This window comes from Salinimicrobium gaetbulicola, from assembly GCF_042676025.1.
Classification (GTDB): Bacteria; Bacteroidota; Bacteroidia; order Flavobacteriales; family Flavobacteriaceae; genus Salinimicrobium; species Salinimicrobium gaetbulicola.
In genome coordinates, this window is the sequence record NZ_JBHTJP010000032.1 from 1,360,161 (window position 1) to 1,417,831 (window position 57,671).

Consider the following 57,671-nt stretch of genomic DNA (forward strand, 5'->3'; position numbering starts at 1 on the left):
AAATGCAACCAATTCTCCCTCATTCAACTCTGGTCTGTTTACAACAGACTCCGCGTGAATGAACATTTCCAGGTTCTTATACTGTCGCATATCCAGCTGGAAATTCTTATAAACTGCCCGCGCGTCCTGCGGTTCAAGTTCACAAACCGTAAGAGAAAGAGACTGCTCGTTCTGCCTGATTCTGGTATTGTTGTTCTGCAATTCTTCCCGCTCCACTCCCGGCGGAAGCACATAAGGAATAGGTTGCCTGTTTTCGTTCTCTTCAATACTTACCGCAGCCACCTGGAAGCTGGTATCTTCATTTGCAGGATCAGATTTATCAGGATCCAGAGTTTGGGTATACCTTCTGTAATCCCCTCTAACCAGATCCATAGTACCAAACCTTAAAACGGTTGGATCTTCAAATTCGGTCAGGAACATTCTCATGAATCGGATGGATCTGAAATCTCCAATTCCTCCTTTGGCAGAAGTAGGCTCAAAAATCGGAATTTTGAACTGCACCCAGCGAACCGGAAGTTCCTGCCCGTTAGCCAACGTCGTATTGAATTGTTTTACATCGGTAATATACTGGCTGTTGTCAATATTCATTCCGGGGAACAGATCTACTTCATATTCAAAATAGCTGTCAACCGTGTTCATGGTGTTATCACGGTTAATATCTTCAACCGTCGGAAGCGTTGTATTTCCCCTATCTGTATTGGTAACTGCAGTAGGAGAGTTTCCTTCGATCCCGTTGTATTCAAGATACCTGTTCAGGATCCCGCCCGAAGCACTCAGGAAATATGAGTAGTTATCGGCAGAAGGATCCGGCAAACCGGCAAAATCAGGAAATTCAACCGCTTCCTGGCTATCCAGTAATCCGTCGTAACCAATATCCTGGTTTAATCTCGCCTGGCCTTCAGTATTGAAAGCATAGATCAGCGATTGGTTGGAAGGCACTTTTCCGAAAGCCGTGGGAGTGGTCCCCAGCGTACCGCCATCTTCAGGCAGCCCGTTCTCGTATTGCTTCCGACCGTCCTTTAAAACATCTTCGGAAATATTCCCTAAGTTGAACACGAGTTTCCCTCCGTTGTTCGTGGCATTCTCAGAATAGATGAAAGGGTCCATCAACCAGAATTCAATGTACTCCACGTTGCTTTGCTCAAAATTAGTGGAGTTTATTGGCCTTGTGATCCCTCCAAAATTCTGTTCAGGATTAGGAAGATCGTTCCCGCCTGCTGCCGCAGGGTTATAGTTATACGGACCTCTTACATCGGGATAGTATGCAAGGTCCATGGTGTACAATACCTGGGATTGCCCCTGAACGATATCAACATTCGGAAAGATCTCGTCTATAAAAACTCTCCTGGTGGCGTAGCTGGAAAGATCGGCGTCTGAAATCCCTTCCGGGCGACTGCTGCCATAGAAAATAGGATCTATACTATACCAGGCCAGTTTTGCCCTTTTGTAACCTGTGGCCAGGTCACCATTTCCAAGTTCCCCTCCAAACCCGAGTGGCGCACTTGAAAGCTCCCATCCCAATGGATTGTCAATGGAAATGGAAGTTTGAGCAGCTTCAAAATCATCTACATAAGTGGTAGCCTTACCACCAATTTCATTTCCTTTTGGAGCTCCCGGCACCAAATAGGCCACTTCTCCACGTAAAGATAAATTCGAAACCACATCTGTATCTATGTTCGGAAGCTTGTTTACCATACGTGTCAAAAATGGCACTTCGGTAGAGTAATTCAGGTTAAGACCCAGGATGGTATTATTGATAGGCTCGTAACTATAATTGGATTTTTGGGTCAGCGGCCGCTCATTGAGGTTGAGATAGGTACCGCCTACCAAAAAGTTCTCATTGAACTGGTGCTCCACGTTAATTCCCGTAAACCGTTTTGTCTGCTGACCAAAAAGAGCATTATTCTCTGTAGACACCTGAATGGGAATATTGGACGCCAGTAAAGATTCGTCAAGGATCTGCACCCTTCCAAACTGGTAGTTCACTACATAATCAACCCCTTCCTGCAGCACCCTTCCACCGGCAGTAACGGTAACCGATCCCTGCGGAACGTTAAATGCGCCAATTGGAATTCCTTCTACATTTGAGGTTTTATACCTTCCTTTTAACTGGAACTTATTCTTGTCTGCCTGCTCCTGCTCTGCCTGTGTTTTAGTGGTTTCATAAAGCGCCCTGAAAACATATTTTTCCTGGTTGGCGTTATAGGTTTCCGGAAATTCGTAATCTTCACCACCCGCATTAGGATCGGGATCCAGTTTTTCAAAAAGGTATTTTCCGAAGGGTTCCACAGAGGTAAAAATGATACTTCCGGTTTGAGGGTCAATGGTGATCCCCGGCACGAAGTCAAAAAAGCCGTCCCCTCCTATAATGGGATCCCCGTTTATGGTAAGATTATCAAGGTTGAAGACTTTCAAAAGTGTGGTTTCTTCGACATCTTCCGGAAGGGGCACCCCATCAACACCGGTAATATAATTAAGCGGCTGAGGATCTGTATACACAATATTCATCCTGAAATCCTCCCTTTCCAGCTGAAGGGTTCCCAGGTTATAGATATTCTTCATCATGAGATCCCAGATAGGCTCATTGACATTTGTGACGGTACTTTTCAATAGTTTCACCACCAGGTTTTGAGAAATGGAAGCTTCTCCTGTTCCTCCCGAAGCATCTATCCCGTCATTTGCGAATTCACCAACCTGGTAAACCTGTCCACCCACGGTATACTGGAAAGCAACCGCCAGGATCTCGTCACTTGCCAGGCGCTGGTTAAGGGAAATATACCCCAGTTGACTGTTCAGGCGATATTCAGATCTATTAAGTTGCCGGGCATTCTCAAGTTTCACATAGTCTGTACCTTCGGCCACCTGTAATCCACCAAAACCGCTTTGGACCGTGGCGATATCCCTAATGGCAGGTGTAAGCACAGATTCTTCAGGACCGGTGATCCCAAAAGGATTGAGGTCGTTATTGCGGTTATCAGCATAAGCGCCTGCAGGCTGATTGAAAAATCCGGCCGGCGGATTTTCGAGTCCAATGTTACCTTCGACAGGGGATTCCCCAAGATCCTGGATCGCCACAATATTCCTGGCATCGGTAAGATTTTGAACGCTGTTACTTCGGTTGGTTACCCAAACCTGCACACGCGTTATCTGAACATTCGAGTTTATAAACGGATAATCTTCGAGAGCTTCATCATAATGATCCCTGAAATAGTGCGCCAAAAAGAAGTGACGGTTCTCGTCGTATTCGATGGCGAACTTATCAAATTCCTGTACCGTCGCGCCGCCTTCCACATTCACGGTTCGACGTTCCGACTTTTGCTCAGAAAACACCCCGGTGATCCTGGTTTTTCCAAATTGCAATTCGGTCTTGACCCCAAAAAGGCTCTGCGCTCCCTGGATCAAGGCTGAATTTAGCGGCATGTTGATATTACCAACTTCTATCTTCTGGATTATATCATCTTCAGTGGGAGTATATTCAAGTTTCAGCTGATTCTGGAAATCGAAGGTCGACTCTGTGTCATAGTTGGCGGTCACCTTCAGCCGTTCGCCGATATTTCCCAGTAAGCTCAATTGTATACGCTGGTCAAAGTCAAAGGTAAAGGTTCTCCTGTTCCGGGGAGAAAAAGCCGGATTATCCCTTTTCGAATAAAGGATCCCCAGATCGAGAGCTACCGAACCCTGCGGAATGAGTTCGATCTCCCCGCCTCCAAAAATGTTCTGAAAAAAATCTGAATTCACATAGAATCCAGGTAGCAGATCTCTCTGCTCTTCTTCGGTCCCTTCCTTTCTTCCGGAAAGCGCATCGATCTTCTGCTGGAAATAATTGTTCATCTCTTCCTGAAGCACGAGTTCTTCAAATTCTTCCGGAGTTAAAATAAGGGGGGCAGAAATATTAAAATTTCCAAGGCTTTCAGTATAAATATAACGGTCCAGCAAAGGATCATATTTATATGAAGCTATAATGCTGTTTGGCCTGGGCAGTTCGATCCTGCCTAACGAATAACCTGTTTTGGTAGTGTCCTGCTGAGTTTCTGTTTCCTGGGAAAAGGCCGCAAAAGGAAATGCCAGCACGCACAACAGCGTAATGGCAAACGAAAGCGAAAACCGATGATTGTAGTTCTGCCTCAAGACATTTATAATTTTTTTAATGCAAGCTTTATCAGTGTCTCTACTGTAGCATCGGGGGCTTCCTTAACAATTCTATCTACAACTTTCTCAGATTGCTTACGGGTGTAACCAAGAGTCTCTAAAGCAGATAACGCTTCTTCCCGACTTGTATTGCTTATAGGCGCCGAAACTTCGTCGAGTCCGAACACCTTCAAAATTTTATCCTTAAGGTCCAAGATCACACGCTGGGCCGTTTTCGCTCCAATTCCCTTAATACTCTGGATCGTCGCTACATCCCCGGCGGCAATGGCTTCCATAATCTGCTTTGGCTCCAGCGATGACAACATCGTTCGTGCCGTACTCGCTCCCACTCCGGATACCGATATTAATAATCTGAATATTTCCCGCTCTGTCTTTTCCCAAAACCCGAATAAGGTATGAGAATCTTCTTTTACCTGAAGATGTGTATATAGTTTAATCGCTTCCGAAGAAGGAATAAGACCATACGTGTGAAGAGAAATGTGAATGAAATAACCAATTCCGTTGCAGTCAATAACTACATTCGTTGGATTTTTCTCAACGAGTTGGCCTTTAATGGAGTGGATCATGTGTTAAATTGGCTTGGTGACTCAAATGTAGTAAAATTAACGGGACGGCGAAAAAGGAAAAATATTCCCCGATTTTGATCTTAAAAATGAAAAAAGGCTGCCGGAAATCCAACAGCCTTTTAATCAATTCTATAATTGCTATTTTACATACCGTCTTTTCGGGCTTTGCGCTCTTTTTCCTGAGCATCTACTACCGCAACAGCGGTCATATTTACAATTTCCTCTACACTGGCTCCTAGTTGAAGAACGTGTACAGGTTTATTCATTCCCATCAAAATAGGACCCACAGACTCGGTTTTATTCAGTTCCTTGATCAGCTTGTAGGTACTGTTACCAGAATCCAGGTTAGGGAAAATAAGCGTGTTCACCTTTTTTCCGGCAAGTTTTGAGAACGGGAATTTCTTCTGAAGTAATTCTTTGTTCAGGGCAAAGTCAGTTTGCATTTCACCGTCCACTGTGAGATCAGGATAGAATCTATGAAGGTAAGCCACTGCTTCTTTCACTTTTTCAGCATTCTCATCACTGGAAGAACCAAAGTTTGCGTACGAGATCATCGCCATTACAGGCTCCATCCCGAACAACCTAACGGTACGAGCCGTCATTTGCGCGATCTTGGCCAGTTCCTTGGCGGTTGGATTAATATTTACCGAAGTGTCACTAATGAAAAGCGGACCTCTGGAAGTGTTCATCAAGTTAGTTGCAGCGACTTTTGAAACCCCTTTTGCCTTCCCGATAAGTCGGAGGAAAGGTTTTAATACCGTTGGATAAGATCTGGAATAACCTGAAAGCAACGCGTCAGCATCTCCTTCATTGATCATCATGGCAGCGAAATAATTTCGCTCTCTCATCATTAATTGGGCATCATAACGGGTAACCCCTTTTCGCTTTCTAGAGTTCCAGAAAACTTCCGCGTAACGGTTTCTGCGATCTTTTTCTTCATCAGATTTTGAATCGATGATCACTACATCTGCAGCATGGAAGTCGATCTCCCTCATCAATTCTTCGATCACATCTTTTCTTCCTAAAAGTATAGGTTGCGCGATCCCTTCATCATGAACGATCTGAGCAGCCTTAAGGACATCCAGGTGATCTGCCTCGGCAAAGACCACTTTTTTAGGATCCATTTTAGCCCTGTTCATCAATAAACGGGTGATCTTATTATCGTTACCCATTCTTTCGAGCAACTCATCCTCATACTTCTCCCAGTCGTGAATAGGATTTTTCGCCACACCCGTTTCCATTGCAGCTTTCGCTACCGCCGGAGGAACTTCTGTGATAAGTCTTGGATCGAAAGGTTTCGGAATGATATAATCCTTTCCAAAGTTCAATCGGGTTTCACCATATGCTATATTCACCTGTTCCGGAACAGGCTCTTTGGTAAGGCGTGCCAGCGCTTTCACGGCTGCCATCTTCATTTCTTCGTTGATCTTGGTCGCTCTAACATCTAAAGCTCCACGGAAGATGAAAGGGAAACCAAGCACATTGTTCACCTGGTTAGGATGATCACTTCTCCCTGTTGCCATGATGATATCCTTACGGGTAGCACAGGCCAGGTCGTAATCAATTTCAGGGTTTGGATTGGCCATGGCAAAAACGATCGGGTTTTTCGCCATTTTCTTCAGCATATCCGGGGTCACGATATTTCCTACCGAAAGTCCGAGGAAAACATCGGCCTTTTCCATAGCCTCAGCCAGGTTCTTGTATTGTTTTTTGACCGCAAACCTTTTCTGAAGGTCTGAAAGGTCAGTTCGACCGGTATGAAGTACCCCGTTGACATCGAACATGACGATATTTTCCAGCTTCACTCCCATAGCGACATACAGGTTCGCACAGGCAATGGCCGCAGATCCCGCTCCTGAGATCACTACTTTCACCTTTCCGATCTTTTTACCCGCAAGTTCTAAAGCGTTGATAAGAGCAGCCGATGAGATAATGGCAGTACCATGCTGATCATCGTGCATCACCGGAATATCCAATTCTTCCTTCAGACGCTTTTCAATTTCAAAAGCTTCCGGCGCGGCAATATCTTCCAGGTTGATCCCTCCAAAAGTAGGAGCGATGTTTTTCACGGTTTCCACGAAAGCATCCACATCTTTTGTGTCCACTTCAATGTCAAAAACATCGATATCGGCAAAGATCTTAAAAAGAAGACCTTTCCCTTCCATTACCGGCTTGGAAGCCTCTGGACCAATGTCTCCCAGGCCAAGGACAGCTGTACCGTTTGAAATAACGGCCACCAGGTTTCCTTTGGTAGTATATTTATAAGCGTTTTCCTTATCCTTATGGATCTCCAAGCAGGGTTCTGCAACCCCGGGGGAATAGGCTAATGAAAGATCTCTTTGGGTAGAATATTTTTTGGTTGGCACCACCTGTATTTTTCCGGGGTGCGGCTTGGCGTGATAGACGAGGGCTTCACGACGTTTACGTTCGTTACTCATAGTTCCCGTATTTTTCAGGACAAACAAAGGTAGGTTTTTCTTAATTAAATGCTAAGTAAATTCGGGATGGGATTGATTGATTTTGTTGTTAAAAAACCGATTCCGGCGGCACCAGCTCATTTAGTTTCTCAATATACTTTTTCGGAAGCAGGGAAAGCCCCAATTGATAAGAAGCGTTCATCCAGCCAAAGCCTGCAGTAGTGATATAATCGAACTCGGTCCCAACATTGCCATACTCGGCATACACCTTATGCGTCCTGTTCACCACATCATATTTTTCGGGGATCGTGCCATTATAATCTACCGCATTTTTAGTGATCATGTACAGCCAGCGATATATCAAATCATGCGCCTCTTTCTCGTAACCGTAATTCAGCAAACCTTCCCACAAAAGCATTTGATGAGGCGCCCATCCATTTGGATGATCCCATTGCCGCTGCACTTCATTTGTCGCGGTCTCTTCTACGGAAACTTTCGCACTCGCGAGTATACCTCCGCTGGCTTTTAGATCGTTCAATAGATTAACAAGCATCTTCTCTGCCTGTTCTTCGGAAGCTATTCCAGCCCAAAGCGGATAAAAATTAGTAGCCGAAATATACCCGATCCTTTTCCCCTTTTTGAAGTTGTAATCAAAGTAGCCGCCTTTTATTTCATCCCACAGAAAAAGGTTCACTAATACCTTTCGAAAATCGGCTTTTTCATGCCAGTATCCTGAAGTGTATGATCTTCCGGATGAAGTTGTGAAATAACCATCAAAATATTTCCCGATCAAAAATTCAAAGTCCTTCTCGTACTTATACAGCAGCGAATTGAGGTCAACAGTGTTCAGGTGGGCCGCCCGGTTTTCGAGTCTCCAGGAGGTATCGTGACCGCTTTCCCTTACACTTCTGTCGTGCCTGAAATACTGATCTAATTCTTCGTCTTTTATCTCTCCCAAACTGTACCCGGTAACAAAATCTTCCAGCGACATCCCATGTTTTTTGGCATATTCAGAAAGAACCTCGTCGAAATGCCCTTTTTCAGTCTCAGGTGGGATCCCGATCCCTTCCGCGTAATAGCGATTAAGGCCATTTGCCGTCAGTCTTTTTCCTGGCTTCATCCAGACTTCCTCATATTCCTGGATCGCGGCCTCCAAAGATCTTCTTAGCCAATCGCTGTTCTTTTCTTCGGAAGCTTCAAAAACTTCCCTGACAAAGGAACTCATGAATGGTGGCTGAGTTCGGGTTAGATAATAGGAACGATTGGCGTTGAGGATCTTCCCGTAGTGTTCTATCTGGTACACGAAATTGTCGACCATTGCTTTGGCAAGATCGATACAGTCATCGATCAGCAGCCCTACTCCTTCAAAATAACTATCCCAGCCGTACATTTCATTGAAGCGGCCGCCCGGAACCACAAATGGCACACCCATCCCATTTTCTATTTTCAGGGCCAGGAGTCCGGGTTTATCATTGATCGATTTAACATACTCCGGTGTTATTTTCTTCGGAAGGACCTCCATCTTAAAATCAGGATACTCCTTTTGCAGATCCAGGTAATATTCGATCCCAACAGAATCTGTAGCCGGAACATACAAACGCCGGACATCTCCCGAAGCTTTTGTGTCCTTCAAAATATGCTTAAGCCCTTTACGGTCGATGCTTCGGGTGAGATCATCCCAGAAAAAATCTTTGATCCTTCGTGAAATTCGGGTGGCAGGTTCTTCCCTGATCTTTCTCAGTGAGATCTGCAGACTATCCTTGCCTTGAATATCGGCTAAAGCCAATTCCTGAAGTAAGTTTGAAAGATAATAGACCTTAGAAAGGCTCACAGAATCCCCTTTTTGACTCAGCATCCAAAAAGGGCTTTTTATGCTGTCTTCAACGGTGATCTTTTTATCCTCATCTGTATCTGCTTGCGAAAGTAGCCGCGACATTTCATGTTCTATATTCAGAATAAATTCAGGATCCTGGGAAAATCCGGAAACAGAGATAGAAAGCAGTAAAAGTGTTAGAAACCATTTCCTGAGGACCATAGAATTGAATTTTGCAGTCTTTAATTTACAAAATCCAATCTTAGCTTAAAACTTACACAGACTATTAACTGTCTTTTAAAAACTGAATATTGCGGGTGAGTCCGCTAAATTTTGTCCTTTTCACCGCCGACTTCTTGAATATCTTCCGGAAAGTTTCCTCGGTGATCTCCTCCCAATCCTTTTTGCTCATGGAAAGCAATTCCGGATGGGGATCAAATAATGGCTGAGAATGCGGTTTTGAAAAACGGTTCCACGGGCACACATCCTGGCAAACATCACAGCCAAACATCCAGTCATCAAATTTCCCTTTCATTTCGGTGGGCAATTGATCTTTCAGTTCTATCGTGAAATAAGAAATACATTTGCTGCCGTCAACTTTATAGGGTTCCACGATCGCATCAGTGGGACAAGCGTCTATACAGGCTGTGCAACTTCCGCAGTGATCGGTGACAGGGGAATCATATTCCAGTTCGAGGTCCACGATCAATTCGGCCACAAAAAAGAAAGATCCCAACTTTTTAGAGAGCAGGTTAGTGTTCTTCCCGATCCAGCCTAGTCCGCTTTTAGCTGCCCAGGCTTTATCCAGCACCGGCGCAGAATCTACAAAAGCGCGACCGTCAACCTCTCCTATCTCCTGCCTCATAAACTCCAGCAAGTGCTTCAGTTTATCCTTTATCACAAAATGGTAATCGGTACCATACGTGTATTTACTGATCTTGTAAGTGTCTTCCCGCTGGGTGGTTTCGGGATAATAATTAAGCAGCAGGGAAATGACACTTTTTGAACCTTCAACGAGTTTGGTGGGGTCGAGGCGTTTATCGAAATGATTTTCCATATACCTCATTTCGCCGTGCATGTTATTCTTGAGGTAATTTTCCAGGCGGGGCGCTTCATCCTCCAAAAATTCCGCTTTCGATATCCCGCAGGACAGGAAACCAAGGCGTTCGGCTTCGGCTTTGATCTGGGCGGTATATTTAGCAGCAGTGTTCATTCTTTACTGGTCTACGAAAAAGGGTTTTTCAGAAGGCATGCAAATTTACGGTTTTTGAGGAAGAATTTTTAAAAGCTCAGGAACTGCGTGGTGTAAATTTCAGGATAGCATTTTTAGGTTTCAGCGTGATCAGAGGCAGCATCTCAATCTCCTTTTTGGAGGTACTCAACTCGTATTTTGAGATCAACTCAGCTATTGTCATCACCATCTCGTACATCGCAAAATTATTGCCAATGCACTTTCGAGGCCCGGCACCAAACGGAAAATAATTGCTGCGTCTTCCTTCCGAAAAGCGATCTGGATCAAAAGTTTCAGGCTGTTCCCAGTATTTTTCATGGCGATGGATCTCGTAAAGTGAGAACAACAGATTCGATCCCTTTGGGATGAACATGCCTTCAAATTCGTCGTCTTCCACATTCACACGGTCTATGAAATATGCCGGCGGATACAATCGCATGGATTCTTCGATCACCTGCTGGGTGTATGAGCACTGCTGAATAAACTCAAAGAGGTTTTCAGATTCTGATCTTGCCTTTTCCACTTCGGAGGCAATTTTGTCCTGTACCCCAGAATTCCTGGCCAGCAATTCACAGGTAAATGTCAACGCATTTGAAGTAGTCTCATGGCCTGCGGTAAAAAGTATCAGGATCTCATCTATCAATTGTTCACGGGCCATGGCCGTACCATCTTCATAACGGGCGTCCAGTAACATATCCAACAAGTCATTTTCCCTTACTCCTGAAGTTTCCCGCTCTTCAATGAGCGTATTCAGAATCCCTCGAGCCTCATGGGTGAGATCCACACTTCTTTTGATACTGCCATTCATTTTGAACCACCAGTTCAAATATGGTTGTCGCAATTCCTTTACCAGCATTTTTTGAGCGGCTTCGGTAATATATTGAAGCCGGTCGATCTCCTTTTGTCCTACAGCACTGCTAAAAAGCGATTTTACAACGGTCTGGAATGCCAGGTCATTGAACACCGGAAAAATGTCCATTTTTTTGCCGGGTTTTATCATTTTAAGCTCTCCCAGAATGGCTTCACGTATGCTGTCTAAAAGGGATTTAAGCTGCTTCTTGTGAAAAGCAGGCTGGATCAATTTTCTTTGTTTCTTCCACAACTCCCCTTCCGCGGTAAGGAGTCCGTGACCAAGGTATTTGGCAAGGTCTACCGTCTGGATGGGAGATTTGGTGTAATTCTTATAATTCTTCTGAAGCACATATTCGGCAAACCCGGCATCGCGGGAAAAAACAACCTTCTGTCCCAGACCTATCGTCAGCCTGAAGGTATCGCCCAACTCTGTGAAAATCTGGTGATGAAATGGAAGCGGATTACGCAAAATCCGACCGGCATTGGCATAGAACCTTAACTGCGAAACTGTCGGAATTTGTTTCATGATTTACAAAATACAAAAGTTTATAACCCAAAAGGGTTTCAAAAAGGGCATTTTAGAAGAGTCCTCCCTGGATGCCTCCACGCTCTCTGCCAAGGTGCCTGTAAGCGGCTTCGGTTACTTCACGACCTCTTGGAGTTCTCACAATAAAACCTTGTTGGATTAGGAATGGTTCGTACACCTCTTCGATAGTTTCGGCACTTTCACTAACCGCAGTTGCCAGGGTAGTTATCCCAACGGGACCGCCCTTGAACTTATCGATGATGGTTGTAAGGATCTTATTATCCATTTCATCAAGGCCGTGGGCATCTACATTGAGCGCCTTTAAACTGTACCTGGCGATCTCTATATCGATCTTCCCATTCCCTTTGATCTGGGCGAAATCACGAACCCTTCTTAATAACGCGTTGGCGATACGCGGAGTTCCCCGGCTACGACCTGCAATTTCAATGGCCGCCTCCATAGTGATAGGAACTTTTAAGATTTGAGCACTTCTCTGAACGATATCAGAAAGTAATTCAGTGGTGTAATATTCCAGTCGGCTGGAAATCCCGAAACGGGCACGCATAGGCGCTGTTAACAATCCGCTTCTGGTAGTAGCTCCAATAAGGGTAAAAGGATTCAGATTTATCTGGACAGACCGCGCATTCGGTCCTGTTTCGATCATGATATCGATCTTGTAATCTTCCATGGCCGAGTACAAGTACTCTTCTACCACAGCGCTTAATCGATGGATCTCATCAATGAAGAGCACATCCCTTTCATCAAGATTTGTAAGCAGTCCAGCAAGATCACCCGGTTTGTCCAATACAGGGCCAGAGGTGACCTTTATCCCGACATTAAGCTCATTGGCCAGGATATGCGCCAAAGTGGTCTTACCAAGCCCCGGAGGTCCATGAAAGAGCGTATGGTCAAGGGCTTCCCCTCTTTGATTGGCAGCCTCCACGAACACCTTCAAATTATCCAAAACCTGATCCTGACCCGCAAAATCATCAAATTCAAGGGGTCTTAAGGCTCTTTCGATATCCATTTCTTCAGAAGAAAAGTTTTCCCCTGTAGGATCAAGGTGTTCGTTCATTGTCAATTTTTTAGGTTCAACAAAGATAAAAGAAAAAGCCTTTTCGGAATGAAAAGGCTTTTTCTTTTATCTAATTCAGGCTTTGACCTAGTGGTTCAACTCCTCTTCATCTTTTTGAAGCGGCACTGTTTGCGGTGCAAAATCCTGTCCGGGGATCACATATTCCCCTTTTTCATTTGTTTTACTGTAGTCATACGCCCAACGGTAAACAGTTGGAAGTTCTCCAGGCCAGTTCCCGTGGATACCTTTTACAGGAGTAGTCCATTCTAACGTATTTGCATTCCAAGGGTTGGCAGTTGCTTTCTTTCCGAAGAAAATAGAATGGATAAAGTTATAAAGGAATACCAATTGAACCAAGGCAGTGATGATAGCAAAAATTGTGATCAAAACATTGATATCTGCAAGGTCATCAAAGTATGGGAACGCGGTGTTGTCATAGTATCTTCTAGGAAGACCCGCCATTCCAACAAAGTGCATCGGGAAGAATACCCCGTAAGCTCCAATTATGGTAACCCAGAAGTGAATGAACCCTAAGTTCTTGTTCATCATTCTTCCGAACATCTTAGGGAACCAGTGGTAGATACCCGCGAACATTCCGTAAAGAGCAGAAATACCCATTACTAGGTGGAAGTGAGCTACAACGAAATACGTATCATGAACGTTGATATCAAGTGTACTATCTCCCAGAACGATCCCGGTCAAACCTCCAGTAATGAAAGTTGAAACGAATCCTATAGAGAATAGCATAGATGGGTTCATTTGAAGGTTACCTTTCCAGATGGTCGTGATCCAGTTAAACGCTTTTACTGCGGAAGGGATCGCGATCAATAAAGTTGTAAAGGTAAATACAGATCCAAGGAATGGGTTCATACCAGACACGAACATGTGGTGACCCCAAACGATCGTAGAAAGGAACGCAATACCCAAGATAGATGCGATCATCGCACGGTAACCAAAAATTGGTTTACGTGAATTGGTAGCAAGGATCTCTGAAGCGATACCCATTGCCGGAAGGATCACGATATAAACCTCAGGGTGACCAAGGAACCAGAACAGGTGCTCAAAAAGAACCGGAGATCCGCCCTGATAATGCAATACCTCACCTTTGATATAAATATCACTTAAGAAGAATGAAGTTCCAAAGCTTCTGTCCATGATCAACATCAAAGCTGCTGATAAAAGAACCGGGAAAGAAACCACCCCGATAATAGCAGTAACAAAAAGAGCCCAGATAGTCAATGGCAAACGAGTCATTGACATTCCTTTAGTTCTAAGGTTAATTACTGTTACAATGTAGTTAAGCGATCCAAGTAAGGAAGATGCGATGAAGATGGCCATAGAAGTCAACCAAAGAGTCATCCCAAGACCAGATCCTCCAATTGCCTGTGGAAGGGCACTTAAAGGAGGGTAGATAGTCCATCCTGCAGAAGCAGGTCCTGCTTCAACAAATAAAGATCCTAACATAATGATACAGGAGATAAAGAACAACCAGTAAGAAACCATGTTCATAAATCCTGAAGCCATATCACGGGCTCCAATTTGAAGTGGAATCAAAAGGTTACTGAACGTACCACTCAATCCCTGAGTAAGTACAAAGAATACCATGATGGTACCGTGAATAGTAACCAAAGCAAGATAGATCTCAGGACTCATCACCCCGTCTGGAGCCCATTTCCCAAGAAACATCTCAAAGATCTTGAAAGATTCAGCTGGCCATGCGATCTGCATACGGAAGAATACAGACATTGCTATCCCTATAATCCCCATGATAAGAGCCGTGAAAAGGTATTGCTTGGCAATAACCTTATGGTCCATGCTAAAAATATACTTCGTTATGAAAGTACCCTCATGGTGATGATCATCATGAGCGTGTTCATTAACCTGTGCTTGTCCTTCTACTGACATATTCTACTAATCTTAACTTAATTATTTTTCTACCTGTGCTACTTCTACTTCAGCTTATTTTGTGGAAGCTGTTGCCCCATCTAAAGGCTCAATGGTCTCACCAAATTTCTTTTGTTCAGCCATCCAGGCATCAAATTCAGCCTGAGTCTCCACAACTATTTTCATTTGCATATTGTAGTGAGCAACCCCACATATCTTGTTACACAAGAGATAATATTCGAATTGAGCATAATCTGGAAGTGGTTCTTCTCCCTGCTCCATTAATATCTTGCTGTTCTCTTTTCTGATCTCCTGGATCCTTGCTACTTTATCTCTCATGTACTCTGTATCCCTGATCTCTTCAGAAGTTACAGTTGGAGTAAAGGAGAACTGAGTGATCATTCCAGGCACTACGTTCATTTGAGCTCTAAAGTGAGGGAAATAAGCTGAGTGCAATACATCCTGAGATCTCATTTTGAAAAGAACAGGACGATCAACCGGAAGATGAAGCTCTGTAGTAACAACATCATCATAAGCATACTCGTCGCTTACATCAACACCAAGTGTGTTAGCTCCTTCAATAAAACGAACATTGGCCTTTCCAAGAACATTGTCCTCTCCGGCATAACGCGCGTTCCAGCTAAACTGCTTTGCATAAAGTTCAATAACGATAGGATCTTCCTCTTGATCTATGTCCATAATATCACTCCAGGTGAAAAGACCGTAAATGATAAGACCTGCAAGTACGATCACCGGAATGATGGTCCAGATAAATTCAAGTTTGTCATTGTCTGCAAAGAAAAGAGCTTTCTTCCCTTTTTCTCCCTTGTATTGAAAAGAGAAATAGAACAATAACCCCTGAGTGATGACCTGTACAAACATGATAACCGCCATTGTAATTAACAACAGGTTGTCATATTGAAGTCCGTGCTCAGAAGAGGCAGCAGGTAATGCGCGGTCTCCAAAGCTCCAGAAGTTGTAGATCATGAAAACATAAAACGCGATCCCGAAAGTCAACATATAATTACCCTGCTTGCGGTTATCCTTGTCAGTGGCAATCTCATTGTCATCATGACCTGTCGTACTCCTGGATAACTGGAATATTTTGGAAAGTTGCCAAACAGTTATCGCGAAAAGCGCTACTACTATAATGATTAAAAATACAGTCATTTTATAATTTCTTCTTTAAACAATCTTTCTTAATAATGATAATGCTCGCTTTCTTTTCTGAATGGGTTCTTAGTCACCAATAAAGGCGCTTTGGTTAACGCATTGAATACCACAAAAATAAACAATCCTCCAAAGAATGCCAGCGCACTTAATTCAGGAATACCAATGAACCATGATTCACCTACCGTCGCAGGCATGATCATCACAAAAATATCTAAGTAGTGACCACATAAGATCACGATACCGGTCATTACAACGAACCAGTTAACACGCTTGAAGTCACTGTTCATTAATAATAATAACGGGAATATAAAGTTTAGGGCTACCATCCCGAAGAATACAAGACCATAATCCTCGATACGGGTAACAAAGTATGTCACCTCCTCAGGAATATTGGAATACCAGATCAACATGAACTGAGAGAACCAAAGGTAGGTCCAGAAAATACTGATCCCGAACATGAACTTCGCAAGGTCATGGATATGGCTGTCATTGACGTATGGCAAATATCCTCTTGATTTAAGGTAGATAGTTACCAAAGCAATGGTAGTAATAGCAGATACAAACAAGCTGGCGAATACATACCATCCAAACAGTGTACTGAACCAGTGTGGGTCAACACTCATGATCCAGTCCCAAGCCATCATAGACTCAGTAACGATAAAGAATACAAGGAATCCTGCAGCAAGCTTAAAGTTCTTTTTGTAATAAGTGTTATCTGAAGACTCATCCTGTTTAAGCGAGTACTTCTTCATGAAATATCTAAAAATGTTCCATCCGGCAATATAGATCGCAGCTCTGATGAGGAAGAAAGGAACATTAAGGTATCCTGATTTATTCTGAATGATCTCGTCATGTGCAACTACTTCAGGATCCATCCACACGAAAAGGTGGTTAAAATGTAAACCGGAAAGCAACAACAAAGCGAATACGATCAAACTACCCGGTAAAAGGTAAGCGGTGATCCCTTCCATTACGCGGAACAATACCGGAGACCAACCTGCCTGCGCAGCATATTGAATGGCATAGAAAGCCAATGCTCCCAAAGCGATCATAAAAAAGAAAAATGCAGCTACATATAAAGCAGCCCATGGTTTATTCTGCAACTGGTGCAATAAGTGCTCAAGGTGTTCCTGATCGTGACCACCTTCTTCATCTAACAACATTCCGTGGTCAGCTTCGTCAGTTCTTTGAGTTTCTACCTCATGCTCACTCTGAACATAATCATAGCCTTTTGCATCATCTTCCAATTCGTCCTCAGCCTGACCGGAAAGAGGAGTTTCCAGCCCTTCTCCGTGTTCGCCATGTTCACCGTGAGAAGCAACATATTCCTTTACATCTTCTATAGTTGAAGGCGCAGCAATAAATCCGTAGACCAAGCCTAACAGACCTACCACCATAAGAATGATAGAAAATAATTTTAATTTACTGGATAGCGTGTACATATTTGATATATCTAAATGCTGTTATTCTTCGTTTTGATTGTCCTCTTCACCTGTAGTTGAAGTCTCTTTGGTTATCATCTCCTTTTCGGCATTAACTGCAGGAATCAGGTCAGTCTCTTGCTCAAAAGCTCTTTCAGGACCTCCTTCAAGATCGTTCTTCAACTTCATTACGTAGTGATCTATCAACCAACGCTCTTCAATAGAAGTTTGAGAAGCATATGATCCCATCGCGTTTAATCCGTAGTACATTACGTGGTAAACACTTCCCTCTGTAATAGCTCTTCCGGCGTCATCATAGCTAGGAATACCAAGAATCTTCTCTCTTTGTACCAATGGACCTTTTCCGTCCCCCTTATCTCCATGACAGATCGCACAATAGATCGTATAAAGAGCTTCCCCTTTATTCAAGTTCTCTTCGGTATAAGAAAGCGGGTTTTCAAGGTTAGCTTTAGCAGCTGCATAACCTTCCATTGAATTTTCATAGTCGTAAGGCTTCCATCCTCTGGATACAGTTCCCTCTACAGGCAATTTAGCCTCCTGCTCATTGACAAATACATCGTATGCTCCATATGGCTCATAAGGTACCGGTTCATACATGTTAGGCATGAACTGGTAGTTAGGCTCAGAGTTATCTGCACAAGAAATTACACTCGTGGCCAGGATTATGAATATGGATGTTTTAAATAAACTTTTCATTGGGTTTATTTGTTATCAATTAATTTTATTTCAGAAGCACCTGTATTGAATAAGAATTCAGTAAGATCTTCTGTGTTGTGATTAGCTACTTCTACTTCCATAAGGAAGTGATCATCTGTGGTTCTCACGTCTGGATTCTCAGCCGTTTTGAAAGGCCACAATTTACTTCTCATATAAAAGGTAAAAACCATAAGGTGAGCAGCAAAGAAAACCGTAAGCTCAAACATAATAGGCACAAAAGAAGGCATGTTTTGAAGGAAGCTAAAACTTGGTTTTCCTCCAATATCCATTGGCCAGTCTTCGATCATAATATAGTTCATCATAGCCGTGGCAACAGCAAGACCTACAATTCCATATAAAAATGCGGTGATCGCCAGTCTTGTTGGAGCAAGACCCATTGCTTTATCCAACCCGTGTACCGGAAACGGAGTATAGATCTCTCCAATTCTGTATCGAGCCTCTCTCACTTGCTTCACTGCCTGCAATAGCAAGTCATCGTCGGTATAAATAGCGTGTATAACTTTAGATGCCATTTTTATTTGTTTTTTAGTTGGTTTGCCTGCTGGTTCCAGTCACCTCTGTTCTCAGCTGTAGGGAAATTATCGATCACCCTATTAAGCAATACATAATCTTCTTCAGTCAAATTGCTAACCTGAGAATAAGTATAAATACCTACCTGGTGTAGCTTTTGCTCCATTACAGGACCCACTCCGTTTAACTTCTGCAGGTCATCTGCAGACTGGGTTGCAGGATCGAAAACTCCAACTCTGTGAAGCATTTCATCGATCTGGTCCTTATCTACTTCAGAGTCAGTAAGACTTTCAGTATGGGTAGTTTCTTCATGTTCATTTACCGGCTCATCTCCTCGCTTGATCCATCCTTCAGCAACATTTGAAGCTGGTTCTCTCACGATAGTATTTGTATGATCTGCATGATCTCCATGCTCTTCTCGTAGTGACTTATATTTTTCTCCGGAAGACTTCAGGATAGTTTTTACTTCAGCCTGAGCAATAACCGGGAAGGTACGGGCATAAAGAAGGAACAATACAAAGAAGAATCCGATAGTTCCAATAAAGATCCCAATATCTACGAAAGTTGGTGAGAACATCGTCCATGAAGACGGAAGGTAATCACGGTGTAGAGATGTTACGATGATCACAAATCGCTCAAACCACATCCCTATGTTTACCACAATAGAGATAAAGAATGAGAACATGATACTTGTTCTAAGTTTTTTGAACCACATGAACTGCGGAGAGAACACGTTACAGGTCATCATTGACCAGTATGCCCACCAGTAAGGTCCGGTAGCACGGTTAAGGAACGCGTACTGCTCATATTCCACACCAGAATACCATGCCATGAACAGCTCAGTGATATATGCCACACCTACGATAGAACCGGTGATCATGATCACGATGTTCATCAATTCAATGTGTTGAATAGTAATATAGTCTTCAAGATTTGACACTTTTCTCATGATGATAAGAAGCGTGTTTACCATTGCGAATCCAGAGAAGATCGCCCCTGCAACGAAGTACGGAGGGAAAATAGTGGTATGCCAACCAGGAATAACCGAAGTAGCAAAGTCAAAGGATACAATAGTGTGTACAGAAAGTACAAGTGGTGTCGCTAAACCTGCAAGCACAAGAGAAACCTCTTCAAATCGCTGCCAGTCTTTAGCACGTCCACTCCATCCAAAACTAAGAATCCCATAAATCCTTTTTTGGAAAGGTTTTATAGCTCTGTCCCTGATCATCGCGAAGTCAGGAAGTAAACCTGTCCACCAGAAAACCAAAGAAACAGAAAGATAAGTTGAGATCGCAAATACATCCCAAAGAAGCGGTGAGTTAAAGTTCACCCAAAGGGATCCGAACTGGTTAGGAATTGGGAGTACCCAATATGCCAACCATGGACGACCCATGTGAATAATAGGGAATAAACCGGCCTGTACAACAGAGAAAATGGTCATCGCCTCTGCAGAACGGTTAATCGCCATTCTCCATTTTTGACGGAACAAAAGAAGTACGGCAGAGATCAGCGTTCCCGCGTGACCAATACCTACCCACCAAACAAAGTTAGTAATATCCCAGGCCCAACCTACGGTCCTGTTCAATCCCCAGGTTCCAATTCCCGTAGATATGGTATATATTATACAACCTAACCCCCAAAGAAAAGCTACAAGCGCAATTGAAAAAACAATCCACCATGATTTATTTGCCTTCCCTTCAACCGGTGCAGCCACATCAATAGTCACATCGTGATAATTTTTATCGCCGGTTACTAAAGGCTTTCGAATAGGTGCTTCGTAATGAGACATATGCTTTTTATAATTGATTCTTTATTAAAATTTATTAAGCTTCAGATGTATTTCTAACTTTCGTCTGGTACATTACGTTAGGCTTGGTACCAATATATTCAAGTAAGTGATACATCCTGTCATCTTCCTTAAGTTCACTGATCTTACTGCCTTCGTCATTCACATCTCCAAACACAATAGCCCCCTTATCACAAGCAGCAGAACAAGCAGTCTGGAATTCACCATCCTCAATAGCTCTTCCTTCTCTCTTAGCATCTAAAATGGTCTTTTGCGTCTTTTGGATACAGAAAGAACATTTCTCCATTACCCCACGGGAACGAACAGTTACATCTGGATTCAATACCATACGACCAAGATCATTGTTCATGTGGTAATCGAACTCATCATTCTTATTATACAAGAACCAGTTGAAACGTCTTACTTTGTAAGGACAGTTGTTAGCACAGTAACGAGTACCAACACAACGGTTATAGATCATTTGGTTTTGCCCCTGTCTTCCGTGCATAGTCGCAGCTACCGGACAAACAGTCTCACAAGGTGCGTGGTTACAGTGTTGACACATTACTGGCTGGAATACAGTCTGAGGGTTATCTGCAGCGTGCTCCATTTCACCGAATTGAGAAAGAGCATCCCCAAGACCTGACATGTTTTCCTTCTTATCAAGATCCTTCTCGAAAGTATCCTCAGAAGAATAATAACGGTCGACTCTTAACCAGTGCATATCACGGTACTTACGCACTTCCTGTTTACCTACTACAGGAACGTTGTTCTCAACCTGACAAGCGATCACACAAGCACCACAACCGGTACAAGCGTTAAGGTCGATTGACATGTTGAAATGATGTCCTACAGAACGGTCAAATCCATCCCAAAGATCAACATCAGGAGAAGTTACAGGAGTTTCAACGTGATTCAAAGAAACCTCCGGCATCTTGTTCCAAACATGAGAATCTTTAGTATTGAAGATCTCAAGCGTGGTCTCCTTAATAATATCATTTCTTCCCATCAATGTGGTATGCAATTGAAGACAAGCGAACTCATGCTCACCGGCTGCCTTTTCAATCTTCACATTCTGGAATGATTTAAAATCTTTATAAAGCGGATAGGCGTTCACACCTACCTGCATTTCTTTTTGAATAGCTTCTTTTCTACCGTAACCTAAAGCAAGAGCCACAGTTCCTTTAGCCATACCCGGCTGAATGTAAACAGGAACATTCTTAAGAACCGTTTCACCTACAGTAAGATTCACATAGCTACCATTCAAAGCTCCGTTCGCCACGTGCTCATTTTCAAGCCCCATGGCTTCAGCATCGGCCCTGGATACTTTAAGGTAGTTATCCCAGGAAGCTCTGGTAATTGGATCAGGCATCTCCTGCAACCAAGGGTTGTTAGCCTGGTTACCAGATCCCATTGCAGTTGAAGTATACAACTCCAACTCAATTCCACCACCTTCAGCACCTGAAAGGTTTCTTAAAGCAGTATTATCATCGTTCACAGAAACCTGAGCAGTACCTGCCTGAGCTTCCATAGCCGGTGCAGTTCCTTCGAAAGCACCATCATGTAAAGCATCGCTCCATGACTTTGATCCTAAAGAACCGGACCAGGTTTCTTTTATATAGTTATAGTAAGATGTAGAGTTATCTGTCCATCTTAGCAACACATCCTGAAACTGGCTAGTATCAAACAACGGCTTGATAGTAGGCTGCATCAGGGTGAAATTCTTTTTTGCAAACTGAATATCTCCCCAGCTCTCTAAATAATGAGGAGTAGCAGCTACGTAGTTACAAAGCATCGCGGTCTCATCCTTTTTCATTGAGAATGCCACGGAAAGATCCACTTTCTTAAGACCTTCCAAGAATTCTTCAGCATTAGGAAGACTGTATGCAGGATTTACTCCGGCAATAAGGATCGCTCCTACCTGACCGGCATTCATATCTGCAACCAACTTTTTAACTTCGGCAGCATTCCCCTGTCTTAGCATGCGAGGATTCTCAGTATCCATCACATTACTTCCAAGTGCTTCATTGATCGCAAGAACAATTGATTGAGCATCAGAATCAGGAATTCCCGAAACCACAACGGCTGAACCTCCAGACTTCCGCAATTGACGTGCAGCTTTCACTACAGCCTCATCGATATTAGCAGGAAGTTTACTTGTAGAAGCTCCACCGGAAATATAACCATGAAGAGCCGCAAGCACCATCTTTTGCTGAGAAAGAGTTACAGGAACCCTTTTATCTGCATTCGCACCTGTAAGAGAGAAGTTAGACTCGAACTGAATGTGACGAGACATCTTTCCTTCCTTAGGAACACGTCCTTTCGCATAAGCAGCATCGTGACCACCACCAGCCCAGTCCCCTAAGAAATCTGCACCTACAGAAACAATAGTTTCAGCTTTAGAAAAATCGTAATTAGGTAAAGCACGAGTCCCATAACGAGCCTGGAATGCGTCTAAAGCAGCATCTTCAGATACCGAATCATACACAACATGCCTTACATTTGAATATTTTTGAGAAAAATCATTGATCAAACGAGAAGTAGAAGGACTTGCAAAAGTTTGCGTCAGCAAAACAATTTCTCCCGACACATTATTAAGCTTCTCCTTAACCTCTTTATCAAACTGCTCCCAGGAAACAACTTCCCCATTAGCTAATGGGCGCTGCAACCTTTTATTATCATATAGAGACAATACTGATGCCTGCACACGGGCATTCGCACCGGTATTAGCCATTGTATTGTGTTCAATCTTAATAGGTCGTCCTTCGCGGGTCTTTACTAGAACTCCTGCAAAATCAAAACCATCTGCCATAGTAGTAGCATAGAAGTTTGCCACTCCAGGAACGATACGTTCAGGCTGAACTACATATGGTATGGATTTCATCACAGGCCCTTCACAGGCAGCTAAAGAAGCTGCTGCAGTACTAAACCCAACGTATTTCAAAAAGTCTCTCCGGGAAGTACTAGAACTTTCAAGGGATTCTTTATCACCTAAAAATTCATCTGTAGGTATTTCTTCCACAAATTCTTTTTGCTGGTGCGTCTCAACAATAGAGCTTGATTCCTTTAGCTCCTCAACACTTTGCCAGTATTTCTTGCTTGATGACATATATATAAATATTTCTTCTAATTTATTAATAGTGGCACTTACCACATTCAATTCCACCCATCTGGGCAACTGTTAACTCCTCAACACCATATTTTGCAGAAAGCTCTTCATGAACCTTCTCGTAATACTCATTACCGGCAGTTTGCACATTGGTAGTACGGTGACAGTTAACACACCATCCCATTGTAAGAGGCGCATTCTGATACATGATCTCCATTTCCTGAACAGGACCATGACAGGTTTGACATGCGATACCTCCAACTTCAACGTGCTGCGAGTGGTTGAAATATGCGAAGTCAGGAAGGTTATGGATCCTGATCCATTTTACCGGCTCAGTTTCTCCTGTGTATGCCTGCTCGGCTACATCCCAACCTACTGCATCATATAATTTAGCGATCTCCGCGTCATAGAATTCTTTTGAATACTCCTCAGTAGCAGTTTCAGGAGCTACTTCACTGATTGACTTATGACAGTTCATACAAACATTCAGAGATGGAATTCCTGAAGTTTTAGAAACTCTTGCTGAAGAGTGACAGAACTTACATTCAATCTGGTTATCTCCGGCATGTATTCTGTGAGAGAAGTGTATAGGCTGAATTGGCTGATACCCCTGATCAATCCCAACCTGCATGAAGAACCCATAAACGAAGTAAGTACCTAATAAAACTAATATAACAGCACTTACAAGCACCAAAAACTGGTTCTCAACGAAAGCTTTCCAGATAGGCTTTCCTTTCTCCCTAACCGGAAGTTCTACCCCGCTGGCAGCCGCAAATCTTCTCAAAGTACGATTCACAAGGAAAAGGATCACCAACAGCATCAATAGCACAAACGCCAGAATCCCTAATAATATATCTGTAGAAACACCGCTGTCACCACCTGAAGCACCCGCCTCACCACCGGCTACCTGCGCAGCTTTTGGCTCTGCTTTCGGCTGACTCACATAAGCAAGGATATTATCAATATCAGCATCGCTTAACTGTGGAAACGGAGGCATAGCCACCTGGTTGTATTCATTATAGATCTCAACAGCTTGTTTATCACCGGCAGCGATCAACTCGCCACTATTCCTGATCCAGCTGTGCAACCATTCTGTATCTCTTTTTTCCGTCACCCCTCTTAAGGCCGGCCCGATAGATTTACTATCCATTTTGTGACATGCGGCACAAAGCGAATTAAACAACTCCTTACCTTGAGCAGCATCTCCTCCTGTAGTCTCTGCCGCCTGAACCTCTTGAGCCGGTTCAGCTGGTATAGAATCCTGAGCAAAAACAGCAGTATTGAAGGTTAAGAACAACGATACACCTAGCAATAAACTTCGAGCGACTGAATGGCGGTTTTTCACCTTTTTCATATTAAATGTAGAATTAACGTCTTTTGGTACGGTTTTTCGAGCAAAAAAAATGTGATAATTATCATATTTTCAAGGCCCGGAAATTTTACCGACAAAAGTAATACTTAAGTTCGATTTTAGGGGTCTCAAGACTAATTTATAATTGTTCTAAATAATATTAAATAGCCTTTTTAGCAGATTAAGTTATACATTTGTTACTCAGAAAATTGAAATTGAAATGTTGAAAAAAAAGAAGCTAATAATTACCGCATCCATCTTAATAGGATTTAGCGCTTTAGGACAGGCACAAGCGGGCCAGGTGACCATTAAACAAGATGAACTTATCCCTGAATTAATGGAGAAAAAAACTGAAATGGTTAAGGACAGCCGAATGGGTGATCGTTATAGAATACAGTTGTTTTCAGGAGACAATAACCAGGCTAGTAAAATGATAAAGGAATACAGAGCTCTATACCCTCAATGGCCTTCCACAATAGTTTATGAAACCCCCAATTACAAAGTATGGGTAGGAAATTTCAGAAGCAGCCTGGAAGCAGACAAGGCCTTACTAACTATCAAAAAAACCTTCCCCGCAGCCTTCAGATTTAAGCCGGAAAAAAAATAACTTTCGAGAATGAACAACAAAAAAGGGATGCTTTCGCATCCCTTTTTTTATTCTCCTATAATAAGTGGCTTATTTAAGCTTCTTCTTAACAGCTACTTCCTGGAAGGCTTCTACAACATCACCTTCCTTTATATCATTGTAATTCTTGATCTGTAATCCGCAGTCGTATCCTTTAGATACTTCCTTCACATCATCCTTGAATCGTTTAAGGGAAGCCAATACACCTGTATAGACAACAACCCCATCACGTATCAACCTGATCTGAGAGTTTCTGTAGATCTTACCATCTGTAACCATACATCCGGCAATACTACCTATTTTAGACACTTTAAAGATCTCTCTGATCTCTGCGTTACCGGTGATCTCCTCCTTCATAACCGGAGAAAGCATTCCTTCCATCGCATCTTTCAGATCGTTGATCGCATCATAAATAATAGAGTATGTTCTGATGTCGATCTCTTCCTTCTCTGCTACCTGTCTTGCATTACCTGCAGGACGAACATTAAATCCGATAATGATCGCATCTGAAGCAGACGCTAACAATACATCACTTTCTGTAATAGCACCAACACCTTTGTGTATGATATTCACCTGGATCTCTTCCGTAGAAAGTTTCTGGAAACTATCTGTAAGAGCTTCCACAGAACCATCCACATCCCCTTTAAGGATAATGTTCAATTCTTTGAAGTCTCCAAGAGCTATACGCCTTCCAATCTCATCAAGGGTAATATGACGCTGAGTACGAACTGACTGCTCTCTCTGTAACTGAGTACGTTTAGCAGCAATATCTTTAGCTTCCCTTTCATCAAGCATCACTTTGAACTTATCACCCGCCTGCGGCGCACCATCAAGTCCAAGAATTGATACCGGAGTAGAAGGACCGGCCTCTTTAATTTCATTTCCACGCTCATCATGCATGGCTTTAATCTTACCACTGTTCTTACCAGCAAGAACGAAATCCCCTATGCGCAAGGTACCTGACTGCACAAGAACAGTAGACACATAACCTCTACCCTTATCCAGATACGCCTCAACAACGGTACCCGTTGCCAGTCTTCCTGGATTGGCTTTAAGGTCAAGGATCTCGGCTTCAAGTAATACTTTCTCAAGTAATTCTTTAACCCCCATTCCTGTTTTAGCAGAAATATCCTGCGATTGGATCTTACCTCCCCAGTCTTCAACCAACAGGTTCATTCCGGCAAGTTTTTCCTTGATCTTTTCTGGATTCGCAGTTGGAAGATCAGATTTGTTGATCGCAAATACGATTGGAACTCCCGCAGCTTGCGCGTGAGAGATCGCCTCTTTGGTTTGAGGCATCACATCATCATCTGCCGCGATAACAATGATCGCTAAATCGGTTACCTGAGCACCCCTTGCACGCATCGCAGTAAAGGCCTCGTGACCCGGAGTATCTAAAAATGCGATCTTTTGACCACCTTCAAGTTCCACTCCATAAGCACCGATATGCTGGGTAATACCACCGCTCTCTCCAGCGATCACATTCTCTTTACGAACATAATCAAGAAGGGACGTTTTACCGTGGTCAACGTGACCCATCACAGTTACGATCGGCGCACGCGGCTTAAGATCTTCCGGTTTGTCTGGTTGCACCTCGGTAGTTTCTTCAAGGTCGGCGGTTACGAATTCTACCTCATAACCAAATTCATCAGCAACGATAGAAAGCGTTTCCGCATCCAGACGCTGGTTCATGGTTACCATCATTCCAAGTGACATACATGCCGAAATGATCTGGGTTACCGGAACATCCATCATGGTTGCCACCTCACTAACAGTAACGAACTCGGTTACTTTTAATACTTTGTTTTCGTCTTCAAGTTGAGCTTCCTCAGTTCTTTGACGGTGAGTATCTCTTTTATTTCTTCGGTACTTAGCACCTTTACCTTTACTGGATTTACCCTGAAGCTTTTCAAGTGTCTCACGAACCTGCTTTTGCACTTCTTCCTCACTTGGCTCTTCTTTGGTAATTGGCCTGGTACGTTTACCTCTTGCTTTTCCAGCACCTGGGGCATTAGAACCAGGAGCACCCTTTACATCTTTACTAATTCTTTTACGACGCTTCTTGCCTTTGTTCTTGTCAGCTTCCGCTTTTTTGTCGTCTTTTTTCTTAACCGGTTTCTTAAACTGAGAAAGATCGATCTTTTCCCCTGTAAAGTTAGGACCACTAAGTTTTTGATACTTGGTAGTAACCGTAGAAGATTCTTCTTCTTTTTCCTCTTTTGGAGCCTCCTCTTTTGGAGTCACTTCTTTCTTAGGAGCTTCCTCCTTTTTCTCAGGAGCTTTTTTCTCTGCTTCAGGTTGAGCTTTTGGCTTTTCAGCAGGAGCAGCAGGCTTTTCTTCCTTCTTCGCTTCTACTTCGGGCTTCTCTTCCTTTTTAACTTCCGGCTTAGCTTTTTCCTCCGGTTTTGGAGCTTCAACCTGTGGCTGTGCAGGCTCTTTCTTCTCCTCTACTTTTGGCTCTTGCGACTCTGCTTTTTCCGCCTTAGGTGCATCAAGATCAATTTTTCCAACCTGCTTTGGGCCTTCCAGGTTAGTCTTGGCTCTAATCACCTCTTGCCTTTCTTCCTGCTTTCGCTTTTCCTCCAGCTCCTTTTCTCTGGCAAGACGAATCTCTTCCTTCTCTTTCCTTTTCTCTTCACCTACCTCTTTGGAGGCTACTTTCTTACTCTTATCAGTCTGAAATTCATCAGCAAGAACCTGATAAATCTCTCCGGAAATTTTAGTGGTAGGACGCGCTTCTATCTCGTGACCTTTGGAATTTAAATATTCCACAGCACGATCTAGCGAAATATTGAATTCGCGTAGTACCTTATTTAGTCGCATTGTTTTTGCTTCAGCCATAAATTGCCCTCTAAATTATCCTCTTTTAATTTCTAATTATTCTCTTCTTCGAACTCTTCTCTCAGAACTCTCATCACATCCCGGACGGTCTCTTCTTCAAGATCTGTTCGTCGAACAAGATCATCAACATCTTGCTCAAGGATACTCTTGGCGGTATCAAGCCCTATTTTCGCGAATTCTTCGATGACCCAATCTTCGATCTCATCGGCAAATTCTCTTAGTTCAACGTCTTCTTCAACGCCTTCTCTAAATACATCTATTTCATAACCCGTCAATTGTCCTGCCAATCTTATGTTATGCCCTCCACGACCAATCGCTTTAGACACCTCTTCAGGCTTCAACATAACTTCAGCACGCTTGTTCTCCTCATCAATTTTCAAAGAAGTGATCTTTGCCGGACTCAAGGCACGGGTGATCAATAACTGGTTATTAGTTGTGTAGTTAATAACATCTATATTCTCGTTTCCAAGCTCCCTAACGATGCTATGGATTCTCGAACCTTTCATCCCAACACAGGCCCCTACAGGATCAATACGATCATCATAAGAGTCAACTGCCACTTTGGCCTTTTCACCAGGGATCCTAACTACTTTCTTCACATTAATCAAACCATCAAAAACTTCAGGGATTTCCTGCTCAAATAATTTCTCCAGGAATAATGGAGAAGTTCTTGACATAATGATAGTTGGTTTATTGCCCTTAAGCTCCACACTTTCGATCACACCGCGTACATTTTCCCCTTTTCTGAAGAAATCAGACGGAATCTGACGGTCTTTAGGAAGAATGATCTCGTTTCCTTCATCATCTAACAAAATGATCGCTCTATGACGGATGTGGTGTACCTCAGCCGCATAAATCTCACCCTCAAGCTCCTTAAACTGCTTGTAGATGTTTGTATTATCATGTTCGTGGATCTTCGAAATAAGGTTTTGGCGCAATGCCAGTATTGAACGACGACCAAGGTCGATCAATTTCACTTCTTCAGAAACATCTTCCCCAACCTCGAAATCGGGCTCGATCTTTCTAGCCTCTGTAAGGGAGATCTCCTGGTTTGGATCTTCCACTTCCCCATCTGCAACCACCACACGGTTTCTCCAGATCTCCAAATCCCCTTTGTCTGGGTTCACAATAATATCAAAGTTATCGTCTTCCCCGTACTTCTTTTTCAGAGCATTTCTAAATACATCTTCCAAAATCGCCATCAGGGTGACACGGTCTATCAACTTGTCATCCTTAAACTCTGAAAACGATTCTATCAACGCGATATTTTCCATATCATTTGTCTGTTAAAATGTTATTATCACTTTTGCCTCCTTTATATCCTCTAAAGGCAACACAGCTTCTTTATCTACAGTAACCTTCCCTTTTCCAACAGGTTTAGGCTCCCTGGCTTTCCATTGAAGCGTAATGGTTTCACCTTCCATCTTCACCAATTCTCCCTCTACTTTCCCTTCGGAAGTGGTTACAGCCAGCTTTCGTCCAATATTTTTTCGGTATTGCCTCGGCATCGTCAGGGCTCTTGAAACTCCCGCCGAAGCTACATCCAGAGAGAAATCCTCTTCCTCGCGGTCCAGATTGTGTTCAATTTTGCGGCTAACGGCTATACAATCATTAACAGACACCCCGTTATCCCCATCGATCACCACCGAAATGTGGTTTGCATCATCAATACTCAGCTCAATTAAAAATAATGAATTATTTTCTTCAAAAGCCTCCTGCAGCAAATTTTCTACTTTCTCTCTTAACATCCCCGATTCTGACTATAAAAAGAGGGGACTTTCTGTCCCCTCGTTGTTCATTTTCGCTTCAACGGTGCAAATATAGTAATATTTTGTCAGAAAGAAAACAAGATTTTGAATCAAAAAATATTTGTAGATTTATAACTACATCAACCTTACTTAATTACAAAATCTAGATGAAAAAGATCCTTGTTCCTACTGATTTTTCGGAAAACGCAGAAAACGCCCTTCAAATCGCGGCACAACTGGCTCATAGGTTTGGAAGTGAAATTTATCTCTTGCATATGTTAGAACTACCGGCCAACATGACAAACCCAGTAGGAGACATGCGCAGCAATGATCTTCCCGAAGCCTTAGGGTTCATGAAACTTGCTAAAAAAAGGTTTACCGAGATCCTCTCCCAGCCTTATCTGAAAGACCTGAAAGTTCATGAAATTGTAGAGTTTCACCAGGCTTTTGACGGCATAATGGAAACCAGCAAGGAACATGGATGCGATTTTATTGTGATGGGTTCAAAAGGAGCCAGCGGATTCAAGGAAATGTTCATTGGATCCAATACAGAAAAAGTGGTTCGCACTTCAGAAATACCCGTTTTGGTGATCAAAGAGAACAGACCTAATTTTATGGTGAAGGATTTCGTCTTTGCCACTAACTTAGATAACAGCAATAAAGGTACTCTTGAGAAAGTGGTTGAATTCGCCAGATTAATGGATTCCCGCCTTCATCTGTTATATATCAACACCGCTAATGAATTCATCACCTCAAAAGACACTGACAATTACCTGGAAAAATATGTAGACGGAATAGATTATGATAATTATGAATTTCACATCTACAATGATGATTCGGTTGAACAAGGGGTACTCAACTTTTCAAAAAAGATAAATGCCGACCTAGTTGGGATAGCCACTCATGGCAGAAAAGGATTGTCGCATTTCTTTAACGGCAGTATCAGTGAGGATCTTGTCAATCATGCTCACATCCCTGTGATCACCTTCAAACTGGAAAAAAAAGAACACAGAAAGAACTTTCCTTAGAACTTCTTTAACCTAATTTTTTAACCTTTCAAATCAACTGAGTTAAAGTTGAGTAAAAGGTTATTTTGGGTACGGGAATTGTTTTAACTACCGTGTATATTTACTGAAATAATTAGTATTCATGGTGTTGAAAGCAAGTTTCCAATTAGCGTTTTTAGCGATAGAGATCATCTTGACCTTCTATAATGATGTTCTACAGAACAGTCTTATGGTCAAATTCCTCCTATTCGTAATTACCGCTATTTTAATTGCCATGTCGGTAACCAAACTTGCCAGCAATATGTTACCCGCAGATAAAGATCATGTCTCTTATGAAGATGAGACAGCAGAATAATCTCAGTTCTTGCAGCTGCATGAGTAGATGTTAGATGGATAGTTTATTGTAAGGACTGTGATAGAAGATCCGGTGAATTTTTCACCGGATCTTCTTTTATGCACGATAAAAATCACATTTTTAACACCTTATATCCACTCCTTAAAGTTTGATATTTTTTTTAAATTTGGCTTTTGGATTTTGAGACAGATCATAATTTTCAATACTCAAATCCATATGATCAAGATAACCTTATGTTCGAAAAAACCGAAAATGTCTTTAATATACTCTTTGAAGCAGCTTCTGAAGGTATTATAGTAGTTGATTCATTCCAAAAGATCGTTAGCAGCAACATCGCAGCGGACGAAATGTTCGGATATAGTAAAGGCGAATTAGTAGGACAATCCCTTAATATTCTTATCCCCCGAAAGTATAAGGCGAATCACCCTTCCCACTTTAAAGACTTCATGGACCACAGTGAAAAGAGACAAATGGGTCATGGTCGCGATTTGTATGGGGTGAAAAAAGACGGAAAGGAATTTCCTGTTGAAGCCGGTTTAAATCCTTTTGAGATAAACGGAGAGCGATATGTCATGTCACTTATCATTGATATATCTATTCGTAAAGAAGCCCAGCGTCAGATAAAAGAATTAAACTCAGAGCTGGAAAGCAAGATCCAGGTCCGCACCCAGGAACTCGAGGAAAGTGTTCACAAACTTCAGAGTTTAAATAAAAATCTCGAAAAAGAGATAAAGCGCAGGAAAGAAGCTGAAAACCGAATAAAAAATGCTCTTCAGAAAGAAAAGGAATTGAATGAATTAAAGACAAAGTTCCTTTCATTGGTTTCTCATGAGTTCAAAACCCCGTTAAGCGGCATCTTAACATCCGTAGTATTACTGGGAAAATACAAACTGGAGGAACAGCAGGAAAAAAGAGAAAAGCACTTATCTACCATCAAGAACAAGGTGCATTACCTGGATAACATCCTCAATGACTTTCTATCTATTGAACGCCTGGAAACCGGTAAGGTTAATTATAAATTTTCGACATTCAGCTTGAGTAAATTGATAAATGAAGTTGTTTATAATGCTAATGTCACCCTTAAATCGGGTCAGGAAATTCACTACCCAAGAAATATTGAAAATATCACCCTTCATCAGGATGAAAAAATACTGGAACTAGTGCTTTCCAATCTTATGAGCAATGCGATCAAGTATTCTCCTGAAAACACACTCATTAATTTTGAAGCCAAAACGAATGGTGAAAAGATCATATTTAAAGTAAAAGATCAGGGAATGGGAATTCCGGCTAAAGATCAAAAGCATATCTTTGAACGCTATTTTAGAGCAGAAAATGCGTTATTGAATCAGGGAACCGGGATTGGACTTAATATTTCAAAAGTTCATCTTGAGAATCTTGGAGGAAACATAAGCTTCAATAGCGCCGAAAATGAAGGCACCGAATTTATTGTAGAACTACCTATTATTAAAGAATGAAAAAAGTTTTATTTATAGAAGATGATACCGTGGTAAGAGAAAATACCGCTGAACTGCTTGAACTGGCAGACTACGAGGTAATCACTGCTTCTAACGGAAAATCTGGGGTAGCCATTGCAAAACAGGAAAAACCAGATATCGTGATTTGCGATATCATGATGCCCGAGATGGATGGATATGGCGTTTTACAGGAGCTTTCTAAAGATCCTGAAACCCAGCATATCCCATTTATCTTTTTATCTGCTAAAACAGAACATAAAGACATTCGCAAGGGAATGGACCTTGGTGCCGATGATTATCTTACCAAGCCATTTGAAGAGGAGGAATTGATCAGTGCCATTGAAAGCCGTTTGGCGAAAGTCGCCATCCTTAATAAAATGCGCGACAATAAAACTTCCGAGCCTGAAACAAATGAATCGAAGATCAACTCACTGAATGAACTTAGGGAGATGGTCAAAAATTACGAGGAACAAAATTACAAGGGCGGCGAAACTATCTATGAGGAAGGGAAACAAAGCAACCATTTCTTTTTCGTAGATAAGGGAGTTGTGAAAAGCCACCGTATGGACGAGTACGGTAAAGAGTTGATCACATCCATTTATAAAGAAGGAGATTTCTTCGGAAATACATCATTCCACAAGCACACCCCATTTGAGGAATATGCAACTGCCATGGAAGAAACCCGGATCTACGCGGTTTCCAAAGATGAACTCAAGGAAATTCTAATAAACAATTCCGCGATCACCCTGGAACTTATTGATGTTATGGGGAACAACATTTCGGGGATCAAAGAACAATTATTGGAAATGGCCTATGGCTCTGTTCGTAAAAAAGCGGCCAGGACAATCCTGTTATTTTCCCAAAAAATAAGAAGGCATCCTACCCAGAGTATCAGGATCTCCAGAAGTGATCTGGCCAGTGTTGCCGGGATGGCTTCAGAAACACTTATCAGGACGCTTTCTGATTTCAAAAAAGAAGGACTCTTAGAAATAGAAGGCCGAAATATCAAGCTTTTAGATGTTGAGGCGCTAAAAAGGATTAGTTAAAGATCTCCTCTTTATTTAGAATGATTCAATAACTGATTTTCATCATTTTTTCCACTTTACTCTCCTCATATTTTTGCAGAGTAAAATAGATGTGACAGATGATGAATATCCTATTGCCAACAGATTTTTCTGCGAACTCGAGAAATGCAGCGGTGTATGCACTGCAATTTTTCAAGGATACCCCATGTAGTTTTTATTTATTACATGTGGTTCCGTTTCCTGCAGAAAAATTGACCACGGGATATATCAATATGTCTCCTGAGGTCAAGAAGAACTTCGAAGATCTTTTAACCTGGCTGGAAGCCCTGAAGACCAATCCAGATCATTCTTTTCATATTTGCTACAAGGCCGATTACCTGATAGAAGCCGTCAGAGCCAAAGTACTAGAAAAGAACATTGACCTAATCCTAATGGGCACCAAAGGCGCAACCAACAATCAAGGGGCTGTAATTGGAAAGCATACTTCAGATGTAATGAGGAAAGTGAAATGCCCGGTAATGGCTGTTTCTGAAAATGCTACTTTCAAGCAGCATAAAGAAATCCTTTTCCCAACCGATTATAAGATCCACTACGGAAGCAGAATGCTTAGAACATTACTGAACCTTGCTTCTTTGTCTAATGCTACTGTTAAGATCCTTGAGATCTTCGGATCTGAAAAAGAACCTTCCGAAGAACAAATGGAGAACAGGGAGTTTTTACAGGATTCCTTTTCACCAAAGGTCCCGATACATCAGACCTACTACAGCACAAAAGATCATAACCCCAAAAAGATTTTTGTTTCAAACAGAAATGTTGACATGATCGTCCTGGCGGCGAAGAATCTCAATCTTTGCCAAAAGTTTTTACAGAACGATCAGGATGACAACATCCCATTCATTAACCAGCTTCCACTACTGGTTTTACATGGATAGACTTTTTATTTAGTTATTACTTTTTTTAATCGCGAAACAGCACCCCTAAAAAGGTGCTGTTTTTTTTTAGAATTAATCGGACAAAAATATCCGTTTATGACTTCACTCATAACACACCTTTCTTTATTCAATGAATTTTGTTCCAACGATTTAATAAACCTATTAAGAACAAATAAAAATAAGATCATGGAGAATTTAGAATCAAGAACAGTTGCTGAGTTGGTCACCGAAAACATTAAGACCGCACACGTCTTCAAAAAGTACGGAATTGATTTTTGCTGCGGAGGCGGGATCAGCATCGAAAAAGCCTGTAAAAAAGCCAATGTGGACTTAGAAATACTTAAACAGGACCTTTTAAACACTAAGAACGAGATCACCAGAGCAACAAACTATAATTCCTGGAAACTGGATTTTCTTACAGATCATATTATCAATGTTCACCATACTTATGTAGAGGAAAATATCCCTTTACTTCTTCAATATGCAAATCGCGTGGCCGAAGTCCACGGTCATCATTATACCGAGTTACTGGAGATCAAGGAACTTGTTCATCACATTGCCGGGGAATTGAGCTCACATCTTAAAAAGGAAGAATTAATTCTGTTCCCTTTCATTAAAAAGATGGTCGCTGCAAAAGAAAACGGAAGCGAACTTCCCGAGGCACATTTTGGAACCACAGCAAATCCAATTAAGATGATGGAGGAAGAACATGAAGATGCCGGAGAAGCTTTAAGAAAGATCGCTTCGCTTAGCAATGGTTTTACTCCTCCCGAAAGTGCTTGTAACACCTACCGGGCTTTCTACGCGAAACTGGATGAGTTTGAGCAGGACCTTCATCAGCATATCCATCTTGAAAACAACATCTTATTCCCAAAATGCCTGGAATTGGAGAAAGAACTTAGAAATCAATAATCACCACTTATACTAATCAATTCTCAATAAAAGAAAGCTGCCTGAAAAAGCACACAAATTGTCAATAAAATTTTAGGTTTTAGGGACCTTGACAATTCCGGCAGCTTTCTTAAATACACCAACACTTATGACTAAAGAAAAAAAGTTATGGATCACCTTTTTGATGGTGATGACCGTATCATTTGCCGTTTTGGGTTATTATGGATTTGAGATCTATCAAAAAGCCCCTCCAAGACCTACTAATATCACAACCTCCGATGGCGAGGTGATCATAAATGGCCAGGACATACTTGATGGCCAGAACGTATGGCAAAGCATGGGAGGACAGGAAGTAGGATCAATCTGGGGACACGGTGCCTATCAAGCTCCCGACTGGACCGCAGACTGGCTTCACCGTGAATCTATTTATATTCTGAACCAGTGGTCTGAAGCAGAATTTGGAGAGCCATATGAAACTTTAAGCAGTGAAAAACAGGCCGGATTGGAAAGAAGACTGCAGGAGGAACTTCGGAATAACACTTACGATGAAGCTGAAGGAATTATTACGGTTTCTCCTTTAAGGGCCGAAGCTATTGAATACCTTCACTCCTACTACAAAGGCCTGTTCATGGACGACCCTGAACTAGCAGAATTACGTAATTTCTACGCGATCCCAAAAAACGCTATTAAGGATGAGGCCAGAATGCGTCAAATGACCAGCTTCTTCTTTTGGGCATCCTGGGCCACAGTGACCGAAAGACCGGGAAGCGATGTGACCTATACTCATAACTGGCCACCTGAGGATCTGGTAGGCAACAAACCAACCGGAGATCTCTTGATCTGGACCGGATTCAGTATTATATTATTGCTCCTCGGGATTGGAATAATGGTATTCTACCACGCTAAAATGAAGGAAGAGGAATCTCCAGAATTACCTGTAGAAGACCCGTTAATGCGTCAGATCATCACACCGTCCATGCTGGCGGTCAAAAAATACCTATGGGTAGTAAGTTTATTGATCCTGATTCAGGTCACGTTTGGAGTAGTTACTGCCCATTACGGAGTTGAAGGGGACGGTTTTTACGGATTGGACCTGGCTAAGATCCTACCCTATTCCATCTCCAGAACCTGGCACGTACAACTGGGAATACTTTGGATAGCCACTGCCTGGCTGGCAACAGGACTTTATATAGCGCCGGCAGTTTCAGGAAAGGATCCAAAATTCCAGAAACTGGGAGTGAACTTCTTATTCATTTGTTTATTGATCATCGTTGCAGGTTCAATGGCCGGACAATGGATGGGAGTAATGCAAAAATTAGGATTGGTAGAGAACTTCTGGTTCGGACACCAGGGATATGAATATGTTGATCTCGGCCGTTTCTGGCAGATCTTCCTTTTAGTGGGATTATTCCTGTGGCTTGCATTAATGGTAAGACCGCTTCTTCCTGTACTTCGGAAAAAGACATCTGAAAGAAATCTTTTACTGATGTTCCTGGTTTCTTCCGCAGCCATCGCACTGTTTTACGCGGCCGGTTTAATGTGGGGAAGACAGACTAACCTGGCGATCGCCGAATACTGGCGCTGGTGGGTTGTTCACCTGTGGGTAGAAGGCTTCTTTGAAGTATTCGCAACCGTAGTAGGTGCCTTCCTCTTCGTGAGACTAGGATTACTCCGCACAAAAACTGCTACTTTGAACGTTTTACTGGCCACCGTGATCTTCCTGTCGGGAGGTATCTTAGGAACCTTCCATCACCTCTACTTCAGCGGAACACCAACCGCGGTTATGGCACTTGGAGCAACCTTCAGTGCTTTGGAAGTAGTTCCTCTGGTACTGATTGGTATCGAAGCCTATGAAAATTACAAATTAAGTAAGGTCACCAAATGGATACAGGATTATAAATGGCCTATTTACTGCCTGGTCGCAGTGGCTTTCTGGAACTTCCTGGGTGCAGGTATCTTCGGCTTCATTATTAACCCTCCAATCGCGCTTTATTACATGCAAGGATTGAACACCACTGCCGTACACGCCCACACTGCCCTTTTCGGAGTGTATGGAATGCTGGGAATTGGCTTGATGATGTTCGTTCTGCGAAGCATGTACCGCAAGCAGATCTGGAATGAAAAACTATTGAAATTCTCCTTCTGGTCCATAAACATTGGTTTGATTCTCATGGTAGTATTGAGTGTATTGCCAATTGGACTGTTACAGACCGTTGCCAGCGTTAATGAAGGTATGTGGTATGCCCGTTCAGCTGAATTCATGCAGCAACCGGGCATGGACACCCTTCGCTGGCTGCGTGCTGTGGGAGACACCATCTTCGCCATAGGCCTTGTCACTTTCGTATGGTTCGTATTCTCGCTTAATAGCAAGAAAAAAGACCAGACTGAAATAGAGGCCATTGCAGAAGAAGAAAAGGTTCTGGAAGAAGTGGAGTAAAATCCTATGAGAAATACTTACAGCTAATTAGTTTCAAAAATGAGGGGAGAACAATTTCTCCCCTCTTATTTTTTATATTTTTAAGCCATGATAGATTTGAAAAAGCACACCAATATTGCACTTGGATATTTCCTGCTGGCAGGTCTGCTCGGGATATTTCTCAGGTCCTTTTTTGTGACCTCCATTCCCGCGAACTTCAGGCATGTGGTGCACGCGCATTCTCACATCGCATTGTTAGGATGGGTTTATCTAGGATTGAACACCCTTATCTATAAAATGTATTTTTCCGAAACAGACCAAGGGAAAACCTACAGAAGAATATTTTGGTTCACCCAGGTTACCTTGTTGGGAATGCTGTTTACTTTCCCATTTACCGGATACGCTGCGCTTTCGATCACCTTTTCAACCCTGTTCCTATTCGCTTCTTACCTGTTCACCTGGTTTGCGCTGAAAAAAACACCCTTAGCTTACAAAAGAACCTACTCTTTCAAATGCATCAAAGCCTCCTTATGGTACCTGGTATTTTCAAGCATCGGCCCATGGGCGCTGGGAGGGATCATGGCGACCTTAGGAAAAACCTCTATCTGGTATAAAATGGCTATTTACTTTTACCTGCATTTCCAGTATAACGGTTGGTTCCTGTTAGCCCTCTGCGGAATCTTCCTGTATTTTTTAGAAAGGAAAGATCTGCAGCTGTCTAAAAGATCATTTCAAAACTTTTTCAAACTTCTGAATGCCGCGGTCATTCTCAGCTTTTTCTTATCGGTCCTCTGGGTAGAACCGCACTGGATCTATTACGTTTTGGGAGCAATTGGTGCCGGTCTTCAAATCTGGGCTTTTGTTGTTTTCTTCAGAATGATCAAACCTTTCTGGAAGGAAGCCGTTCCGGATTTCTCCCCCTTTGTGAAATTCCTATTGAAACTAGTCGGAATTACCCTTGTTGTAAAATTGCTGATGCAATTATTTTCTGCCCATCCTTACTTCGCAGAGATCGCCTTCATGTATAAGGACCTTGTGATAGGGTATCTTCACTGGGTTTTTTTAGGAATGGTTAGTATCGCACTTTTTGCTTTTCTAAAAGCAGCAAACCTGCTGAAGTTTTCTAAACCTGATTTCTGGATCTACCTGGCAGGATTTATTTTATCTGAAGCGCTCATTTTTTATAAAGGTGTTTCAATTTGGCTGGAATTACCCTTCTTTAATGACTACTTCAAAGTTCTACTGACCGTAAGTTCTTTATTGCCCTTATCTATAGGGTTAATGCTCGCGCGAAACCTCCGAAAAATTTAGCAAGGCTTTATCCCCGATTTATCAATCTGTTAACGGAGATAACGCCTCATGTTTGGTAACTTTTAGCATGAGACTTTCTGTTAGCTTTTGCATTGTTGTAACTACCTTGCTGTTGGTGGCAGTCGCTGTCATGGTCTTTTACAGTATGAGATTTGATTTAATTCTCTATACCGTTCTTTTCGGACAGGCCTGGTGGATCTTCACCGTTTTTCGGGTCTTGAGCGACAAATACACTACAGACAAGACCTTTGACGATTGGTATGAAGATCACCCTATAGGAAGAGAATAATCAGAAACTCAAATGTCCTCGTGAAACATGAAAGCTTTCCTGAAAAATAAAATTTTAATAATCTGTTTCCTGATCTTCGGAATTCAAACAGCCTTTTCTCAGACCTTCGAACTTGCGCCCAAAAATTCAGAAATGATCGTAAAGGGTTCGTCATCTCTCCATGACTGGGAAATGAAAGTGGGCCAAATGAACGGTACGGTGCAACTTGAGATTAGGGAAAATGAAATCCTAGCGATTGAAGAGCTCAGCTTCTCTGTTTTAGCAAACAGCCTGGATGGCGGAAAAGAAGGCATGAATAAAGATGCTTATGAAGCACTTAGAGCAGACACTTACCGAACCATTGACTTTGAATTTGAAAACCTGAATTCGGCGACCTGTACCTCAGGAGTTTGTGAGTTACAACTCCAGGGATTTTTGACCGTTGCAGGCACTCGACAATCAGTTACAGTAAGCCTGAATGCCCTTCTATCAAAAGAAAAGATCACTCTCTCCGGCAAAAAATCTCTAAAAATGACCGATTTTAAAGTAGAACCTCCGCGTGCTTTCCTGGGCTTGATCAGGGCTTATGACGATGTCTCGGTGAATTTCGAATTGGTTTTTTCGAGGAAATGAAAAAATGATAGTTTCCTTTTCGGAAGCCAGTAGATGCTGAAACAAGTTCAGCATGACGTAAAGAAATAACTCAAGCCGTCACCCTGAATTCATTTCAGGGTCATTTCCCTTAAAAACATGTAGATGCTGAAACAAGTTCAGTATGACGAAAGGAAGAAAACATCACGGTGGAAACTGACCTTAATCATATTTTATAATCCTCTCATTTTCAATCTTTGCCCCGGTACGAAACGAGCAATTATTATTTATGGAGGAACTATCTTGTTATCACTGCGGTGATGAGATAAAGACACGCGTCATCTTTGACGAAAGGTCATTTTGTTGCAATGGCTGTAAGACTGTTTATGAGATCTTCTCAGACAACGGACTTGCGTCTTATTATGATATGGATGCGGCACCTGGTGCGGCACCCTCAAAATTTGAAGGCAAATACGACTTTTTGAGCAATGAGTCTATCGTTGAAAAACTTCTGGAGTTCAACGATGAGGGCATTCAAATAATTTCACTTTACATTCCGCATATCCACTGCAGCTCCTGTATCTGGATCCTGGAAAATCTCAATAAAATAAGACCTGAGATAAGTTCTTCCCAGGTGGACTTTCCGAAGAAGACAGTTAGGGTGACCTATAATCCGGAAAAGATCAATCTCAAGGAGCTGGTGTTGTTCTTAAGCAGTATAGGGTACGAACCTTATATTAGTCTTGACGATACTGAGACGGGCAAAAAGAAGATCAATAGAAGTATCATTTATAAGTTGGGAGTAGCTGGCTTCGCCTTCGGAAACGTAATGTTCCTTTCCTTCCCTGAATATTTTGAGGTAAATGAATTCTGGCTGGATCAATACAAAGGTCTTTTTCGATGGTTGATGTTCGCGTTCTCCTTGCCGGTGATGTTCTATGCCGCTCAGGATTACTTTATATCGGCATACAAAGGTCTTCGCGCAAAGATCCTGAACATTGATGTGCCACTGGCTTTGGGAATGGTCGTACTTTTCGTAAGAAGCACCCTGGAGATCACTTTTGACTGGGGCACGGGATTTTTTGACAGCCTTACCGGACTTGTGTTTTTTCTTACCCTCGGAAAGTTCTTTCAGCAGAAGACCTATAATTTTCTCTCTTTTGAAAGGGACTATAAATCCTATTTTCCCATAGGTATCACCCGGATCACTTCCGAAGGAAAGGAAGAAAGCGTACATGTTAATGAGATCGAGAAAGGAGACCGCATTTTGATAAGAAATGAAGAGCTCATCCCTGTTGACGGGATTCTTATCAACGGTAACGCGAGAATTGATTACAGTTTTGTGACGGGAGAGTCTGAAGCGGTCCACAAAGAATCGGGCGACAAGCTATTCGCGGGAGGACGACAGGTTTCCGGTATCATTGAGATGGAAGCCTTAAAATCGGTTTCCCAGAGTTACCTCACCCAGCTGTGGAGTAACGATGTATTTCAGACCAAAAAAGAAGATTCTTTCACCTCTTTGATCAATACCATCAGTCAGTATTTCACCATCGTTTTGCTGTTGATCGCTTTTAGTGCCACCGCATTCTGGGCCTTTTTGGATATGACCACTGCCATTAATGTATTCACCGCAGTGCTAATCATCGCCTGCCCATGTGCTTTGGCAATGTCAACCCCTTTCACGCTAGGGAACTTGCTGCGCATCTTCGGAAATAAAAAGTTCTACCTGAAGAATGCCGGGGTCATCGAGCAACTGGCAAAGGCTGACAGCCTGATATTTGACAAGACCGGCACCATCACCTCGAACAAAAAAAGCGCTATCAGTTATGAAGGTATCGAGTTGACTTCAGAAGAAGAAGCAGTTTTAAAAAACACCCTCAGAGCCTCAAACCACCCGTTGAGTCGCACCCTGTATGATCTTTTAGCCGAATATGACATTTCTGCGCCCGAAGAATTCCGTGAAGTGACCGGAAAAGGTATCGAAGCTGTCTATAAAGAACAGGCTATGAAGGTTGGCTCTGCCGAATTTGTAGGCAATGCCAAAGAAGTTTCAACCTTGAATACTTCGGTACACGTTAGTGCCAACAATGAATATAAAGGCCGCTATATTTTCTTCAATGAATACCGGGAAGGCGTAAAGGAGCTTTTTTCTGAACTAGCCCCCGAATATCATCTTTCAATACTTTCCGGAGATAATGAAGGTGAAAAAGAAAGACTGGAAAAACTACTCCCGACGGATACTGAATTACTCTTCAATCAAAAACCGGAAGACAAACTGGAATATATAAAGTCATTACAGAAGGAAGGCAGAAAGACCATCATGGTAGGTGACGGACTTAACGATGCGGGAGCCCTGGCACAAAGCGAAGTGGGAATTGCCATTTCAGAGAACGTGAACGTGTTCTCCCCGGCCTGTGATGCCATCCTCGATTCTACGGGCTTTAAAAATCTCTTTGGATTCATCAAGGCTTCGAAATCGGCAATGAAGGTGATCAAGATAAGTATGCTTTTGTCCTTCTTATATAATATAGTTGGGTTGTATTTCGCGGTAACCGGGCAACTTTCCCCAATTATCGCCGCGATCCTGATGCCTTTGAGTTCTATTAGCATCATTGTTTTTACCACGGTTTGCACCAATTTTATAGGAAGGAAAATAGGTCAGTAGGTTTGGCTAAGCTGAATTAATCCGCTTTCACTGACAATTACCTTGTTCAGGCAGGTAGGTTAGAATTTAGTAGATTAGTAAAAAATCTTCTGAAGCGGACATGACAAAATATATAGCTATTCTAAGAGGGATCAACGTTGGCGGCAAACGCAGGCTGAAAATGGATGATCTAAAAGCGCTTTTTAGAGACCTGGGTTTTTCAGACGTTCACACCTACATTCAAAGCGGGAACGTGATCTTTAATGCTTCGGAAAAAGGATCTGACACCACTATTTCTGAAAAAATTGAAGAAGCCATCCTTCAAAAATATGATTTTAAGGTGCCCGTCATTGTGCGTACTGCTTCGGAATTAAAAGAAGCTATTGCCTCTAACCCATTTTACACTTCCGGGAATGAAGAGGTTAACAGGTTACATCTCACTTTCCTTAAAATTTATCCATCTGCGGAAGGGATCGAAAAAGCAAGATCGGCAAATTATGACCCGGATGATTTTAAGGTAAGTGGCAAGAATGTTTTTCTTTCTTGTTCGGGAAAATACAGCGACTCTAAACTCTCCAATACCTTTTTTGAAAGCAAACTGAAGGTTCCCGCCACCACCCGAAACTGGAAAACGGTTTTAAAGCTGGGAGAGTTGATCGACCAATAACACTATAATCACCTTAGGGAGACTTTTAAGATTGTTCACTCCCCCATTTATCCAGGCGCTGCAAAATATCTTCCAGCGACCTTCCTTTTCCAGTAAGTTCATATTCCACTTTTGGAGGAACCACCGGGAACACTTTCCTGGAAATAAGTCCGTCCCGTTCCAGCTCCCTGACTGTTTGCGTGAACATCTTGTTGGAAATTTCGGGCATCTTTTTTTGAAGTAGTCCAGACCGCATAGATCCGGGAATTAAATGAAAAAGCGCCAGAGGTTTCCATTTAGTGCCAATAAGGCTCATAGTATACGCAAGCGGACAATAATCTTTTTCGGAATCTTTCATCGTAAGAATTTGATATTCAACATTTCACCCCTTTGGGTAACTATACAACCTTAAGGTAAGTTATTGTTTAACAGGTAAATATATCTTTATTTTACAGTTTTAAACTAGATAATTATGAAAAAGGAAGACACTTATCCACGTTCATTTTCCCACATAGGTATCACCGTTCCCGATATTAAAAAGGCGGTGAAATTCTATTCAGAAATTATGGGATGGTACGTGATCATGGAACCATCAACTGTTAAAAAGGAAAGAGATACGGCCATAGGTCAAATGTGTATCGATGTTTTTGGAGAGGACTGGGAAGAATTCGAAATTGCCCATATGTCAACTTCAGACGGGATCGGGATCGAATTGTTCACTTTTCCGCATGGTGTTAAAGAGGCTCCTGAATTCAATCCTTTCAACACCGGACTATTCCACTTTTGCGTGCAGGACCCTAATATAGAACTGTTGATCGACAAGATCGTTGCACATGGCGGAAAACAGCGAATGCCTATCAGGGAATATTATCCAAACGATAAACCTTATAAAATGTGTTATGTGGAGGATCCCTTCGGAATTGTCTTCGAGATCTACACCCACAGTTATGAACTCACGTATTCCTCTGGAGCTTATACTGAATAAATAATGTTAAGCCGGTTCTGTAAAGGGACATTTTACATTTGACAGAACCGGCTTTTTCTTTCCGATGCTTTATGATTTGCTATTTTCTCTGAAAAGTCCTTTCTCAGAATCACTTTTTTGAGCACCTATAATATTTTTTTATATATTTACTTTGGTTTTCAAAGTACTTTTAAATTATGAAGGAACAGGATTATATTCGGGACATTGCAGAAATTCGGTCTATGATGGAGCGCTCCTCAAAATTTCTTTCTCTCTACGGAGGATCCGGAATTTTAGCCGGGATCTATGCGCTGGCAGGAGCCTATATCGCCGTTTACATCTTTAATTTCAATCCAGACCAGATCAGTTACGAGACCAATAGTTCCGGAAGCATTGTTCTATTAGGCCTGACTGTTCTCGCACTGGCGCTGGGATCTGCCATTTACCTTTCCTTCAGAAAGGCTCAAAAAAGAGGTGAAAAGATCTGGAACACTGTTTCAAAACGACTGATGGTTCACATGGCTGCTCCTTTAGTGGCCGGGGGATTCCTCATCCTGATCTTAATGTTCAAAAACCTGGTAGGGCTTGTGGCTCCCATTAGTTTACTTTTCTATGGGATAGCGCTTTTTAACGCGGGAATATTTACCTATAAAGAAGTAAAAGCACTGGGATTATTCCAGATCCTGCTGGGGCTTCTGGGTTGTTACTTTGTAGAATACGGACTGTTCTTATGGGCTTTGGGATTTGGGATCTTACACATTTTTTACGGAATCTATTTATATTATAAGTACGAGCGGTGAAAATTTCGATAGAAGGTCTAAATAAAGCGTTTGACAACCGTATTCGGTTAGGCATCATGTCGGCTTTGGCCGTTAATGAAGTGCTGGATTTCAATGCCCTGAAGGAGTATCTCGATGCGACCGATGGTAACCTGGCAAGCCACCTGAAAGCACTCGAAAAAGAAGATTTTATCGGAGTACAAAAATCCTTCATTGGAAGGAAACCGAACACAAAATATCACATGACTAAAAGCGGGAAAATAGCCTTTGACGATCACCTTAAAACTCTCGAAAAACTGATAAAGTCACAGAAATAATTTTTTTACCCACTCACTTTGAAAAACAAAGTACTTTAAAAAATACAATCTATAATTAACTGAATAAATAACTAAAACTTCAAGATCATGAAAATCAACAGAATCACCTTCATCTTCTCAACCATTGTACTGTTATTAATGGTTCCGCTCTTAGCCATGCAATTCACCAATGAAGTGAACTGGACACTATCCGATTTCGTTATAGCGGGAATACTTCTTTCGGTAACCGGGTTGGCGATTGAACTTGTACTCAGAAATGTGAAAACCACCAAAAACAGACTCATTTTTTGCGGGATCGTATTGTTAGTCTTCTTAGTAATTTGGGCTGAACTTGCAGTGGGTATCTTTGGAAGTCCGTTCGCCGGTAGTTAATTGATAATTCTGAAACTGATATTTAAACTCCTCATTACGAGAATTTTAATTAACTTCATAATGACCTAAGCTCCCGGCTCATCCCTTCCTCTGTCCGGCAGAAATTGCAGTTAATTTTATCCTTTTAAAATGGATCTTAATGAGTTTGTAAATATCGTACAGGTTCTGGGGATCTTCGCGGTGATATTCGGAATCTGGCTGGCTTTAAAACAGTTGAAGCTGCTACGAAATCAACGTCGGGATCTGGCCATTATGGAATGTGCCAGAGCATTTGAAGATAAAGAATTCACTGAGGCATACAGGTTACTGACCTGCCTGAAAGTAGGGCAAACCAAGGAGCAGTTGCTTAACCGGGGCGAGAAGTATGAAATTGCAGCCTTAAGGGCAACCATGAAATTTGAAACCATCGGTTTACTGGTTTACAAAGGAGTAGTCCCCATTGATGCCATAGAAGATCTGGTTGGGGGCGCAGCGCTGGTCATCTGGAAGGTCCTTGTACCCTGGATCGAGGACACCCGGATAGACAGGTCCCATGCCTCATTTCTGGAATGGTATCAATGGCTGGTTGACAGGTTAATTGAGCGGGGCGAACCAGATCGCCCACCTGCTTTCCAGACCTATAAAAACTGGAAACCTCCTTCAACTTAAGCCAAAAGGCGCTGAAAAGAGCATTATTCAGTCTTCATTTTAAAAAAATTCTGAATTAAATAGTAATTTCGGGCTTCAAATCCGGTTCCCTTCCGAAGCTTGTTTGCTTCCGAAGAAAGAACCACACAACTCAAGGATATGAAAACCCGCAATTTTCCTACTGCCCAGACCATACTTTTGATCATCGCCGCTTTTGTGGCCGTACTCACCTGGATCATCCCGGCAGGAACCTATGATACCCTAACCTATAATGCAGAAGAAAACACCTTTTTACGAAAGGGTAACGAGGGAATTTCACGTTTGGCTGCGAACCAGGAAACCCTGGAAAGTCTGAATGTACAGATCCCTTTGGAAAAATTCACTTCCGGAGATATTTATAAGCCCATAAGTATTCCCGGCACGTATGATCGGGTTGAAGCAAACCCGCAGGGCTTCTATGAATTTGTAAAAGCACCCGTAAAAGGTATTATTGAGGCCGGAGATATTATCTTTCTGGTTCTCTTCATTGGTGGGCTAATCGGGATCATGAACCTCACAGGTGCCTTTGATGCCGGTATCGCCTGGCTTGCAAAGGCCTTAAAGGGCCGTGAGTACATTTTGATCATCCTTACCACTACTTTGGTAGCTCTTGGAGGTACTACTTTTGGTCTCGCAGAAGAAACGCTGGCCTTCTACCCTATTCTCATTCCGGTGTTCATTGCCGCGAAATATGATGCCATAGTAGGTTTAGCCTGTATTTACCTGGGATCGGCCGTGGGTACCATGTGCTCTACCACCAATCCGTTTTCTACCATCATCGCTTCAGATGCCGCCGGGATCAACTGGACTACGGGTCTTGAAGGACGTATTCTTATGTTGGTTATTTGTGTTATCATCAGCATTATTTATATCCTGTACTATGCCAACCGCATTAAAAAAGATCCTTCCCGTTCTCTTATTTATGACCAAAGAGAGGAGATGAATGATCTCTTCGGAAGGCATCCGGAAACAGGAAACCTTAAACTGAATACCCGCCTTAGAATAATCCTGCTGGTCTTTACCGCTGCATTCATCATCATGATCATCGGGGTTTCAAAACTTGACTGGTGGTTCACCGAAATGACCGCGGTTTTCCTGGTTGCCGCTATCCTGATTGGCTTCATCGCTAAACTTAGTGAACAGAAGTTCGTGGAAGCCTTCACAAAAGGAGCCGGAGACCTTTTAGGCGTAGCCTTCATTATTGGAATTGCACGCGGGGTGTACATTTTAATGAACGACGGATTGATCAGCGATACGGTTCTTTACAACGCCAGCGCCATAACCGAAGGTATGAACGAGGGAGTATTTGTCAATTCCCTTTTCCTGATCTTTAACGGACTTAGCTTTTTTATTCCATCCTCTTCAGGAATGGCAGTACTTACCATGCCCATCATGTCGCCCCTGGCCGATACTGTCGGGATCGGGAGAGAACTGATCGTAAATGCCTACCAATTCGGAATGGGCCTTTTCAGCATTATTAACCCAACCGGATTAGTACTGGCATCTCTTGGAATCGTAAAGATCGGGTATAACAAGTGGCTGAAATTCATATGGCCCCTGGTAATAATCTTATTGGTAGTCACGATGATCATGCTGACGGTCACTACCCTTTAGGTCAACCTTTCAAGACGAAGGTGATAAGAAGAAAGAATTTTGTCATTTTTGAAAAATTCTTTCGTCTTTAATTAAAATCAGGATAATGACACCGAAGTTTTATTTTAATCTTCTTTTTATTTCAATTTTTATAACCTCAACAAATGTTCACGGCCAGTCTGGTTTACCATTTGAAAAGATCCAACCGGCTGAAAAAAACTTTTCCGCTTCAAAATTAGACTCCCTGGGACAATTTCTTGAGCAGGCAGGATCTTCGGCGTTAGTAATCCTGGCTGATGGAAATCAAGTGTATAGTTGGGGAGAACCGGACCAGAAATTACTGGTTCACTCGATAAGAAAAGCTCTTTTAAATTCCCTTTACGGAATATATGTCTCAAACGGAACGATTGACACAACCATGACTTTGGCTGAACTGGGAATAGATGATACTGAACCTTCATTGACTCCGGAAGAGAAAAAGGCAACAATTGCCGACCTCCTAAAGTCAAGATCGGGGGTGTATCATCATGCGGCAGCGGTAGCAGAAGGTATGCTGCGGGGAATGCCTGAACGGGGAAGCCATGCTCCAAATGAAGTATATTATTACAACAACTGGGACTTTAATACCCTTGGACATATTCTGGAAAAACTTACGGGAAAAAGCCTTTTCGACCTCTTTGATCAGCATATTGCAAAACCATTAAATATGGATTACGGAAATAAATATATTACAGTTACCGATGTTTCTGAAAAATGGGAGATCCCTGATGTGGATGGTTTTTATCAATATGAATCTGATAAATCTAAATATCCTGCTTACCACTTCAGGTTAACCGGAAACGACCTTGCAAAATACGGTCAACTCTATCTTAATAATGGATCTTGGAATGGGCAACAGATCATTCCGGCGCAATGGATCGAAAGATCCACCAAACCACACTCCGTTACTAACGAACAATATGGAATAGGTTACGGAATGTTGTGGAACGTATTATTCCCAACAGAAAATCGGTCCTCAAAATCATTTTTCCATACAGGGGTAGGAATCCATATGCTGGGGATTTATCCGACTGCAGGGATGGTTTTGGTTCACCGTGTGAACACTGAAGAGGATCATCATTTCAACAAGGGAGAATTTTACCAAATGATCTCAAAAGTCTGGGCTTCAAAAACAGAATAAAAAAGCTGTAAAGATCGAATTGGACCTTTACAGCTCAATAAATTACTTCAGTTATTTAGTTGTTGCGATCTGCAGCAACCTCATCTGTATCCTTTCGGTACTTCAACATGGAGATTCCGGAAATGAAGAAAATGAACCCTAAAATAGCCAGAGCCCAAGGGCTGAACATTACCGCCACACTTCCGAAGATTCCTAAAACCCCCATTACAAGTGCAATTGCACCGCCAATTAACATGATAAATGCTAAGATCTTAATCATAACTTTAAATATTGGTTAAAGAATAAAATTAGACAATCCTCAAAAAACACCATATCAATTAACATTTTAGCAACAAAATTCCTAAATTTTTTCTTTTAAAAATATGAACTTTAGACTCTCTTCAACGGGAATTCCAACTCTCAATTATGTGAAATTATTAGAAAAGAAAATTAGGCTGAACAACCTCTAAGTAGGAATTTCTTTTTGAATTTTTGCCCGGCGAAAAAATGAAGCCCTTTGGAAACCATAAAAAACAAAGCGTTTTTACTGATAACCAGTAATTTATATCAAATTTTATTTTAACATTTTCTTACAAACATCATGTAGGATTAATCCGTAGGTTTATAATATCATAATTGAAAAGATTCCCCTGAGAGCATAATCTAACTACCCCTTTTAAAGATTGTACACGTAAATTCTCTTGGGGGTTCTTTACTGAAAGTAAATTTGAACCTGACTCAATATATGTTATGACCCTTAACCCTGTCCTCCCCGTAGACAGGGTTTTTTTATTCCAGATCATTATCAAAAGCTATCAGTAATCCATGAAAAATCTACTATACTCATTTTTTTTAGTTTGTATAGTGGCCTGCAATAATTCAGGGAAAAAGCCATCTACACCAATGGAAAGATCGAATTATGAAAAAGCATGTATTGAAAGGGTTCTTGCTCTTGATGACAGCCTTGGAACTGTTCGCAATGAAGCTCCGAAAGAAATTTCAATAAGTGAGAGTATCAAACAATATACTGGAGCCCTGAAAGGTCTTAATTTTGAGGGTTGTCCTCCAAAATTTGCTAACGCTTTCAAAGACCACCGGCAGGCATGGGAAGAAATATTGATTGTGACCGACAAGTATCCTAAAATGCGGGGAGAACTTCACGAAGTTTTTGACAGCATATCGGTTAGCAAAGATTCGGTTGAATTCAAAACCAGATTAGATAAGATCTGGGCCACTTGGGAGATGGTAGACGATCAATCCAAACCATAACAGTTCTATCCCTGCAATTAGGTTTCCAACATCAACTTTTCGGTAAATATTTCTCAGGCTTTTTTAGTAAATTTATAGAAGCATTTTTGCATTTCCCCTTTTTCATAAAATAATCCCCCACCAAATAATTTCAATTTATTTAAATCGGGTATTATGATAACCACAAACATCTATCTTCTATTTAACGGCAATTGCCGTGAAGCTTTTGACTTTTACAAATCTGCTTTCGGCGGGGATTTTAATTACATGGGCACCTTCGCTGAGATGCCACCTCAGGAAGGAGTTCCGCAGATGCCTGACAGTGAAAAAGACAAGATCATGCACGTGCACCTGCAAATAAGCCGGGAAACCGCTCTTTTGGGCAGTGACACTTCCCAAGTAATGGGAGAACAGGTAAAAATAGGTAATAACTTTTCAATATCTGTCAGTACCGAAAGTAACCTGGAAGCTGACGAGCTCTTTGAAAAACTTTCTGAAGGAGGAAAAGTAACCATGCCCCTGGACAAAACATTTTGGAGTTCTTACTACGGAAGTCTTACCGATAAGTTTGGTGTAAACTGGATGATCAATGTTGATAAGGGCGAGAACGTATGAAGCTTTCACTTTGAGAAATGTATTGAAGAAACTAAAAGTAAGGGCTAACTTCTTGAAGAGGGAATTAAGAGCTCTTCATATTGCCTTGTCTGAAGATCTCGCACCCTGGTATGCTAAACTTCTAATATTGATCACCCTGGGCTATGCGCTGAGCCCCATAGATCTCATTCCTGATTTTATACCTGTACTCGGGATCCTGGACGACCTGATCATTCTTCCGGTTCTTATTTATCTTTCTATAAAAATGATTCCCGATGACATCCTGGAATATTGCCGAAGGGAAGCAGAAATCCGCCCATGGAACAGGAAAAAGAACTGGATCGCCGGCGGAATAGTACTACTTATCTGGGCGCTTATCGTGGTTTGGATCGTTTACCAGTTCTTTCCTTCGGTTTTACAATAAAAATGAAAGGCTGTCAAAAATTGCATTTTTGACAGCCTTTCCAAACATAGAACCACTAATTAATTCTTTACTTCGTCTTTGATCGCTGTAATAGTTTCTGAATTATCAACTCCCAAACCCTCCTGTTGATGCACCAGCACACCTTCTTCATCAAATACGCTGATGATATTGGAGTGTGAAAAATCGATCGGGGAAATTTGTTTGTAGCTCACTGCCAGGACAGCGGCAAATTCCCGGGTATCTTCTTCTGTTCCCCGAAGGAACATCCATTGGTCATCTTCCATCTTGTTTTCAACAGAGAACTTCTTGAGTCTATCCGGAGTGTCAGTTTCCGGGTCAATACTTACCATGATGAATTTTACTTTGTCGAGATCCTCTTCCGGTACCTGTTTTTCAATATTCCGCATATCGGCTATCAACCTCGGGCAGGCCGCTTTACAGGAGGTGTAGATCATTACCATGACCAGCACGTTTCCTCGCAGGTCTTCCAGCTCAATATCCTCATTATCCTGTGTGGTCCAGGTGGAAGGCAGGTTATAAATTGAAAGCTCAGGCACTTCTTTATTGAGGTCTATGTTGACAGATTCTGCGAGTTGTTTTTCCTCGTTTTTCTCCGCTTTTTCAGAATTATTACAGGAACTCAACAGCATTACAATTCCAAGTAGATAGACTAAGTATTTCATCATTTTAAATTTAAAGAGCATTTTCATTATCCTCCACACATCTAAAGCCAAGGTTTTTGATCGAGTAATTGGCTTTCATGCTTCCGCGGAAGGCATACCGCATAAAGGCGGCATAGTTCATAAGATCTGTAGCGCCCACGGCAGCTGCACCACAAAAAAGATTGTTTTCCCCGGTCTTGTCACTTCGGGATTCCCCCGAGATCAAAACCGAATTGAAATCAATCGTCCACTCCCAAACAAGTCCGTGCAGGTCATAGACACCCCAGTAATTTTTGAAGGTTTCCCCTATCCGGTTCTTAAAAGTCTTTGGGGTTTCATACCAGCCTAAAATGAACTTATTATAAGATTCTTTTTCCCTTGCGTCAGGACTGGTTTCATCGGCCATGGCCACATATTCCCATTCATCAACTGTTGGCAAACGCTTACCCTGGCATTCGCAGTAATTCTTGGCGGCATACCAGGAAACATTAGTGACCGGTGAATCGGGGAACATTCCCTCGCCAAGGGTCTCATCATTCTTCCATCCTTTCAGGTAATTCTCATCGGCAAAAAGTTTTTTCACCTTTGATCTTTTCCACTCCGGACGTTCTTTTACAAATTCAAGGAATTCAGCGTTGGTGACCGGATACACATCCATTTTAAAATTCCCGACAGGGATCTCGGTCTTGGTTCCGTAAAGGGGAACGAACTCCCCTCCTTTTATTTTCACCATTGAATCAGATTGGCAATAAGCCTGGCTCTGCATCAATACCGCGAAACATACTACCAATCTGATTACAGCTTTCATAATTCCTTTTCTTTACAGTTACTTATTTTCTTGATTTTACCATCTCTGTGGTCACCTCGGTCTTGTTGTTGCCCCAGTTGTTATACACATAGGTCAACACGTTCGCGATATCTTCATCAGAGATATTTTGTTTTGGCATAGCGCTGTTATACACATCACCGTTCACTTTTACCTCTCCGGAAAGTCCGTATTTAACAGCATCTATAGCTCTGTGAACATCTGCATTCAGGTAATCTGAGTTTGCAAGAGGAGGGAAAGCATTAGGGATACCCGCTCCGGTAGCCTGGTGGCAGGCAAGGCAATTCTGAGTATAAACGGTTTTTCCTCTTTCCATTTTTTCAGATAATGAACCTTCAACTGCAACAGTTTCATTTGACTCTTCAGCCACTTCTTCAGAAGCAGTTTCTTCACCCGGCTGGTATACTTTTTCTTCGGTTTTTCCGCCGAAAACCTCTTTGTTTTCTGGTCCTTCCACATTAAGGATTCCAATGGCACCTTTATTAAATGCTCTAAAGATGGAGTGGTCAACCAGGATCAATTCACCCGGAACTTCTACTTTGAACTCCACCATGGCAGAACCACCGGCAGGAATAAGCGTAGTTTGAACATTTTCATTCACCATGGTTCCCCCTTCTACATAAACTTTGTCAAAGATCTCTCCTATCACGTGGAAGGAAGAAACCAGGTTAGGTCCACCGTTACCTACGAATAATCTCACAGTTTCACCAACTTCGGCCGTGATCGCGTTCTCTCCTGTAAGTGCACCTACACTTCCGTTGAAAACAACATAATCTGCATCTTCGTCAACAGCTTTGTTCATATCAAAGGCCTGTAACCCTCTTTCACCATGCTCACCTTCAGTATAGAAGTCACCCTGCATGATATAGTATTCTTTGTCAACAGGAGGTAATCCACCTTCCGGCTCAACCAGGATAAGTCCGTACATCCCGTTCGCCACGTGCATCCCTACAGGTGCGGTGGCACAGTGGTACACATATAATCCCGGGTTGATGGTCTTGAAGTTGAAAACCACTTCATGACCAGGTGCTACGAAAGAGGATTTCGCTCCTCCTCCAGGACCGGTCACGGCATGAAGGTCAATATTGTGCGGGAGTTTACTGTCAGGGTGGTTCTTTAAGTGGAATTCGATCTCGTCACCAACGCGGGTACGAATGAAACTTCCGGGAACGGTTCCGTCAAAGGTCCAGTATACGTAGCTTACACCGTCGCTCATTTCCATTTCCTTTTCAATAACTTCCATATTCACTACCAGTTTTGTGGCAGCTCTTTTTCCAACAGGACGGGGAACCAAAGGCGGAGCTGTTAATTCAGCTTCACTTTCCCCATACACTTTCATAAGTTCTGGTTTCTCTTTAGCTGCTTCAACCTGCTCGCAGGAAGTAAAACCTCCGGCAAGTAATGCAGCGCCAAACATTAAATAGACGAATTTCATTGTTGTTTTTTTATAGTTTTTCATGATCAGATGTTATTTGTAATTCTATTTCAGACACAAATGTCCTATTTAAGGATTTCCCAGAATATGAGCGTAATCATATATGCCTGAATTTTTTACAAATTTTCTTTTTAGGAAGAAACCTGATCCCGGTCATATTTCAGACAGAAGCATCCCATTAGATTTGCCACCAAATTAAATAGGTATGAGCGTCATCTATTTACTACTTACGGTAAGTATTACCGTAGCGGTATTCTTTTTTATTGTTTTCATTCTGGCTGTTAGAAAGGGCCAGTTTGATGACGACTACACCCCGTCTGTTCGTATCCTGTTTGATGATGAGCTTGTAAAAGAAAAATCAAACAAATCCACTAAACATTAACAAAGACAATTAAGTATGGAATTGCAGCAGTTCTATTACGACAACAAGATCGTAAAAAACTTTCTCTACGCTACCCTGTTTTGGGGCGTCATAGGGATGTCAGTCGGGCTATTACTGGCCTTCTTATTTCTTTTCCCCAACCTTACCGATGGAATTTCCTGGTTGAGTTTTGGACGTCTTCGTCCTTTACACACCAACGCGGTAATTTTTGCCTTTGTAGGTAATGCTATTTTTGCGGGAGTTTACTATTCTACTCAAAGGTTGCTGAAAGCGAGGATGTACAGCGACATTCTGAGTAAGATCAACTTTTGGGGATGGCAGCTTATCATTGTGGGAGCAGCGATCACTTTACCTCTTGGGTATACAAGCTCCAAAGAGTACGCTGAACTTGAATGGCCATTTGACATCGCAATCGCGGTTGTTTGGGTTGTTTTTGGATGGAACCTTATTGCCACCATCTTTAAAAGAAGACAACGTCACCTGTATGTTGCGATCTGGTTCTATATAGCCACTTTCGTGACCGTAGCAGTGTTACATATCTTCAACAGTTTGGCTATTCCTGTAGGATTGTTCAAAAGTTACTCGGTTTACGCCGGAGTTCAGGATGCATTGGTACAGTGGTGGTATGGCCACAACGCGGTAGCATTCTTCCTTACTACTCCGTTCCTGGGTCTTATGTATTACTTCATTCCGAAGGCAGCGAACAGACCTGTTTACTCTTATAAATTATCTATCATTCACTTCTGGTCCCTCATTTTCATATACATCTGGGCAGGACCACACCACTTATTATATTCAGCTTTACCAGACTGGGCGCAAAACCTTGGGGTTGCCTTTTCCGTAATGCTGTTAATGCCTTCATGGGGAGGTATGATCAACGGATTACTTACTCTTCGCGGAGCGTGGGATAAAGTTAAAACAGACCCTGTTCTTAAGTTCATGGTTGTAGCCATTACAGGTTACGGGATGGCGACTTTTGAAGGGCCTATGTTATCTCTTAAAAACGTGAACGCGATCGCTCACTTCAGTGACTGGGTTATCGCCCACGTACACGTTGGAGCACTTGCATGGAACGGATTCCTGACCTTTGGTATGGTTTACTGGTTGGTTCCAAGAATGTTCAAAACAAAACTGTTCTCTGTTAAGCTTGCCAACGCGCACTTCTGGACAGGTACTCTAGGGATCATTCTTTACGCTTTACCAATGTATGTTGCAGGTTTCGTTCAGGCTTCCATGTGGAAACAGTTCAATCCTGACGGAACTCTTGTTTACGGAAACTTCCTTGAAACAGTGACCGAGATCATGCCGATGTACTGGTTCAGAGCAATTGGAGGTAGCATGTATATCTTCGGAATGTTCATCCTGTTGTATAACATCTACAAGACTATCAAGACCGGCTCTGAAGTTACAGACGAACTAGCCGAAGCGGCACCTCTTCAGAAGATCAGCAAACGCAGACTTGCAGGAGAAGGATTCCACACCTGGTTGGAGCGCAAGCCGGTTCAATTGACCATTCTCGCTACTATCGCCATCCTTATTGGAGGGATCATCCAGATCGTACCAACTATCCTGGTAAAATCGAATATTCCAACTATTACAAGTGTGAAGCCTTATACTCCGCTTGAGCTGGAAGGACGCGATATCTACATTAGAGAAAGCTGTGTTTCCTGTCATTCCCAAATGATCCGTCCTTTCCGAAGCGAAGTGGAACGTTACGGGGAATACTCTAAGGCCGGAGAATATGTGTATGACCACCCATTCCTTTGGGGAAGTAAACGTACCGGACCCGATCTTATGAGAATTGGTGGAAAATATTCAGATAACTGGCATTTCAACCACATGTATGACCCTCAAAGTACTTCTTCAGGATCCATCATGCCCGGTTATAAATGGCTGATCACCAATGAACATGACCGTTCAAATATTGAAGCCAAAATGGAAGCCATGGTTACCCTTGGAGTTCCTTATACCGAAGCGGAAATCGCCAATGCCGAAGCTCTTATGGACGAACAGGCTTCTCAGATACAAAAGAACCTGTACAGCGACCCAGATTTCGTAGCATCTTATGAGGCAGATAAAAAGTATGCCGAAGAGAACGGACTTGAGTTCGTGGAAATGAAAGATCGTGAGATCGTAGCCCTCATCGCTTACATTCAGCGCCTGGGAACAGATATCAAGATCAAGGAACCAGAAACTTCAACAACCTCTAATTAATTCATCATGTTTAAATTCATAAAAGGACATATGGAGACCATCGGCGGTGTAGAGATCTACCCGATCCTTTCCCTGCTTATCTTCTTCGTGTTTTTCGTACTGCTTTTCTGGTGGGTGTTCACTGCCAAAAAAGACTATATCCAAAATATGGAACAAATTCCTCTTGAACCTGAAAACGACCAAGTAATATGAGACATGTAATCCCAGCCTGGATAAGAATCGCTGCTCTGCTTTTAATCATATGGGGCGGAACGGAATTCTTAATAGATTCAGGAGATAAATTAGCCATTATTGAATACCCAATGCTGCAATTAGCGCTAGCAATAGTGCTGTTATTCCTTATCTCTGCGGAATTGATCATCGCGGCCTTTGAAAATATACTTTTCAAATCCCTTTCTGATGAAGCCAAGGAAAGATACATGGAGGCTCATGAAAAGAGAATGCAGAAATATGACCTAAAGAGGCTTTACAGAAAGCTGGCAGGAACCCGTCCTCTTTCCGAAGAAGGAGAACTGGAACTTGATCACAACTATGACGGCATTAAAGAGCTTGACAACAAGCTTCCGCCATGGTGGTTGTACTCTTTCTATGCTTCCATCATCTTCGCTGCCGGATACATGTTCTATTATCACATTTTAGACGGTGCCAGCCAGGAAATGG

Annotated in this window: 50 protein-coding genes (2 of these 50 cut by a window edge); 27 read left to right on the plus strand and 23 right to left on the minus strand. The window is 42.2% G+C overall.

What is annotated here, in order from left to right:
- From sov to ACFQ1G_RS07750, 15 genes are all read right to left on the minus strand, one after another.
- Nucleotides 1-4,128, minus strand: the 5' portion of a protein-coding gene (gene sov, locus ACFQ1G_RS07680; RefSeq protein ID WP_380738194.1) for a T9SS outer membrane translocon Sov/SprA. The gene continues 3,012 nt to the left of window position 1, outside the view; the window shows 4,128 of its 7,140 coding nt (coding positions 1-4,128); its start codon is at nt 4,126-4,128; the stop codon falls past the left edge of the window.
- Between the two features lie 5 nt (nt 4,129-4,133).
- Nucleotides 4,134-4,715, minus strand: coding sequence for a Holliday junction branch migration protein RuvA (ruvA, locus tag ACFQ1G_RS07685; protein WP_380738196.1), 582 nt, complete (start codon nt 4,713-4,715; stop codon nt 4,134-4,136).
- A gap of 143 nt (nt 4,716-4,858) precedes the next feature.
- A complete protein-coding gene (locus ACFQ1G_RS07690; protein ID WP_380738198.1) occupies nt 4,859-7,153 on the minus strand; it encodes an NADP-dependent malic enzyme in 2,295 nt (764 codons plus the stop codon).
- Nucleotides 7,154-7,241: 88 nt separating this feature from the next.
- Nucleotides 7,242-9,167, minus strand: coding sequence for a trehalase family glycosidase (locus ACFQ1G_RS07695; RefSeq protein WP_380738200.1), 1,926 nt, complete (start codon nt 9,165-9,167; stop codon nt 7,242-7,244).
- Nucleotides 9,168-9,231: 64 nt separating this feature from the next.
- Nucleotides 9,232-10,158 (minus strand): tRNA epoxyqueuosine(34) reductase QueG, encoded by a 927-nt coding sequence (queG, locus tag ACFQ1G_RS07700; RefSeq protein ID WP_380738202.1) that lies wholly within the window; start codon nt 10,156-10,158, stop codon nt 9,232-9,234.
- Between the two features lie 76 nt (nt 10,159-10,234).
- Nucleotides 10,235-11,554, minus strand: a complete 1,320-nt coding sequence (locus tag ACFQ1G_RS07705; protein ID WP_380738204.1) for a cytochrome P450 — start codon at nt 11,552-11,554, stop codon at nt 10,235-10,237.
- Nucleotides 11,555-11,606: 52 nt separating this feature from the next.
- Nucleotides 11,607-12,629 carry a Holliday junction branch migration DNA helicase RuvB gene (gene ruvB, locus ACFQ1G_RS07710; protein ID WP_380738206.1) on the minus strand — a complete coding sequence of 341 codons (1,023 nt, stop codon included), beginning with the start codon at nt 12,627-12,629 and terminating at the stop codon, nt 11,607-11,609.
- Between the two features lie 87 nt (nt 12,630-12,716).
- Nucleotides 12,717-14,534, minus strand: coding sequence for a cytochrome c oxidase subunit I (locus ACFQ1G_RS07715; protein ID WP_380738209.1), 1,818 nt, complete (start codon nt 14,532-14,534; stop codon nt 12,717-12,719).
- Nucleotides 14,535-14,588: 54 nt separating this feature from the next.
- Entirely contained in the window at nt 14,589-15,683 is a 1,095-nt protein-coding gene (locus ACFQ1G_RS07720) for a cytochrome c oxidase subunit II (protein WP_380738211.1), read from the minus strand.
- A gap of 29 nt (nt 15,684-15,712) precedes the next feature.
- On the minus strand, nt 15,713-17,128 hold the full coding sequence (locus ACFQ1G_RS07725; RefSeq protein ID WP_380738213.1) for a quinol:cytochrome C oxidoreductase: 1,416 nt from the start codon (nt 17,126-17,128) through the stop codon (nt 15,713-15,715).
- Nucleotides 17,129-17,149: 21 nt separating this feature from the next.
- Nucleotides 17,150-17,824, minus strand: coding sequence for a c-type cytochrome (locus ACFQ1G_RS07730; RefSeq protein WP_380738215.1), 675 nt, complete (start codon nt 17,822-17,824; stop codon nt 17,150-17,152).
- A 5-nt stretch (nt 17,825-17,829) separates the two neighbouring features.
- Nucleotides 17,830-18,357: a DUF3341 domain-containing protein gene (locus ACFQ1G_RS07735; RefSeq protein ID WP_380738217.1), complete on the minus strand. Its 528-nt coding sequence runs from the start codon at nt 18,355-18,357 to the stop codon at nt 17,830-17,832.
- Between the two features lie 2 nt (nt 18,358-18,359).
- Nucleotides 18,360-20,144, minus strand: a complete 1,785-nt coding sequence (gene nrfD / locus ACFQ1G_RS07740; protein WP_380738219.1) for an NrfD/PsrC family molybdoenzyme membrane anchor subunit — start codon at nt 20,142-20,144, stop codon at nt 18,360-18,362.
- A 34-nt stretch (nt 20,145-20,178) separates the two neighbouring features.
- A complete protein-coding gene (locus tag ACFQ1G_RS07745; protein WP_380738221.1) occupies nt 20,179-23,250 on the minus strand; it encodes a TAT-variant-translocated molybdopterin oxidoreductase in 3,072 nt (1,023 codons plus the stop codon).
- Nucleotides 23,251-23,275: 25 nt separating this feature from the next.
- A complete protein-coding gene (locus ACFQ1G_RS07750; protein ID WP_380738223.1) occupies nt 23,276-24,604 on the minus strand; it encodes a c-type cytochrome in 1,329 nt (442 codons plus the stop codon).
- 217 nt (nt 24,605-24,821) lie between these two features.
- Between ACFQ1G_RS07750 and ACFQ1G_RS07755 the strand changes: the two genes are divergently transcribed.
- Complete coding sequence (locus ACFQ1G_RS07755; protein ID WP_380738225.1) at nt 24,822-25,208, plus strand: SPOR domain-containing protein; 387 nt, start codon at nt 24,822-24,824, stop codon at nt 25,206-25,208.
- Between the two features lie 69 nt (nt 25,209-25,277).
- Here ACFQ1G_RS07755 and infB read toward each other — a convergent pair whose 3' ends face one another.
- From infB to rimP, 3 genes are read right to left on the minus strand one after another with little or no spacing between them, the layout of a single operon-like run.
- Nucleotides 25,278-28,067: a translation initiation factor IF-2 gene (gene infB / locus ACFQ1G_RS07760; protein ID WP_380738227.1), complete on the minus strand. Its 2,790-nt coding sequence runs from the start codon at nt 28,065-28,067 to the stop codon at nt 25,278-25,280.
- Nucleotides 28,068-28,099: 32 nt separating this feature from the next.
- A complete protein-coding gene (gene nusA, locus ACFQ1G_RS07765; RefSeq protein WP_380738229.1) occupies nt 28,100-29,341 on the minus strand; it encodes a transcription termination factor NusA in 1,242 nt (413 codons plus the stop codon).
- Between the two features lie 12 nt (nt 29,342-29,353).
- On the minus strand, nt 29,354-29,815 hold the full coding sequence (gene rimP, locus ACFQ1G_RS07770; protein ID WP_380738231.1) for a ribosome assembly cofactor RimP: 462 nt from the start codon (nt 29,813-29,815) through the stop codon (nt 29,354-29,356).
- A 167-nt stretch (nt 29,816-29,982) separates the two neighbouring features.
- Here rimP and ACFQ1G_RS07775 point away from each other — a divergent pair, with 167 nt between their 5' ends.
- From ACFQ1G_RS07775 to ACFQ1G_RS07830, 12 genes are all read left to right on the plus strand, one after another.
- The gene (locus ACFQ1G_RS07775) at nt 29,983-30,843 is read left to right on the plus strand and encodes a universal stress protein (protein WP_380738233.1); all 861 of its coding nucleotides are present in this window, start codon (nt 29,983-29,985) and stop codon (nt 30,841-30,843) included.
- A 121-nt stretch (nt 30,844-30,964) separates the two neighbouring features.
- Nucleotides 30,965-31,177, plus strand: coding sequence for a hypothetical protein (locus tag ACFQ1G_RS07780; RefSeq protein ID WP_380738235.1), 213 nt, complete (start codon nt 30,965-30,967; stop codon nt 31,175-31,177).
- 233 nt (nt 31,178-31,410) lie between these two features.
- The gene (locus ACFQ1G_RS07785; RefSeq protein ID WP_380738484.1) at nt 31,411-32,652 is read left to right on the plus strand and encodes a PAS domain-containing sensor histidine kinase; all 1,242 of its coding nucleotides are present in this window, start codon (nt 31,411-31,413) and stop codon (nt 32,650-32,652) included.
- Complete coding sequence (locus tag ACFQ1G_RS07790) at nt 32,649-33,698, plus strand: response regulator (protein ID WP_380738237.1); 1,050 nt, start codon at nt 32,649-32,651, stop codon at nt 33,696-33,698. The genes ACFQ1G_RS07785 and ACFQ1G_RS07790 overlap by 4 nt, the downstream gene beginning before the upstream one ends.
- 98 nt (nt 33,699-33,796) lie before the next feature.
- On the plus strand, nt 33,797-34,609 hold the full coding sequence (locus ACFQ1G_RS07795; RefSeq protein WP_380738239.1) for a universal stress protein: 813 nt from the start codon (nt 33,797-33,799) through the stop codon (nt 34,607-34,609).
- A 186-nt stretch (nt 34,610-34,795) separates the two neighbouring features.
- Entirely contained in the window at nt 34,796-35,521 is a 726-nt protein-coding gene (gene ric, locus ACFQ1G_RS07800) for an iron-sulfur cluster repair di-iron protein (RefSeq protein WP_380738241.1), read from the plus strand.
- Nucleotides 35,522-35,648: 127 nt separating this feature from the next.
- The gene (locus tag ACFQ1G_RS07805; protein ID WP_380738243.1) at nt 35,649-37,937 is read left to right on the plus strand and encodes a nitric-oxide reductase large subunit; all 2,289 of its coding nucleotides are present in this window, start codon (nt 35,649-35,651) and stop codon (nt 37,935-37,937) included.
- 87 nt (nt 37,938-38,024) lie between these two features.
- Nucleotides 38,025-39,227: a hypothetical protein gene (locus tag ACFQ1G_RS07810; protein WP_380738244.1), complete on the plus strand. Its 1,203-nt coding sequence runs from the start codon at nt 38,025-38,027 to the stop codon at nt 39,225-39,227.
- Between the two features lie 67 nt (nt 39,228-39,294).
- Nucleotides 39,295-39,516 (plus strand): hypothetical protein, encoded by a 222-nt coding sequence (locus tag ACFQ1G_RS07815; protein WP_380738246.1) that lies wholly within the window; start codon nt 39,295-39,297, stop codon nt 39,514-39,516.
- Between the two features lie 27 nt (nt 39,517-39,543).
- A complete protein-coding gene (locus ACFQ1G_RS07820; RefSeq protein WP_380738248.1) occupies nt 39,544-40,128 on the plus strand; it encodes a YceI family protein in 585 nt (194 codons plus the stop codon).
- A gap of 247 nt (nt 40,129-40,375) precedes the next feature.
- The gene (locus ACFQ1G_RS07825; protein WP_380738250.1) at nt 40,376-42,751 is read left to right on the plus strand and encodes a heavy metal translocating P-type ATPase; all 2,376 of its coding nucleotides are present in this window, start codon (nt 40,376-40,378) and stop codon (nt 42,749-42,751) included.
- 100 nt (nt 42,752-42,851) lie between these two features.
- On the plus strand, nt 42,852-43,397 hold the full coding sequence (locus ACFQ1G_RS07830) for a DUF1697 domain-containing protein (RefSeq protein ID WP_380738252.1): 546 nt from the start codon (nt 42,852-42,854) through the stop codon (nt 43,395-43,397).
- A 25-nt stretch (nt 43,398-43,422) separates the two neighbouring features.
- Here the strand turns inward: ACFQ1G_RS07830 and ACFQ1G_RS07835 are convergent, their stop codons facing one another.
- On the minus strand, nt 43,423-43,734 hold the full coding sequence (locus ACFQ1G_RS07835; RefSeq protein ID WP_380738254.1) for a winged helix-turn-helix transcriptional regulator: 312 nt from the start codon (nt 43,732-43,734) through the stop codon (nt 43,423-43,425).
- A gap of 114 nt (nt 43,735-43,848) precedes the next feature.
- Here ACFQ1G_RS07835 and ACFQ1G_RS07840 point away from each other — a divergent pair, with 114 nt between their 5' ends.
- The 7 genes from ACFQ1G_RS07840 to ACFQ1G_RS07870 all read left to right on the plus strand — a co-directional run bounded on the left by ACFQ1G_RS07840 (nt 43,849) and on the right by ACFQ1G_RS07870 (nt 49,247).
- Nucleotides 43,849-44,361, plus strand: a complete 513-nt coding sequence (locus tag ACFQ1G_RS07840; RefSeq protein WP_380738256.1) for a lactoylglutathione lyase family protein — start codon at nt 43,849-43,851, stop codon at nt 44,359-44,361.
- A 176-nt stretch (nt 44,362-44,537) separates the two neighbouring features.
- Entirely contained in the window at nt 44,538-45,140 is a 603-nt protein-coding gene (locus tag ACFQ1G_RS07845; RefSeq protein ID WP_380738258.1) for a hypothetical protein, read from the plus strand.
- Entirely contained in the window at nt 45,137-45,436 is a 300-nt protein-coding gene (locus ACFQ1G_RS07850) for a winged helix-turn-helix domain-containing protein (protein WP_380738260.1), read from the plus strand. The genes ACFQ1G_RS07845 and ACFQ1G_RS07850 overlap by 4 nt, the downstream gene beginning before the upstream one ends.
- An 87-nt stretch (nt 45,437-45,523) precedes the next feature.
- Nucleotides 45,524-45,808, plus strand: coding sequence for a hypothetical protein (locus ACFQ1G_RS07855; RefSeq protein WP_380738262.1), 285 nt, complete (start codon nt 45,524-45,526; stop codon nt 45,806-45,808).
- 129 nt (nt 45,809-45,937) lie between these two features.
- Nucleotides 45,938-46,456, plus strand: coding sequence for a DUF4760 domain-containing protein (locus ACFQ1G_RS07860; RefSeq protein WP_380738264.1), 519 nt, complete (start codon nt 45,938-45,940; stop codon nt 46,454-46,456).
- Nucleotides 46,457-46,594: 138 nt separating this feature from the next.
- Nucleotides 46,595-48,088, plus strand: a complete 1,494-nt coding sequence (locus ACFQ1G_RS07865; RefSeq protein WP_380738266.1) for a YfcC family protein — start codon at nt 46,595-46,597, stop codon at nt 48,086-48,088.
- An 85-nt stretch (nt 48,089-48,173) separates the two neighbouring features.
- Complete coding sequence (locus ACFQ1G_RS07870; protein ID WP_380738268.1) at nt 48,174-49,247, plus strand: serine hydrolase domain-containing protein; 1,074 nt, start codon at nt 48,174-48,176, stop codon at nt 49,245-49,247.
- A 55-nt stretch (nt 49,248-49,302) separates the two neighbouring features.
- On the opposite strand, the gene ACFQ1G_RS07875 is transcribed toward ACFQ1G_RS07870, so the two are convergent.
- Complete coding sequence (locus tag ACFQ1G_RS07875) at nt 49,303-49,506, minus strand: hypothetical protein (RefSeq protein ID WP_380738270.1); 204 nt, start codon at nt 49,504-49,506, stop codon at nt 49,303-49,305.
- 623 nt (nt 49,507-50,129) lie between these two features.
- On the opposite strand from ACFQ1G_RS07875, the gene ACFQ1G_RS07880 reads away from it, so the two are divergent.
- The 3 genes from ACFQ1G_RS07880 (at nt 50,130) to ACFQ1G_RS07890 (ending at nt 51,492) form a co-directional block, all read left to right on the plus strand.
- Nucleotides 50,130-50,495, plus strand: a complete 366-nt coding sequence (locus ACFQ1G_RS07880) for a hypothetical protein (RefSeq protein WP_380738272.1) — start codon at nt 50,130-50,132, stop codon at nt 50,493-50,495.
- A 153-nt stretch (nt 50,496-50,648) separates the two neighbouring features.
- Nucleotides 50,649-51,089 carry a VOC family protein gene (locus ACFQ1G_RS07885; protein ID WP_380738274.1) on the plus strand — a complete coding sequence of 147 codons (441 nt, stop codon included), beginning with the start codon at nt 50,649-50,651 and terminating at the stop codon, nt 51,087-51,089.
- A gap of 52 nt (nt 51,090-51,141) precedes the next feature.
- A complete protein-coding gene (locus ACFQ1G_RS07890) occupies nt 51,142-51,492 on the plus strand; it encodes a YkvA family protein (RefSeq protein WP_380738276.1) in 351 nt (116 codons plus the stop codon).
- A gap of 59 nt (nt 51,493-51,551) precedes the next feature.
- Here ACFQ1G_RS07890 and ACFQ1G_RS07895 read toward each other — a convergent pair whose 3' ends face one another.
- Genes ACFQ1G_RS07895 through nirK form a run of 3 tightly spaced genes read right to left on the minus strand, consistent with a single transcriptional unit; the run spans nt 51,552 to nt 54,415 of the window.
- Nucleotides 51,552-52,178, minus strand: a complete 627-nt coding sequence (locus ACFQ1G_RS07895) for an SCO family protein (protein WP_380738278.1) — start codon at nt 52,176-52,178, stop codon at nt 51,552-51,554.
- Nucleotides 52,179-52,185: 7 nt separating this feature from the next.
- Nucleotides 52,186-52,962: a formylglycine-generating enzyme family protein gene (locus tag ACFQ1G_RS07900; RefSeq protein WP_380738280.1), complete on the minus strand. Its 777-nt coding sequence runs from the start codon at nt 52,960-52,962 to the stop codon at nt 52,186-52,188.
- 22 nt (nt 52,963-52,984) lie between these two features.
- Nucleotides 52,985-54,415, minus strand: coding sequence for a copper-containing nitrite reductase (nirK, locus tag ACFQ1G_RS07905; protein ID WP_380738282.1), 1,431 nt, complete (start codon nt 54,413-54,415; stop codon nt 52,985-52,987).
- Nucleotides 54,416-54,620: 205 nt separating this feature from the next.
- On the opposite strand from nirK, the gene ccoS reads away from it, so the two are divergent.
- The 4 genes in view from ccoS to ACFQ1G_RS07925 are tightly spaced (at most 15 nt apart) and all read left to right on the plus strand, a layout consistent with a single transcriptional unit that may run on beyond the window.
- Nucleotides 54,621-54,797, plus strand: a complete 177-nt coding sequence (gene ccoS / locus ACFQ1G_RS07910) for a cbb3-type cytochrome oxidase assembly protein CcoS (protein ID WP_380738284.1) — start codon at nt 54,621-54,623, stop codon at nt 54,795-54,797.
- Nucleotides 54,798-54,812: 15 nt separating this feature from the next.
- Nucleotides 54,813-57,011, plus strand: a complete 2,199-nt coding sequence (gene ccoN / locus ACFQ1G_RS07915) for a cytochrome-c oxidase, cbb3-type subunit I (protein WP_380738286.1) — start codon at nt 54,813-54,815, stop codon at nt 57,009-57,011.
- A 6-nt stretch (nt 57,012-57,017) separates the two neighbouring features.
- On the plus strand, nt 57,018-57,203 hold the full coding sequence (locus ACFQ1G_RS07920) for a CcoQ/FixQ family Cbb3-type cytochrome c oxidase assembly chaperone (RefSeq protein ID WP_380738287.1): 186 nt from the start codon (nt 57,018-57,020) through the stop codon (nt 57,201-57,203).
- Nucleotides 57,200-57,671, plus strand: partial view of a cbb3-type cytochrome c oxidase N-terminal domain-containing protein gene (locus ACFQ1G_RS07925; RefSeq protein ID WP_380738289.1) — the 5' portion only. 404 nt of this gene lie beyond the right edge of the window; the window shows 472 of its 876 coding nt (coding positions 1-472); its start codon is at nt 57,200-57,202; its stop codon lies off the right edge, out of view. Before ACFQ1G_RS07920 ends, ACFQ1G_RS07925 begins: the two co-directional genes overlap by 4 nt.

What these genes read in the sequence shown, in the direction of transcription:
- ACFQ1G_RS07715 (WP_380738209.1), bottom strand. Translation starts at nt 14,534, where the DNA reads ATGTCAGTAGAAGGACAAGCACAGGTTAATGAACACGCTCATGATGAT.
- ACFQ1G_RS07725 (WP_380738213.1), bottom strand. Translation starts at nt 17,128, where the DNA reads ATGTACACGCTATCCAGTAAATTAAAATTATTTTCTATCATTCTTATG.
- ACFQ1G_RS07840 (WP_380738256.1), top strand. Translation starts at nt 43,849, where the DNA reads ATGAAAAAGGAAGACACTTATCCACGTTCATTTTCCCACATAGGTATC.
- ACFQ1G_RS07775 (WP_380738233.1), top strand. Translation starts at nt 29,983, where the DNA reads ATGAAAAAGATCCTTGTTCCTACTGATTTTTCGGAAAACGCAGAAAAC.
- ACFQ1G_RS07750 (WP_380738223.1), bottom strand. Translation starts at nt 24,604, where the DNA reads ATGAAAAAGGTGAAAAACCGCCATTCAGTCGCTCGAAGTTTATTGCTA.
- ACFQ1G_RS07860 (WP_380738264.1), top strand. Translation starts at nt 45,938, where the DNA reads ATGGATCTTAATGAGTTTGTAAATATCGTACAGGTTCTGGGGATCTTC.
- ccoN (WP_380738286.1), top strand. Translation starts at nt 54,813, where the DNA reads ATGGAATTGCAGCAGTTCTATTACGACAACAAGATCGTAAAAAACTTT.
- ACFQ1G_RS07690 (WP_380738198.1), bottom strand. Translation starts at nt 7,153, where the DNA reads ATGAGTAACGAACGTAAACGTCGTGAAGCCCTCGTCTATCACGCCAAG.
- ACFQ1G_RS07880 (WP_380738272.1), top strand. Translation starts at nt 50,130, where the DNA reads ATGGAAAGATCGAATTATGAAAAAGCATGTATTGAAAGGGTTCTTGCT.
- ACFQ1G_RS07755 (WP_380738225.1), top strand. Translation starts at nt 24,822, where the DNA reads ATGTTGAAAAAAAAGAAGCTAATAATTACCGCATCCATCTTAATAGGA.
- ACFQ1G_RS07790 (WP_380738237.1), top strand. Translation starts at nt 32,649, where the DNA reads ATGAAAAAAGTTTTATTTATAGAAGATGATACCGTGGTAAGAGAAAAT.
- ACFQ1G_RS07695 (WP_380738200.1), bottom strand. Translation starts at nt 9,167, where the DNA reads ATGGTCCTCAGGAAATGGTTTCTAACACTTTTACTGCTTTCTATCTCT.
- ruvB (WP_380738206.1), bottom strand. Translation starts at nt 12,629, where the DNA reads ATGAACGAACACCTTGATCCTACAGGGGAAAACTTTTCTTCTGAAGAA.
- ACFQ1G_RS07805 (WP_380738243.1), top strand. Translation starts at nt 35,649, where the DNA reads ATGACTAAAGAAAAAAAGTTATGGATCACCTTTTTGATGGTGATGACC.
- nirK (WP_380738282.1), bottom strand. Translation starts at nt 54,415, where the DNA reads ATGAAATTCGTCTATTTAATGTTTGGCGCTGCATTACTTGCCGGAGGT.
- ACFQ1G_RS07780 (WP_380738235.1), top strand. Translation starts at nt 30,965, where the DNA reads ATGGTGTTGAAAGCAAGTTTCCAATTAGCGTTTTTAGCGATAGAGATC.
- ACFQ1G_RS07825 (WP_380738250.1), top strand. Translation starts at nt 40,376, where the DNA reads ATGGAGGAACTATCTTGTTATCACTGCGGTGATGAGATAAAGACACGC.
- ACFQ1G_RS07820 (WP_380738248.1), top strand. Translation starts at nt 39,544, where the DNA reads ATGAAAGCTTTCCTGAAAAATAAAATTTTAATAATCTGTTTCCTGATC.
- ACFQ1G_RS07830 (WP_380738252.1), top strand. Translation starts at nt 42,852, where the DNA reads ATGACAAAATATATAGCTATTCTAAGAGGGATCAACGTTGGCGGCAAA.
- ACFQ1G_RS07875 (WP_380738270.1), bottom strand. Translation starts at nt 49,506, where the DNA reads ATGATTAAGATCTTAGCATTTATCATGTTAATTGGCGGTGCAATTGCA.
- ACFQ1G_RS07730 (WP_380738215.1), bottom strand. Translation starts at nt 17,824, where the DNA reads ATGAAAAGTTTATTTAAAACATCCATATTCATAATCCTGGCCACGAGT.
- queG (WP_380738202.1), bottom strand. Translation starts at nt 10,158, where the DNA reads ATGAACACTGCTGCTAAATATACCGCCCAGATCAAAGCCGAAGCCGAA.
- ACFQ1G_RS07895 (WP_380738278.1), bottom strand. Translation starts at nt 52,178, where the DNA reads ATGATGAAATACTTAGTCTATCTACTTGGAATTGTAATGCTGTTGAGT.
- nrfD (WP_380738219.1), bottom strand. Translation starts at nt 20,144, where the DNA reads ATGTCTCATTACGAAGCACCTATTCGAAAGCCTTTAGTAACCGGCGAT.
- ACFQ1G_RS07720 (WP_380738211.1), bottom strand. Translation starts at nt 15,683, where the DNA reads ATGACTGTATTTTTAATCATTATAGTAGTAGCGCTTTTCGCGATAACT.
- ACFQ1G_RS07885 (WP_380738274.1), top strand. Translation starts at nt 50,649, where the DNA reads ATGATAACCACAAACATCTATCTTCTATTTAACGGCAATTGCCGTGAA.
- ACFQ1G_RS07785 (WP_380738484.1), top strand. Translation starts at nt 31,411, where the DNA reads ATGTTCGAAAAAACCGAAAATGTCTTTAATATACTCTTTGAAGCAGCT.
- ACFQ1G_RS07795 (WP_380738239.1), top strand. Translation starts at nt 33,797, where the DNA reads ATGATGAATATCCTATTGCCAACAGATTTTTCTGCGAACTCGAGAAAT.
- ACFQ1G_RS07900 (WP_380738280.1), bottom strand. Translation starts at nt 52,962, where the DNA reads ATGAAAGCTGTAATCAGATTGGTAGTATGTTTCGCGGTATTGATGCAG.
- ACFQ1G_RS07835 (WP_380738254.1), bottom strand. Translation starts at nt 43,734, where the DNA reads ATGAAAGATTCCGAAAAAGATTATTGTCCGCTTGCGTATACTATGAGC.
- ACFQ1G_RS07705 (WP_380738204.1), bottom strand. Translation starts at nt 11,554, where the DNA reads ATGAAACAAATTCCGACAGTTTCGCAGTTAAGGTTCTATGCCAATGCC.
- ACFQ1G_RS07865 (WP_380738266.1), top strand. Translation starts at nt 46,595, where the DNA reads ATGAAAACCCGCAATTTTCCTACTGCCCAGACCATACTTTTGATCATC.
- ruvA (WP_380738196.1), bottom strand. Translation starts at nt 4,715, where the DNA reads ATGATCCACTCCATTAAAGGCCAACTCGTTGAGAAAAATCCAACGAAT.
- ACFQ1G_RS07920 (WP_380738287.1), top strand. Translation starts at nt 57,018, where the DNA reads ATGTTTAAATTCATAAAAGGACATATGGAGACCATCGGCGGTGTAGAG.
- ACFQ1G_RS07870 (WP_380738268.1), top strand. Translation starts at nt 48,174, where the DNA reads ATGACACCGAAGTTTTATTTTAATCTTCTTTTTATTTCAATTTTTATA.
- ACFQ1G_RS07735 (WP_380738217.1), bottom strand. Translation starts at nt 18,357, where the DNA reads ATGGCATCTAAAGTTATACACGCTATTTATACCGACGATGACTTGCTA.
- ACFQ1G_RS07845 (WP_380738258.1), top strand. Translation starts at nt 44,538, where the DNA reads ATGAAGGAACAGGATTATATTCGGGACATTGCAGAAATTCGGTCTATG.
- infB (WP_380738227.1), bottom strand. Translation starts at nt 28,067, where the DNA reads ATGGCTGAAGCAAAAACAATGCGACTAAATAAGGTACTACGCGAATTC.
- ACFQ1G_RS07815 (WP_380738246.1), top strand. Translation starts at nt 39,295, where the DNA reads ATGAGACTTTCTGTTAGCTTTTGCATTGTTGTAACTACCTTGCTGTTG.
- rimP (WP_380738231.1), bottom strand. Translation starts at nt 29,815, where the DNA reads ATGTTAAGAGAGAAAGTAGAAAATTTGCTGCAGGAGGCTTTTGAAGAA.
- ACFQ1G_RS07855 (WP_380738262.1), top strand. Translation starts at nt 45,524, where the DNA reads ATGAAAATCAACAGAATCACCTTCATCTTCTCAACCATTGTACTGTTA.
- ACFQ1G_RS07745 (WP_380738221.1), bottom strand. Translation starts at nt 23,250, where the DNA reads ATGTCATCAAGCAAGAAATACTGGCAAAGTGTTGAGGAGCTAAAGGAA.
- nusA (WP_380738229.1), bottom strand. Translation starts at nt 29,341, where the DNA reads ATGGAAAATATCGCGTTGATAGAATCGTTTTCAGAGTTTAAGGATGAC.
- ric (WP_380738241.1), top strand. Translation starts at nt 34,796, where the DNA reads ATGGAGAATTTAGAATCAAGAACAGTTGCTGAGTTGGTCACCGAAAAC.
- ccoS (WP_380738284.1), top strand. Translation starts at nt 54,621, where the DNA reads ATGAGCGTCATCTATTTACTACTTACGGTAAGTATTACCGTAGCGGTA.
- ACFQ1G_RS07810 (WP_380738244.1), top strand. Translation starts at nt 38,025, where the DNA reads ATGATAGATTTGAAAAAGCACACCAATATTGCACTTGGATATTTCCTG.